The sequence below is a fragment of the Micromonospora sp. HK10 genome (genome assembly GCF_000982955.1).
In the GTDB taxonomy this organism is placed as follows: Bacteria; Actinomycetota; Actinomycetes; order Mycobacteriales; family Micromonosporaceae; genus Micromonospora.
Genome location: NZ_KQ058837.1, coordinates 1 through 57671, shown reverse-complemented (window position 1 = coordinate 57671; position 57671 = coordinate 1). Strand labels below are relative to the sequence as shown.

Genomic DNA, 57671 nt, shown 5'->3' with positions numbered 1-57671 from the left:
AGACCGCGGAGCGGCTGCGGCAGCGGCACGAGCAGAAGCCGGCCTTCGGCAAGCTGATGATCGAACTCGCCCCGTACGTCGAGCCGTACCGCCCGGAGAGCTGGCACGGCCCGCAGGACTCGGTCGCCGCGCCGTTCTACCGCTGGCGCGCCGAGGACTGACCCGCTCCCGGCCCCGCCGGGTCCCGGGTCGGCCACGGCCACGGCAGCTGCTCAGCAGGGACTGGTCGATGCGTCGCGGGCGGTCGGGTTCGGCCGCCGGATCGTCGAGCAGGGTGCGCACCCGACGGCGCAGGGTGGACGCGGACGGGGCCGACGTGCCGTCGGCACCGGAAAGCCGCCCGTCGGCGGCGCGCGGCCCTACTCGTCGCCGACGGTCTCGCTCTCGCCGTCGTGTTCGAAGCGGACCGGCAGGTGCTCGTCGGGCTGCGGCGCCTCGGCCATCGTGTGGTGGGGGTCGCCGTCGGGGGAGTACAGCACGTCGTCGGTCTTCCGGGTCTTCTCCTGGTCCTCTTCGGGCTCCGTCACGTCCCCTCCTCGTCGGGCCGTCGGCGACCGCCCCGTGATCCGGGGCCGCTTCCTGTCCCGGTGCCCAGCCTAGGCGGGGCGTACCCGGGTCGCAGGCGGTTGCCGGTGCGGGCCGGGCCGGGGTCGGGCGAAACCGCCCGGACGCGCCGGGGATGCGCCATGGTGGTGCTGTGGCCGGCCCAGGTGCGGAGGCTATCCGCGGCCGGGCGGTCGACGGCCGGTGGTGCGGGGGTGCGGGGTGCCGACGAGGGAGATCATCGAGAAGGTCGGCGCGCTGCTCGACCTGGCCGGGGTGTTGGTCATCGCGGCCGGCGTCACCCTCGCCACGGTGGTGTTCCTGGCCCGCTCGTGGCGCGACCGGCGGCTGGCCGACAGCTACCGTCCCTACCGGGAGGACGTCGGCAAGGCCATCCTGCTGGGGCTGGAGTTCCTGGTCGGCGGCGACATCATCCGTACCGTGGCGGTCTCGCCCACCTTCACCAGCGTCGGCGTGCTGGGCCTGATCGTGCTGGTCCGGACCTTCCTGAGCTTCTCCCTGGAGGTGGAGCTCGACGGCCGCTGGCCGTGGCAGGCCCGGCAGCCGGTGGCGGGCCGGAGCGTCGGCGCCGCACCCCGCTGAGGGGTCAGATGTTGGCCGAGTCGGCGGGCACGTCGCGGGGCAGCGCGGCCGCGCCCGCCGGCTGCTCCCCGGCGGCGCAGCGCAACCCCAGGGTGTACGCGGTCATCGACAGCGAACCGTAGGCGTACCCGTCGACCAGCACCTCGGGGCGGCTCCCGTCCGCACCGGCCAGGCCGGCCAGGTAGAGCAGCGGGATGAAGTGGTCGGGGGTCGGCACGGCCAACTGGTAGTCGCGGTGGGCGTCGAGCCGGGCCGCCTCGGTCGGCGCGTCCCGGACGATCTCCCGGGCCGCGTCGTCGAACCGGCGGGCCCAGTCGAAGCCCTCGTCGGCCAGGCGCCGGTCCACGCCGCCGAGGTTGTGCACCACGTTGCCGCTGGCCACCACGAGCACACCGCGCTCGCGCAGCGGTGCGAGCCGGGCGCCGAGGTCCAGGTGGTAGTCCAGCGGCTTGAACGCGTTGATGCTCAACTGCACCACCGGAATGTCGGCGGCGGGGAACGCGTGGGTGAGCACCGACCAGGTGCCGTGGTCGATGCCCCACGAGTCCAGGTCGGCACCGACCCAGGTGGGGTGCACCACGTCGCTGATCTCCTCGGCCAGCTCGGGCAGCCCGGGCGCGGGATAGCTGACGTCGAACAACTGCTGCGGGAAGCCGTAGAAGTCGTGGATGGTGCGGGGCCGGGGCATCGCGGTGACCGCGGTGGCGCCGATGTACCAGTGCGCGGAGACCACCAGGATCGCCCGGGGCCGGGGCACCGCTCGGCCGAACTCCCGCCACGCGGCGGTGTACCGGTTGACCTCCAGGGCGTTCATCGGGTTGCCGTGGCCGAAGAACGCCGCCGGCATCGTCATCTGCGTCCTCTGCTCGCTCATCCCGCTCCCGCCGCCGGCCGTGTCCCGAGGCTAGCCCCTCCGGCCGCCGGTGTCCGGTCGACGGTCGGCGGCGTTCGGCGTTCGGCGGGTGGTGCCGGAGACCGGTCAGCACCGACCCTGCGGTCCCGTCCCGGCGGTTGCCCCGGTTTGTACCGCTCGGACGCGAAAGGATGACCTCGGGTGGGGCGAGCGTCACCGTGACGAATACCCCCACCGGGTATATGGTCGCGGCGGAGGTGGAGTTCGATGGAACCCGAACACCGGCACCACGACGCGCACGCCGACCACGGCGGGCACGACAAGCACGCCGGGCACGACAAGCACGCCGGGCACGACCCGGAACAGTTCCGCCGGAAGTTCTGGCTGAGCCTGGCCCTGACCGTGCCGATCGTGCTCACCAGCCACATGGTGATGGACTGGTTCGGCTACCGGCTCGACCTTCCCGGCGTCCGCTGGGTCGGCCCGGTGCTCGGCTCGGTCGTCTTCTGGTACGGCGGCTGGCCGTTCCTGGTCGGCGGCGTCCGCGAGCTGCGGGACCGGGCACCCGGGATGATGCTGCTGATCTCGATGGCGATCACCGTGGCGTACGCCGCCTCGGCCGCGACCAGCCTGGGCTGGTTCGACCTGGACTTCTGGTGGGAGCTGGCGGCGCTGGTCACCATCATGCTGCTCGGCCACTGGCAGGAGATGAAGGCGATCGGGCAGGCCCAGGGGGCGCTCGCCGCGCTGGCCGCGCTGCTGCCCGACGACGCCGAACGCCTCGACGAGGCCGGGCGGCCGCACCCGGTCTCCGTCGCCGACCTGCGCGTCGGCGACCTGGTGCTGGTCCGCAGCGGCGGCCGGGTCCCCGCCGACGGGCGGATCGAGGAGGGCGCCGCCGAACTCGACGAGTCCATGATCACGGGGGAGTCCCGGCCGGTGCCGCGCGCCGTTGGGGACCGGGTGGTCGCCGGCACCGTGGCCACCGACTCCGCCCTGCGGATCCGGGTCGACGCCGTCGGGGAGGACACCGCGCTGGCCGGCATCGGCCGGCTCGTCGCCCAGGCACAGGCCTCCGGCGGGCGCGCCCAGGTGCTCGCCGACCGGTTCGCCGCGCTGCTGTTCTACGTCGCCGCGCTCGCCGGGCTGGCCACCTTCGTGGCCTGGCGCGTGCTGGGCGACACCGACCAGGCCGTGGTCCGCACCGTGACCGTCCTGGTGATCGCCTGCCCGCACGCCCTCGGGCTGGCCATCCCGCTGGTCGTGGCGCTCTCCACCGCGCTCTCCGCCCGCGCCGGCATCCTGGTCAAGGACCGGCTGGCGCTGGAGCGGATGCGTACCGTCGACGCGGTCCTGTTCGACAAGACCGGCACCCTCACCCGGGGCCGGCACACCCTGACCGGGGTGGCCGCCGCCGGCGGCCTCACCGAGGACGACGCGCTCCGGATCGCCGCCGCGGTCGAGGCCGACAGCGAACACCCGCTCGCCCGCGCCCTGGTCGCCGCCGCGCGGGACCGCGGCCTGCGGGCCGCGGCGCGCGACTTCCGGTCGCTGCCCGGCCGCGGCGTCCGCGCGGTCGTCGACGGTACGCAGTGGGCGGTCGGCGGCCCGGCCCTGCTGCGGGAACTCGGCGTCGACGTGCCGCCGGAGCTGACCCGCAGCGCGGCGGGCTGGTCGCGGCGGGGCGCGGGGGTGCTGCACCTGGTCCGCGCGCCGGAACCGGGCGCCGCGCGGGTGCTCGGGGCGTTCGCCCTCGAGGACGAGGTGCGCCCGGAGGCCCGCGCGGCGATCGCCGAGTTGCGCGCCCAGGGCATCCGGAAGATCGTGATGATCACCGGTGACGCCCGGCCGGTCGCCGAGGCGGTCGCCGCCGACCTGGGCTTCCGCCCCGGGGTGGACGAGGTCTTCGCCGAGGTGCTGCCCGCCGACAAGGACGCGGCGGTCCGCGAACTCCAGTCCCGGGGACTCACCGTGGCGATGGTCGGCGACGGGGTCAACGACGCCCCGGCCCTGGCCCGCGCCGACGTGGGGCTGGCCATCGGCGCCGGCACCGACGTGGCGATCGAGTCGGCCGGGGTGGTGCTGGCCAGCGACGACCCGCGCGGCGTGACCGGTGTGATCCGGCTGTCCCGGGCGTCGTATCGGAAAATGCGGCAGAACCTGGCCTGGGCCGCCGGCTACAACGTGCTGGCCATCCCGCTCGCCGCGGGGGTGCTGGCCTGGGCGGGCGTCGCGCTCAGCCCGGCGGTCGGCGCGGTGCTGATGTCGGCCTCCACCATCGTGGTGGCGCTCAACGCGCAACTGCTCCGCCGGGTCCGCCTCACCCCGGAGGACTGACCGCGATTGCGGCGAGCATCTGCGTGACGCTAGGGTGGCCGGGTGACGGTGTTCCGGATCGGCGAGGCCGCCGAACTGCTCGGCGTCAGCGCGGACACGGTCCGCCGCTGGATCGACGCCGGCCGGCTGACCGCCGGCCGCGACGAGCACGGCCACCGGGTGGTCGACGGCGTCGACCTGGCCGCCTTCGTCCGCGCCCCCGGGCACCCGGAGCTGTCCTCGGCCCGCAACCGGATGCGCGGCATCGTCACCGCCGTCGTCAAGGACACCGTGATGGCCCAGGTCGACATCCAAGCCGGGCCGTTCCGGATCGTCTCGCTGATGAGCCGCGAGGCGGTCGACGACCTCGACCTCGAGGTCGGGTCGGTCGCCGTCGCCGTGATCAAGTCGACCACCGTCGTGGTGGAGCGCGCCGCCCCGGCGAAGGGAAGGACCAACCCGTGACCGTACGGTGGACCCGGGCCGCCCGCGCCGCGACGGCCGCGCTCACCCTGGCCCTGGCCGGCTGCGGCGGCGCCGACGAGCCGGCCGCCGGAGACGCGGGCGGCCGGGTGACCGTGTTCGCCGCGGCCTCGCTCACCGAGTCCTTCACGAGGCTGGGCCGGGACTTCGAGGCCGCGCACCCCGGCACCACGGTGACCGTCAACTTCGCCGGCAGCTCCGCGCTGGCCACCCAGATCACCCAGGGCGCACCGGCCGACGTCTTCGTCGCCGCCTCCCCGGCCACCATGAAGACCGTCACCGACGCGGGCGACGCCGCCGGCGAGCCGACCATCCTGGTCCGCAACCAGCTGGTCATCGCCGTGCCCGCGGGCAACCCCGGCCGGGTGACCGGCCTCGCCGACCTGGCCCGCCCGGGCGTCAAGGTGGCGCTCTGCGCCGAGCAGGTCCCCTGCGGGGCGGCGGCGAAGACCGCGCTCGGCGCGGCCGGCGTCCGGCTCACCCCGGCCACCCTCGAACAGGACGTCAAGGGTGCGCTCGCCAAGGTCAAGCTCGGCGAGGTCGACGCCGCCCTGGTCTACCGCACCGACGCCCGCGCCACGGCCGGTGCGCTCGACGCCGTCGAGTTCCCGGAGTCCGCGCGGGCGGTCAACGACTACCCGATCGTGGTGCTCAAGCACGCCGCCAACCCGGGCGGCGCCCGGGCGTTCGTCGATCACGTCCGCTCCGCCGCCGGTCTGGCCGTGCTCACCGCCGCCGGGTTCCAGGCGCCGCAGAGCCGGTGAGCCGCCGTCCCGGGCAGCGGGTGCCGCTCGCCCTGCTGCTCCCCGCCGGCCTCGGACTGCTCTTCCTCGTCCTGCCGCTGGTCGGGCTGCTGGCCCGCGCCCCCTGGACCAGCCTGCCCCGGCGGCTCGCCGAGCCGGGCGTACGCACCGCGCTGCGGCTGTCGCTGGAGACCGCGACCGCCGCCACGGTGCTCTGCGTGCTGCTCGGCGTACCCCTGGCCTGGCTGCTGGCCCGGGTCGAGTTCCCCGGCCGGCGGCTGGTCCGCGCCCTGGTCACCGTGCCGCTGGTGCTGCCACCGGTGGTCGGCGGGGTGGCGCTGCTGCTGGTCTTCGGCCGGCGCGGGCTGCTCGGCTCCTGGCTGGACGCCACCTTCGGGATCACCCTGCCGTTCACCACCGCCGGGGTGGTGCTCGCCGAGGCGTTCGTCGCCATGCCCTTCCTGGTCATCGCCGTCGAGGGCGCGCTGCGCGGCGCCGACCGCCGGTACGAGGAGGCGGCGGCGACCCTCGGCGCCGGCCGCTGGACCACCTTCACCCGGGTCACGCTGCCGCTGGTCGCCCCCGGCGTGGCGGCCGGCGCGGTGCTCTGCTGGGCGCGGGCGCTCGGCGAGTTCGGCGCGACCATCACCTTTGCCGGCAACTATCCGGGCCGGACCCAGACCATGCCGCTCGCCGTCTACCTGGCCCTGGAGACCGACCTCCAGGCAGCCATCGTGCTCAGCCTGATCCTGCTCACCGTCTCCGTGGCCATCCTCGCCGGGCTGCGCGACCGCTGGCTCGGCACCACGTGACCGCCCCGCCGCCCCTGCTCGACGCGCACCTGGTCGCCGACCGGGGCACCTTCCACCTCGACATCCGGCTGCGGATCGCCGCCGGCGAGGTGGTCGCCCTGCTCGGGCCGAACGGCGCCGGCAAGACCACCGCGCTGCGCGCCCTGGCCGGGCTGCACCCGCTCAGCGCCGGCCACCTCACCCTCGGCGGCACCGACCTGGACCGCCCCGAGCGGCGGCGCTGGGTCCCGCCCGAGCGGCGGCCGGTCGGCGTGGTCTTCCAGGACTACCTGCTCTTCCCGCACCTCAGCGCGCTGGACAACGTGGCCTTCGGGCCCCGCCGACGGGGCGCCGACCGGCGGGCCGCCCGGGCCCGGGCCCAGGCCTGGCTGGACCGGGTGGGGCTGGGCGGGCGGGCCGGGGACCGGCCGCGCCAGCTCTCCGGCGGGCAGGCCCAGCGGGTCGCCCTGGCCCGCGCCCTCGCCGTGGAGCCCACCCTGCTGCTGCTCGACGAGCCGCTGGCCGCGCTCGACGCCCGCACCCGGCTGGACACCCGCGCCGAACTCCAGCGCCACCTCGGCGCGCACGCCGGGGCCGCGCTGCTGGTCACCCACGATCCGCTCGACGCCCTGGTGCTCGCCGACCGGCTGGTCATCGTCGAACAGGGACGGGTGGTGCAGGAGGGCGACGCGGCGACCGTCACCGCCCGGCCGCGCACCGACTACGTGGCCCGGCTGGTGGGGCTGAACCTGCACCGGGGCCGCGCCGAAGGGCGCTCGGTCACCGTCGGCGGACTCACCCTCACCGCGGCGGACAGCGTGCACGGGGACGCCTTCGTGGCCTTCCCGCCGGCCGCCGTGGCGCTGCACCCCGGCCGCCCCGACGGCAGCCCGCGCAACGTCTGGCCGGCCACCGTGACCGGCGTGCAGCGGCACGGCGACAACCTCCGCGTCCAACTCGCCGGACCGGTCGCGGTGGCCGCCGACGTCACCCCCGCCTCGGCCGCCCAGCTGCGGCTGCGCCCCGGCCAGCGGGTCTGGGCGGCGGTGAAGGCGGCCGAGACCCGGGCCTACCCGGCGTGACGCAGGTCGCTGGACGCTCGTTGGTAGGTGAGGAAGGTTTGACTCTGCCCCACCTGGTCAGTGAACAGGGGAGCGACGAGGAGAGGGGAACGGGGTGCCCGACACGACACAGGTCCGGTCCAGCCAGGAGGCGGTGCTCCCGGACGACGTGACCGACCCGTTGCTCTGGCGGACGGCGTACGACGTGGCCGCCGCCCACCAGCCGGACGAGACAGGCCGCTGTCCCAGCCTGCTCTGCGGCGGCCAGGCCGCGCCCTGCGACACCCTGACCGACGCCCGGCGCGCGATGGACCTGGCCCGCTCCGGCGAAGCCCCGGCGGAGGAGTCCGTCCCCGCCGCGGCCCCGCGCCCCCGCTCCCGCCGCCGCCGCAAGGCCGCCTGAGCACCCGCCACCGGGTCAGTGGCCCGGGGTGGGGCCGAACGCGGTGAGGAAACGGTCCCGGAAGGTGTCCATCCGCCACGCCGGGGTCTGCGGGCCGGGCCGCAGCCCGTCCTGCCAGCCCCAGCCGGCGATCCGGTCCAGCACCTTCGGATCCCTGGCCACCACGGTGATCGGTACGTCCCGGCTGGCCCCCTCGCCGGTGACCGTCGTGGTGGGCTGGTGGTCGCCGAGGAAGACCAGCACGAGATCGTCCCCGCCGTAGGTCAGCAGGTACGAGACCAGGGTGCCGACCGAGTACTCGATCGCGTGCGCGTAGTCGGCGCGGATCTGGTCGTTGCCGCGCTGGACCACGTCCCGGCCGCCCCCGGTGCGGGTCGCCGCCTCGTGGAAGATCGACCCGTCGCCGACCGCGTCCCACGGCACCGGCTTCGGGATCGCCGACCAGGGGGAGTGGCTGGACACCAGCGGGATCTCCGCCATCAGCGGCGCGTGCGGCCGGGACCGTTCGAGGCGCTGGAAGGTCGCCAGCGTGAACTGGTCGGGCATCGGCGCGTAGCTGAACGTCGGCCCACGGTAGGCCAGCCGCGCGGCGTCGTAGTAGCGGTCGTAGCCGAAGAATTTGCCCTCCGGCCAGGGCTGGGTGGCCGCGGGCAGCACGCCGACGGTCTGCCAGCCGGCCCGGTGGAACGCACCGTTGAGGGTGAGCCGGTTGCCGGCCAGCAGGTCGCGGTGGCGCTGGTCGTTGTCGATCCACAGGCCGGAGAGCAGGGTGGCGTGGGCCAGCCAGCTTCCGCCGCCGAAGGTGGGCGAGGTGAGGTAGCCGGTGCGCGCGCCGAACCCGGCCGCGCGCAGTTGCCGGTAGCCGTCGTCGAGCACCGCCGTGACGCCCGGGGCGAGCGCCGGGTCCGTGACGGCGTCCCGGCCGTAGCTCTCCACGAACGCGACCAGCACGTCCTTGCCGCGCAACCCGGTCAGCAACTGGTCGCCCGGCACGTTGCGGTACGCGTCGGTGGCCGCCTGCCCGGCGAACACCACCCGGTCCCGCAGCCCGGCGCGGACCTGGCCGACGTGCCCCGCGACCAGGGCGCTCGCCTCCCGGTCGGCGACCGGCAGGTCGGGCCCGACCCGTACCCCGAGGGCCGCGCAGCCGAGCCAGAGCACCGCGAGGGCGGCCACCACCCGCGCCGATGCCCGCCGGCGCCGGGCCAGCAGCCGGGTCAGCCGCAGCGCCGCCAGGGTGATCAGGACGAGCAGGCCGGCGGTGAGCAGCACCGCACCGGTCGCGGCGGCGACCGCGGCGGCCCGGCCGGAGGAGTCGGTGAGGTAGCCGAAGGCGTCGTCGAAGAGCGCCCAGTCGAGCAGCACGTCGAACGGCCGGTCCCGGGCCACGAAGAAGCCCATGTCCAGCAGCCGCAGCACGGTGAGCAGACCGAGCAGCAGGCCGGCCAGCGCGGCGACCGGGCGGCGGGCGCGGCCCGGCAGGACGAGCAGCACCGCCACCGCCACCAGCGCCTCCACCGGGATGCGCAGCACCGCTGCCGGACCGACCCGGCTCAGCTGGTCGGGCAGCGCCAGCGCCGTCACCACCAGCAGCGCGGCGAGCCCGGTGCACACCGCCGCGGCGACCCGGCGGGCCCGCGACGGCGTGTCCGCCGGCGCTGCGTCCGCGGCCGGCTCCGGCGTGGTGGCCTGTGCTGCGTCCGCGGCCGGCTCCGGCGTGGTGGCCTGTGCTGCGTCCTCAGCCGGCTCCGGCGTGGTGGCCTGCTTCGGCGTGGTGGCCTGTGCCGGGGTCGCGGCCGGCTCCTGTGCTGCACCCTCCGCCGGTGGTGCTGCCGGCTCCGGGTCCGGTGCGGCGAGGTCCCGGGCCGCTGGGTCCGGCCCGGCGTCCGGGACCGCGCCACCCTCGGTCGGCCGCGCGGCGGCGGCGTCCGAGGCGTCGGCCGGCGGGCTCTCGGCGGGGACGTCGGAGGCAGGGTGGGGCGGAGCATCGGCCGGCGGGGTCGCGGCGGGACGGTGGTGGTGGGCGGGACGTGACACGGCGGGGTCCTTCGGCGGGGGTGGGGAGGGCACGGGTGGTGCGGGCTAGACGGGCTGGTGGGCGCGCGCCCGGACCGGCAGCGGCCGGGCCACCGGACCGGTCGGCCGGGCCGGCCGACCGGTGGGTTCGAGCACGATCCGGGCGGGGGCACCCCGGCCCGGGCGAGCACCGGGGCTGCCGGCCGGGCTGGTCACCGGGCTGCCGGCCGGGACGGTGACCGGGGTGACCGGGGTGCCGGCCGGGACGGTGACCGGGATGGTGACCGGGGTGCCGGCCGGGACGGTGACCGCGATGGCGACCGGGACACCGGCGGTGACCGGCCGGTGCCGCCACAGCCAGGTCACGTCGCGTCCGAACGACTCGACCAGCAGCGCCAGCGCGCCGGCGACCAGGACGACGGTGGCCACCGGGGGCAGCAAGCCGCTCGCGGCCACCACGAGCGCCACGCCCTGCGCCGCCGCCGCCACCTTGCGCCAGAACCGGGGCGGCAGCGGGCGCCGCAGCCAGGGCAGCAGCCAGCCGGCCGCGACGAAGGCGTACCGCATTCCGCCGACGGCCAGCACCCAACCGCCGACGGCCGGCACCAGGTGCGCGCTGAGCAGCAGGAGCAGGAACGCGTCGACCTCCATGTCGAAGCGGGCGCCCAGCGGGCTGGCCGTGCCGGTGCGGCGGGCCACCAGGCCGTCGACGGCGTCCAGGGCCAGCGCCACCGCGGTGAGCGGGACCAGCACCACCGCCGGCGTCGGGCCGGGGGTCAGCACCAGCGCCAACACCCCGCCGATCAGCAGGGCGCGGCCCAGCGTCACCCGGTCGGCCGGGCCGAGCCGGTCCACGCCGGCGGCCCGCAGGCCGCGCCGCAGCAGCGCGCCGAGCACCCCGGCGTACGCGAGGCCGGCGAGCCAGCCCGCCACGCCGAGCCCCACCGTGCCGGCGAGGCCGGCCAGCAGGACAGACTGGAGGATCAGCCCGAGCAACGGGCCCGTTCGAACGGTGGACACCCTGCCTCCGTGTCTATGATCGACAACCCTGTGATCTCACTACGGGGAAACTGCCCGTCCGGTTCGGTCTGATGCGGAAAAGAGGAGAAAATCGTGACCGGCGTCGCCCGCGCCTTCTGGCTCCGTGCCCCCGGCGAGGGCGAACTGCGTCCCGTCGAGCTGCCCGCGCCCGGCCCCGACGAGGTGCTGGTCCGCACCCGCTACTCGGGGGTCAGCCGGGGCACCGAGACGCTGGTCTTCACCGGCCGGGTCCCCGCCGACCAGTACGCCACGATGCGCGCCCCGTTCCAGTCCGGCGACTTCCCGGCCCCGGTGAAGTACGGCTACCTCAGCGTCGGCACCGTCGAGCGGGGACCGGAGACGCTGCGCGGGCGTACCGTCTTCTGCCTGCACCCGCACCAGACCGCGTACGTGGTGCCGGCCGCCGCCGTGGTGGTCGTACCCGAGCAGGTGCCGGCGGCCCGCGCGGTGCTGGCCGGCACCGTGGAGACCGCGGTGAACGCGCTCTGGGACGCCGCGCCCCTGGTCGGCGACCGGGTCACCGTGATCGGCGGCGGCATGGTCGGCTGCTCGGTGGCCGCCCTGCTGGCCCGGTTCCCGGGGGTGCGGGTCCAGCTCGTCGACGCCGACCCGGACCGGGCCCGGGTGGCCGCGGCGCTCGGCGTCGACTTCGCGCTGCCCGCCGACGCGGCCGGCGACCGGGATCTGGTGGTGCACGCGAGCGCCACCGCCGACGGGCTGCAACGCGGGCTGGACCTGCTCCGCCCGGAGGGGACGGTGCTGGAGCTGAGCTGGTACGGCGACCGCCCGGTCACGCTGACCCTCGGCGGGGCCTTCCACGCCCGCCGGCTCGGCATCCGCAGCAGCCAGGTCGGCACCGTGTCGCCGCGGCGCGCCGACCGCAGCTACGCCGACCGGCTGGCGCTGGCCCTGGACCTGCTCGCCGACCCGGCGTTCGACGCGCTGCTCACCGGCCGGTCCCGCTTCGCCGACCTGCCCGACGTGCTGGACCGGCTCGCCTCGGGCCGGCTCCCCGCGCTCTGCCACCTCATCACCTACGACGAGGAGTGATCATGTTCAGCGTCACTGTCCGGGACCACATGATGGTCGCCCACAGTTTCCGCGGCGAGGTGTTCGGCCCCGCCCAGCGGCTGCACGGCGCCACCTTCGTCGTCGACGCCACCTTCCGCCGGCCGGACCTCGACGCCGACGGTGTCGTGGTCGACATCGGCCTGGCCACCGAGCAGCTCAAGGCCGTCCTCGGCGAGCTGACCTACCGCAACCTGGACGACGAGCCGGCCTTCGCCGGGGTGAACACCACCACCGAGGTGCTGGCCCGCACGGTGGCCGACCGGCTCGCCGAGGCGGTGCACGCCGGTCGGCTCGGCGCGGGTGCCCGCGGCCTCGCCGGGATCACCGTGACGCTGCACGAGTCGCACGTGGCCTGGGCCAGCTACGAGCGGACCCTGTAGCCGTCGATGACCGTCGTCCACGTGGTGCTGCCGGGCGACATCGACGACCCGGCCACCCCCAGCGGCGGCAACAGCTACGACCGGCGGGCCTGCCGCGGCCTGGCCGCGCTGGGCTGGACCGTGCGGGAACACCCGGTGCCGGGCGGCTGGCCGTACCCGGAGGCCGGGGAGCGGGCCGCGCTCGCCGGCCTGCTCGCCGCGCTGCCGGCGGGGGCCCTGGTCCTGCTCGACGGGCTGGTCGCGTCCACCGTGCCGGAGGTGCTGGCCCCGCACGCGCACCGGCTGCGCCTGGTGATCCTGGTGCACCTGCCCCGGGACGACGACGTGGAGGCACGCGCCCTGGCCGCCGCGACGGCCGTGGTGGCCACCAGCGAATGGACCCGCCGCCGGCTGCTGGACCGCTACCGGCTGGCCGCCGCCCGGGTGGCGGTCGCCGCCCCCGGCGTGGACCCGGCGCCACTCGCGCCCGGTTCGCCGGCCGGCGGTCGGCTGCTCTGCGTCGCCGCGGTCACCCCGGTCAAGGGCCACGACGTGCTCGCCGACGCCCTCGCCGAGGTCGCCGACCTGCCGTGGCGCTGCGACTGGGTGGGCTCGCTCACCCGCGAGCCGGCCTTCGTGGCGCGGCTGTCCGGGCGGCTCGCCGGCACCGGCCTGGCCGACCGGGTCCGGCGGCCCGGCCCGCTCACCGGTGCGGCGCTGGACGCCGCGTACGCCGCTGCGGACCTGCTGATTCTGCCGTCCCGGCAGGAGACGTACGGGATGGTGGTGACGGAGGCCCTGGCCCGGGGCGTGCCGGTGCTGGGCAGCGACACCGGCGGCCTGCCCGACACGCTCGGGCGGGCCCCGGACGGCACCCGCCCGGGCCTGCTCGTGCCGTCCGGAAACCCGGCGGCGCTGGCCGCCGCGCTGCGCGCCTGGCTCACCGGCCCGGTCCTGCGGGCCCGGCTGCGGCGCGCGGCCCGGCAGCGGCGGGACACCCTCACCGGCTGGACGGTCACCGCGCAACGGCTGGCGGCGGCCCTGAAGGAGGCGACAGCGGCATGACCACCCAGCTACCCCCGGACTTCGCCGACTGGCTGCGGCTGCGCGAGCCGGCCGACGCGGCCGCCCGGTCGGCCGACCTGGTGGACGCGGTCCGGCGCCGGCTGCCCGCCGGCCGGCCCGTCGTGGTGCACGACCTGGGCAGCGGCACCGGGTCGATGGCCCGCTGGCTGGCGCCCCGGCTGCCCGGCCCGCAGCGGTGGGTGCTGCACGAGCGCGACCCCGACCTGCTGGCGCTGGCCGCCGCCGAGCCGGTGCTCGCCGCCGACGGCAGCCCGGTCACCGTGCAGACCCGGGACTCCGACATCACCCGGCTGGCCGGCGCCGACCTGGCCGACGCCCACCTGGTCACCGCCTCCGCCCTGCTGGACATGCTCACCGCCGGGGAGGTCGAACGGGTGGTAGCGGCCTGCGCCGGGCACCCCACCCTCTTCGCGCTCTCGGTGGTCGGCCGGGTGGAGTTCACCCCGGCCGATCCGCTCGACGCCGGGTTCACCGCCGCGTTCAACGCGCACCAGCGCCGTACCGTGGCCGGCCGCACCCTGCTCGGCCCGGACGCGGCGCGGGTCGCGGCGGCGGCCTTCCGCCGGCGGGGCATCGAGGTGGCCGTCCGGTCCAGCCCGTGGCGGCTCGGCCCGGAGCAGGCGGCGCTGACCGCGGAATGGCTGGCCGGCTGGCTCGACGCGGCCGTCGAGGAGCGGCCGGACCTGGCCCCGGCGGCCGAGGCGTACCGGCGGCGGCGGTTGGCGGAGGCGGCGGCCGGCGGGCTGCGGGTGGTGCTGCACCACGACGACCTGCTGGCGGGGTGAACCGCGCGGCGGTCTGGCACGTGACATCAGGTGGACCCCGGGAGGACCACTTGTCACACGCCACCGTCGCCGCCCCCATCGGCGCCGTCCCCGCCGTCCCCGCCGTCCCCGCCGTCCCCGCCGTGGCCGCCGTGGCCGGCCGGACGCGGCCGGTGGGCGGGCGCGCCCCGGCCCGGTCGGCCTGGCCGTGGGTACGGCTGCTCGGCGGGCTCGCCGTCCTCGCCGCCCTGGTCTGGTCGGTGGGCGCCGGGCCGTTCCTGGCCGGGCTGCGGCTGATCGACCCGCCCGCGCTCGTCGCGGCGCTCGGCATCGGCGCGCTCACCACGGTCTGCTGCGCCTGGCGCTGGTCCCTGGTCGCCGGCGGGCTGGGCGTACGCCTGCCGCTGGCCACCGCGGTGGCGCACTGCTACCGGGCGGTCTTCCTCAACTCGACCCTGCCCGGCGGGGTGCTCGGCGACGTGCACCGGGCGGTGCGGCACGGCCGGGACGCCGGTGATGTCGCCCGGGGGGTGCGGGCCGTGGTCTGGGAACGGACCGCCGGGCAGGTGGTCCAGCTCGGCATCGCCCTCGCGGTGCTGGCCGTGCTGCCCTCCCCGGTCCGGCCGTACCTGCCGGCGCTGGCCGCCGCGCTGGCCGCGGCGGCGCTCGGGCTGGCGCTGCTGGTCCGGGTGGCTCCCCGCTCGGGGGCGTCCCGGTGGGCGCGGGCGGTGCGGACCGCCGGGTCCGACATCCGGGCCGGGCTGCTGGCCCGCCGCGCCTGGCTGGGCGTGCTGGTGGCCTCGGCGGTGGTGGTCGCCGGTCACCTGGCCACCTTCCTGGTGGCGGCGCGCACGGCGGGCGCGGACGCGCCGCTGTCCCGGCTGCTGCCGCTGACCCTGCTGGCGTTGCTCGCCATGGGGCTGCCGGCGAACGTCGCCGGGTTCGGGCCGCGGGAAGGGGTCGCGGCCTGGGCGTTCGCCGCCGCCGGGCTCACCGCCGGGCAGGGCGTCGCCGCCGGCACCGTGTACGGGGCGCTGGTCCTGGTCGCCAGCCTGCCCGGCGCGGCGATGCTGCTGGCGGGGCGGTCACCTGCGGCGCGGCCCGGCGAGTGTCGGTGATCCGGCCTACGGTGATGGGGCGAGGTGTGCGTTGCCGGCCCGCCCGGCAGCCCCGGACGGAGGAGAACGGATGGACGAAACACTGCCCACGGCGACGATCCGGACCCAGGTGACGGTTCCGCTGCGTTTCCCCGACGGATACCTGACCAGCGCCCGGGTCTACACCTTCCATGGGCTGGTGGACGGCCGCGAGCACCTCGCGTTCGGGTTGGGCGACCGGGCGGCCGCCGGGGACCGGCCGGCGGCGGACCTGCCGCCGCCGCTGGTCCGCCCGCACAGCGAGTGCCTGACCGGGGACGTCTTCGGCAGTCAGCGCTGCGACTGCGGCCCGCAGTTGCGGGAGGCGGTGGAGCGGATCGCCGAGGCCGGGGGTTACCTGCTCTACCTGCGCCAGGAGGGCCGGGGCATCGGCCTGTACGCCAAGCTCGACGCGTACGCGCTGCAGGACGGCGGGCTGGACACCTACGAGGCGAACGAGGCGCTGGGCCGGGGCGCCGACGAGCGCGACTACACGGTGGCCGCGCAGATGCTGGTGGCGCTGGGCGTGACCCGGGTGGCGCTGCTCAGCAACAACCCGGACAAGGCGGCGCAGCTGGACCGGCTGGGCGTGACGGTGGACGACCGGGTGTCGACCGGGGTGCACCTGTCCCCGGCGAATGCGCACTACCTCGCGGCCAAGGTGACCCGCGCCGACCACGCCCTCGACCTGCCCTTCGTGCCGTGAACGCGCGACCGTACGTGCTGCTCAGCTGCGCGATGTCGATCGACGGCTACATCGACGACGCGTCGACCGAGCGGCTGCTGCTCTCCAACGAGGCGGACCTGGACCGGGTCGACGACGTCCGCGCCGCCTGCGACGCGATCCTGGTCGGCGCCGCCACGGTCCGCCGGGACGATCCCCGGCTGCTGATCCGCGCCGAGCGGCGGCGGGCCGAGCGGGTGGCCCGCGGCCTGCCCCCGTCGCCGGCCAAGGTCACCGTCACCGGCAGCGGCGACCTCGACCCGACCGCCCGGTTCTTCACCTTCGGCGACGGGCCGAAGCTGGTCTACTGCCTCAGCGGGGCGGTGGAGAAGACCCACGAGCGGGTGGGTGACGTGGCCACCGTGGTCGACGCCGGTGATCCGGTCACCCCGGAGGCGGTCCTGGCCGATCTGGCCGCGCGGGGCGTCCGGCGGTTGATGGTGGAGGGGGGCGGCAGCCTGCACTGCCAGTTCCTGACCGCCGGCCTCGCCGACGAGCTGCACCTGGTGGTGGCGCCGTTCTTCGTCGGTGACCGGCGGGCGCCGCGCTTCGTCGGCGAGGGCAGCTACCCCTGGCACGCGGGCCGGCGCGCCCGGGTGCTCGAGGTGCGCCAGATCGACGACGTGGTGCTCACCCGTTACGCCCTCTCCGACCGCTGCGACGCCCGGCATTGACTTCGAGCACGCTCTGACGGCTAGCGTGCGCCGCATGACGACCACCCTGATCACCGGCGCGAACAAGGGACTGGGGCTGGAGACCGCCCGGCAGTTGACGGCCGCCGGCCACACCGTCTACCTCGGCAGCCGGGACCTCGAGCGGGGGCGGCTGGCGGCCGCGGCGGTCGGCGCCCGGGTCGTGCGGCTGGATGTCACCGACGAGGTGTCGGTCGCCGCCGCGGCGCGTTCCATCGCGGCCGACGGAGGGTTGGACGTGTTGGTCAACAACGCCGGAATCGCGCCGGAGTGGGGCGCGGACGGCACCGTCACGGATGCGTCGGGTGTGACGGCGGAGCTGATGGAGCAGACCTTCGCGACGAACGTCGTCGGCGTGGTGCGGATGCTGCACGCCTTCCTCCCGCTCCTCACCCGGTCCGCGGCTCCGGTGGTGGTGAACGTGAGCAGCGGCCTCGCGTCGCTGTACCGCGCGACAACCCCGGGCGAGCCCGGCTACGCCTACCCGGGCGTGGCCTACCCGGCCGCCAAGACCGCGCTGAACATGGTCACCGTCCAGTTCGCGAAGGCGTACCCGGCGATCAGGATCAACGCGGTCGAACCTGGCTTCACCGCCACGGACCTCAACGGCTCGGCCGGACACCAGACGGTGGAGCAGGGTGCCCGGATCATCGTCCGGATGGCGCAGATCGGTCCCACCGGCCCGACCGGGGGCTTCTTCAGTGCCGCTGGTCGCCTGCCCTGGTGAGCGGCCACCCGGCGGCTGCCCCGCGCCCCTCCACCGTCGGGCGGGCCGGCGCCACCCGTTCGTGTCGGCGCTCCTCCGTCCGCCCCGGTCGGTCGTCGTCCGTCCGGTCGGCCGGTGCCGGCGGCCGGGTGTTCGTGGTCGTCCGTACGGTGCCATTCCGCAATTGACATCTTGACCGGAATGGATGTCGCAGATATTGGGAGCACGTCATTTCCGGGGGCCGGCAGGGGGCGTCGCGCTATTTGCCCTGTCCGCGTGCGGGCGCTGCCGAAGGGCACAATTCCGGGTGCGACCGGTCGGGGCGCGCGACGCCGCGTCCGGGCGGTAAGCGCCGCTCGTGGAGGCCTTTTGTGGGTAGATGGGCGGATCGGTGCATCTGTTCGGTGACCGGTTCGTTTCTGTGGGTTGTGGCGCGATGCCGGAATGGATTTGCTTCTCCGCGCCCCTTGACCAGCTAATCAGTCTTTCGCCGCATCGATTCTTCGCCTTTCCTCGCCATCCCGGTATAGTGCCTGCAATCCCCATTGGAGTGTGCCGGAAAGCGTCTTGATCTGCGTGATGACATCTGGGCTGGACAATGCGCCGGCGGGCCCGTGCTTCGTCGGGCGGCGACCACAGTTGGCGCGTGTCGCGAGCGCCCACGCGGCGGTGCTGGCGGGCGGCCGGCAGCTGGCCTGTGAGGTGGTGGGGGAGCCCGGCATCGGCAAGACCCGGTTCGTCCACGAGGCTCTGCGGCGGTGCGTACCGGCCGTCCCCCGGGTCGTCGGCAGCTGCGCTCCGGACGAGCGCGGGGTGCCGTTCCACGTGTTCCGGCACGCCCTCTCGGCGGGGCGTCCCGCGCGAACCGGGCCGGGCGCCGGACGGCTGGCCCGGGAGGTCTGGGCCGAGCCGGACGCCCCGGTGCCGCCGGCGCCGACGCGACCCTCGGATGCCCGTCGGTTCGGGATCTACCAGTCGGCGCGCCGGCTGATCGGCCGGGCCGCCCGCGACGGCCTCGTGCTGATCCTCGACGACCTGCAGTGGGCCGACGCCTCCTCCACCGGCCTGATCGCCCACCTGCTCCGCTATCCGGTGCCGGCCCCGCTGCTGCTGGTGCTGGTCTACCGGCCCCGCCAGATGGCCACCCCGATGCCGTTCGGGCCTCCCGACGACCGCGCCGGACCCGACCCGCGGGTGCACGACCGGATCGAGCTCGGGCCGCTCAGCCTCGCCGAGACGGCCCGCCTGTGCCCGACCCGCGATCCGGCGGAGCTGGCGGCGCGGTACGACCTGACCGGCGGGAATCCCGGCTACCTGGGGGCGTTGCCGGGTGACGAGCCCGGCACCTCCCCGGACCGCGGCGACCCGATCCACGGCGGCCAGCTCGCCGCCCCGGCGATCGCGGCCCTACGCCGGGAATGGGTGGACCTGCCGACGGTCGACCTGGCCTGCCTGCGCGCCGCGGCGGTCTTCGACGTCCCGTTCGACGCGGACCTGCTCGCCCCGGTCGCGCAGGTGCCGGCCGCGCTGGCCGCCGAATCCGGCTGGCGGCTGGCCCGGCGCGACCTGATCCGCCGGGTGCCGGGCGGCGGACGGTTCGCGTTCCGGCACCCCGTGCTGCGGCTGGCGGTCGCCCAGGACACCGACCCGGCGTGGCGGGTGGCGGCCTACGGGCGGGCACTCACCGCGCTGGACGAGCGGGGAGCACCACCGGCGGACCGGGCCCGCTACGCGGAGCGGCTGCTGGACCTGCCGCACGGCGGCTGGGCCGAATGCTGCGTCGACGTGCTCTGCCGGGCCGCCCAGGAGATCTGCCGGGAGGCACCCGACCTGGCCATCCGCTGGCTGCGGGTGGCCCTGCGGGCGTTGCGTCCCACCGCCGCCCCGAACCGGCGCCGGCAGGACGTCTCGCTGGCCCTGGCCCGGATCACCGGCGAGGCGGGCAACCTCGCCGAGAGCCGCGCGCTGCTCCAGGAGATCGTGCCGCTCTTCCCCGCCGACGGGGAGGGCCGACGGGCCCGGGCGGTCGCCCTCTGGGCCCGGGTGGAACGCCTGCTCGGCAACTACGCGGAGGCACAGGCGATCAGCCGGCGCGAGTTGGCCGCGCTACCGCCCGGCACGGGGATCGCCGGCGGCTACCGGCTCGCCACCGAACTCGGGGCCGCCGGCATCCTGGCGGGCAACCCCGTGCCGCCGCCGGCCGGCGGCCTCATCGAGGACGCCGACGGGCCACCCCCCGACGCGCTCACCGGTGACCCGGACGGGTCCGGCGTGGACCGCGCCGGCCTGCTGGCCGTCCGGAGCCTGGCCGCCACGCACGACGGCGCACTCGGCCTCGCCCGGGACCTGGTCGACGCCGGCAGCCGGATCGTCGACGCGCTGCCGGACCGGGACGTACGGGACCACCCGGACTGTCTGGCCGCGCTCGGCCTGACCGAACTGCACCTCGAACGGCAGGCCGACGCCGTGCGGCACCTCGACCGGGGGCTGGCCCTCGTCCGCGCGGCCCACCGGGACGACGGCCTGTGCCAGCTGCTGCTCGGCCGGAGCCGGGTGGCGTACCACAGCGGCCAGCTCGCCAGCGCCATCGAGCTGGCCACCGAGGCGGGCATCGTCGCCCGGCGGATCGGCAGCCGCGACCTGCTGAGCGTCGCGCTGGCCAGCGAGGCGGAGGCGACCGCGTGGCGCGGCGGCCTGCGCGACGACGAACGGGCGGTCGCGCTGGCCCGCAGCGCCGTCGAGCTCGCCAGCGACCGCGCCAGCTGGTCCGGTCGTACCGCCGCCACCGCGCTGGCGACCGCGGCGTTGCTGGCCGGGGACCCGGCGACCTGTGTGGAGCTGCTGCGCGGGGCGGGCGGCGACGCCCGGCTGACCCGCCTGCAGGCCACCCTCCGGCCACTCTGGTACGAGCTGCTCTGCGCGGCCGCCCTCGCCGCCGGGGAGCCGGCCGATGCCGAGCGGCAGGCGCGACGGGCGATGGCCGAGGCGGAGCGGCTCGGCCTGCCCGGACAGCGCGGCTTCGCCGAGTCGGCGTACGGGGAGGTGCTGCTCGCCCGCGGCGAGGTGGTGGCGGCGCTGCCCCACCTGGAGGCGGCCGTCGACCTCTTCCGCGCCGGCGGGCTGGTGCTGCGGCGCAGCCTGGCACTGGCCTCCCTGACCCGCGCCGCCGAAGCCGCCGACCGGGCCGGGCCGGCCGCCCGCGCCCGTCGGCAGGCGCTGGAACTGGCCGTCCGGTGCGGGACCGAGCGGGTCGGCCTGCGCCTGGCCCGTCCGATCGGCCCGCGCGCGGTCGCCGCCCTGACCGACCGGGAGTGGCACATCGCGCGGCTGACCGCGACCGGGGCGACCAGCCGGCTGATCGGCCGGCAGCTGAACATCAGCCCCCGGACGGTGGAGGCCCACCTGACCCGGATCTACCGCAAGGCGGGGGTGGCCTCCCGGTCGGGTCTGGTCGCCTGGGTGGCCCGGCTCGATGACACGGATCGGTGACGCCGAACCGGGCCGGATGACGTCGTCACGTGCAACGCCGACGGGCCGGACAGCACGAGGCCGCACCGCCACCGGCGGGAGCCGACGGCGGCTCACATACTCGACGGCATCGGGCGCGAAACCCGCTACCGGCGATGGACGGAGGACGAGATGGTGGGCAGCAGAATCCCGCGAGATCTCGTGCCGGCCCGGCTCGCCGCGGCCACCGCGGCGGTGCTGCTCGCGCTGGCCGGCTGCGGCGGCCAGCCGGTCGACGCGGCCGCCCCGGCGCCCGGCGCCACGGCCGCCTTCGGTCCGGACCGGGCCGCCCTGGTGCTCACCGCCTTCGACCAGGCCGACTCCGCCGCCTCCGTCTCCGGGGACGTCGAGGCGCTGCGTACCCAGGAGGTGCCGCCCTCCCTGCAGCTGAGCATCGCCGCGGCCCGTCGGGCCGCCCACAACCAGCGCCCGCAGCCGGCGTTCCAGCATGTCAACCCGGTCTTCGCGCTGCCTCCGGGCGAACCGGGCTGCTTCCTCGCCACCGCCACGCTCCGGATCGCCGGTTCGGAGCTGGCGCCCACCGACGTGAGCCAGTTCGTGCTCGGGCCCGACGGGCAGTGGAAGCTCAGCCACAACGTCCAGGTCGCCCAGCCCGCCCTGGTGACCGCCCGGAGCATTGCCGGCCGGCCGGCGACGTCCGGCGGCGCGGCACTGGACGAGACCAGCCGCCGGGCCCTCGCCGCCGAGGTGTTCGCCCGCAGCATCGGGTCGACGACGGGCAACCGCTCGCTGGTCGCGTCGAGCCCGCTGCTCGACAACCAGTTCGCCGGTGGCTGGGAGGTCTACGGGCAGCAGTTGGCCGGTGTCGGTGCGACGGTGAAGCGGACCATGGACCGGGCGGAGTGGTCCGACTGCGCCGTCACCGTGCCGGCCGGCACGCTGGCCTTCCTGACCATCCACGCCACCGACACGCTGAGTCCCGCGCCCGGCGGCCCGGCCACCGTGCAGCTGGTGCCGCAGAGCCCGGACCTGGTCGCCGCCGGGCAGCGCACGGCGTTGCGCGGGAGGACGATCCGGGTCACCCGGGTGGAGACCTTCCTGCTGCTCGTACCGGCGCAGACCACGGGCGCCGCGGTGCTGGGGCTCAACGACACCGCGCTGACCGCCGTCGCCGACTGACCGTGCCGTCCGCCGTCCGCCCCGGGCGCCGACGGCAGAAACCGGTGGCATCACGCGGGATCCCGGCGGCGGAACGCGACGATGGGGAGCAGCCAGGATCAGGGCCGCCGCCGCGGCCCGGCCCGCCCGGCCCGGGAGGAAGACATGTGGCGTCCGCGATTCCGCTCGGACTACCTGCCGGTCCGGTTGCCCGACGGTCCGCTCGTCGTGCTCGGCGAGACCCGCAGCCTGCTGGTCGACGATCCGGTCGCCGCCGACCTGGCCGGCCTGCTCGACGGCGCCGCCCCGCTGGCCGACGTGCTGGCCCGGCTGGCCGGCCGGCACCCGGTCGCCGCGGTCGCCGCGGCGCTGGCCCGGCTGCGTGACCACGGACTGCTGGCGTCGGGCCCGGCACACACCGCACCGGCCGAGGCCGCCGGCTGGGACGCCCGGGGCGTGCCGCCCGAGCGCGGCAGCCGGTGGATGGCCGAGGGCGCGGTCACCGTGGTGGACCTCGACGCCCCCCGGCTCGCCGAGACCGCCGACGCGTTGCGGGCCCTGGGGCTCACCGTGACGGTGGTCGGGCCGGACGCGCCGGAGCCGGGCCCGGGCAGCCCCGTGCTGGTGCTGGCGTCGTCGATGCTGGACCCCCGGCTGGCGAGACTCAACGACCGGCAACTGGCCGCCGGACGCGACTGGACGCTGGCCCGGCCGCACGGCAACGTCCTCCTCGTCGGCCCCCACCTGGTGCCGGGCCGCACCGGATGCTGGGCCTGCCTGCGGCAACGCTGGCAGGAGAACGAGCAGGTGACCGCCTTCCTCGGCGGGCAGGACCTGACCGGTCCGGTGCCCGAACCCGGGCGGGCGGTGCTGCCGGGACTGGCCACCGTGGTCGCCGGGCTGCTCGCCGCCGAACTCGCCGTGCTCGCCCTCCGGGGCTCGTCGCCGCGGCTCACCGGCCGGATGGTCGCCCTGGACACCCGCGACCTGAGCATGGAGAGCCACCACCTGGTACGCCAGCCGCAGTGCCCCGCCTGCGGCGACCCGGACCTGGTCGGCAAGGCCGAGCCGCGGATCGACCTGCCGCCGAGCGGCACCCAGCCCAGCCGGGCCGGCGACTCCCGCACCCGGGAACCCGCCGAGGCGTACGCGGCGCTCGCCCACCACGTGAGCCGCTATCTGGGCGTGGTGAGCCGACTGACCCCGCTGGAGGCGACCGACAACGGCGTCACCCACACCTACTCGGCCGGGCACAACTTCGCCCAGCCGCGGCAACTCACCGGCCTGCGCCGGAACCTGCGCGGGCAGAGCGGCGGCAAGGGCCGGACCGACCTGCAGGCCCGGATGAGCGCGATCGGAGAGGCGGTGGAGCGCTACTGCGGGGTGTGGCGCGGCGACCGGCCGGTGCACCGGGCCAGCTACCGGCAGCTCGGTGCGGATCGGGCGGTGCACCTGGGCGAGCTGCTGCTCTTCTCCGAGCGGCAGTACGCCGACCGGGACCGGCTCAACGACGACCTCGGTCACCTGCACCGGATTCCCCGCCCGCTGCCCGACGACGTGGAGCTGGACTGGACGACCGGCTGGTCGCTGACCCGGGAGACGACCCGCGAGCTGCCGGCGGCCTACTGCTGGTACGGGCATCCGGAGCTGACCGGGCTGGGGGTGTGCTCGGCGGACTCGAACGGCTGCGCGGCCGGCGGCACCGTGCCCGAGGCGATCCTGCAGGGTTTCTGCGAACTCGTGGAGCGCGACAGCGTGGCGCTCTGGTGGTATCACCGCTCCCGGCTGCCCGGGGTGGACCTGGCCTCGTTCGCCGATCCCTGGCTGGCCGCCTGCGTCGAGCATCACGCCGGCGCGCTCGGCCGCGAGCTGTGGGCCCTGGACCTCACCGCCGACCTCGACATCCCGGCGTTCGCCGCGGTGTCCCGGCGGACCGCCGGCCCGGCCGAGGACGTGCTGGTGGGCTTCGGCGCGCACCTGGACGCCCGGGTCGCGCTGAGCCGGGCGTTCACCGAGGTGAACCAGTTCCTGCCCGCCGTGCCCGGCCCCACCTCCGGACGCAACCGGTACGGCCTCGACGACCCGGACAGCGCCCGGTGGTTCGGCGCCGTGCGGGTGGCCGACCAGCCCTGGTTGACCCCGGATCCCGCCCGGCGGCCGCGCACCCTCGCCGATCACCCGCCGCTGACCACCGGCGACGTCGGGGACGACGTGCGCGGGTGCGTACGCCGGGCGGAGCGGGCCGGCCTGGAGGTGATCGTGGTCAACCAGTCGCGACCGGACCTCGACCTGGCGGTGGTCAAGGTCGTGGTGCCCGGCCTGCGGCACTTCTGGCGTCGGCTGGGCCCGGGCCGGTTGTGGGAGGTGCCGGCCCGGCTCGGCCGCGGACCACTGGCCGCCGACGAGGCGTCCGCGAATCCGTTGAACGTGTTCTTCTAGCCACCCGTCCCGGCACCGCCGGGACCGGGGGAGGGATGTGGCGATGTCCACAGTGGCAGACCCGGTCGGTCGGGGGTCACCGTGACCGGCACCGTCGGCGGTCCGCCGATCCAGGAGCTGTACCGGCTGCGCCGCGACGCGGAGCTGCACCTGGGTGAGGACGGCTCGCTGAGCCTGCGGCAGACCCGTTTCCAGCTCGCGCTGGAACAGCCGGGCATGGGCCGCCGGGCGCTGCTGCTGCGGCTGGCCGCCGACTGGGTCAGCGACGTCGAGGTCGGCCGCCTGGTGATCGGCCTCGAGGGGGAGAGCCGGGTGCTGCCGGCCCAGTTGCTGCTGCGGCGGCTGGTGGCCCACTGCTGGCTGGACCGCCGCGTCCAGGTCGCCGACCGGCCCCTGTTCGACCTGCTGCCCACCGGTCTCGGCCGGGGCAGCCTGCCGGAGACCCGCCCGCACCTGCCGGGGACGCACTACCGGCTGTCCCGCTTCGCCACCCTCGCGCCCGACCAGGACCGGCTCGTCGCCGCCTCGTCGCTGAGCACGCTCACCGTCGGCTGCGCCGACGCCGCCCTCGGCGCCGTGTTGGCCGCCGCCGCGCGGGGGATCGGCCCCGAGACGGTGGCGCGCACGCTCGGCGTCCCGCCGGAGGTCGCCGCGCGGGTGCTCGACGAGCTGGTCACCGCCCGGATCCTGGTCACCGCCGCCGAGTTCGCCGCGGAACACGACGACCCGCCGCTGGCGTACTGGTCGCCCGAGGAGTTGCGGCTGCACCAGCGTTCCCGGGTGGGGCGGCACGTCCTGCCGGTGGGCGGCACCTACCGGCTGCGGGACCGCTTCGCGCCGCAGCCGCTGCGTCGCCACCACGACGGGGGCCCGGCGGTCGAGCTGCCGATGCCGGACCCGGCGACGATCCTCAAGGCCGATCCGCCGTTCAGCCAGGTCGTCGCGGACCGGCGCAGCGTGCGTCAGCACGACGAGGCGGACCCGCTCACCGTGGACCGGCTGGCGGAGTTCCTGTACCGGTCCCAGCACACCACCGCCATCGGGCAGGCCGGCGGGCAGGAGGTCGGCCACCGGCCCTACCCCGGCGGCGGCGGGGTGTACGAGCTGGAGATCTACCCACTGGTCGCCCGCTGCGCCGGGCTCGACCCGGGGCTCTACCACTACGACCCGGTCGGACACCGGCTGGAGCCGGTCGCCGGTTGGGGGCCGGCCGCCGACCGGCTGCTGGCGTACGCCCGGGGGGCCGGCGCCATGTCGCGGCCGCCGCAGACGGTCCTGGTGGTCACCGCCCGCGTACAGCGGCTGATGTGGAAGTACGAAGGGATGAGCTACGCGATGATTCTCAAGGACGCCGGGGTGTTGACCCATCAGATGTATCTCGTCGCCACCGCCATGGGGCTCGCCCCGTGCGCGCTCGGTGCCGGAGACTCCCACGCCTTCGCCGAGCTGTCCGGGCTCGATCCGCTGGTCGAGCCGAGTGTGGCCGATTTCCTGCTCGGTGCGGGGCGGGCCGCCGGCACGGCCGGGCAGGTGGGACCGTCGTGAAGTTCCGGCGGGCGGCACTGCGCCAGCTCGAGGCGCCCGAACAGCTGGACCGCGCGGTCCGGCTCACCACCGTGCCCAGCTGGCTGGCCACCACCGCGCTGATCATCGTGGTGCTGGCCGCGGGTGGGTGGTCGGTGCGTACCGTGGTGCCGCGGACCGTCGAGGCGGCCGGGGTGCTGATCCACTCCAACGGGATCTCCGCCCTCGACGCGCTGGACAGCGGCCAGGTCACCAAGGTGTGGGCGTCGCCGCACCAGCGGGTGGCCAAGGGCACCCCCCTCTACAGCCTGCGCACCCAGGACGGCAAGGTCCGGGTGGAGACCGCGCCGGGGGACGCGTACGTCGTCACCTGGCTGGTCTCGGAGGGGGAGATCGTCACGCCGGGCAGTCACCTGGCCGACCTGGAACGGCTGGACACCGCCGGCGACGCGTTGCAGGCCGTCGTCTACGCCCCCGCCGTCGCCGCGCCGATGGTGCAGCCCGGGGTGCCCGTCGAGGTGGCCGCCGCGGCGGCGCCCCGCAACGTGTTCGGCACCCTCGCCGGTCAGGTGACCGAGGTGGGCGCCTTTCCGGAGACCGAGGCGTCGCTGCGGGCCTTTCTCGGCGCGGGCCAGGACGTCCGGCGGCTGCTCGCGCACGGCAGCGTGGTCCGGGTGACGGTGGCGCTGGTGCCCGACCCGGCCGCGCCCGGCGGGCTGCGCTGGAGCAAGTCCCCACCGCCGTTCCAGCTCAACTCGGCCAGTGAGGTGACCGCCTGGTTCACCGTGGACCGGGAGCACCCGATCGACTGGCTGCTGCGGCGATGAGCGCGCCCACGGTCGCCCCGGCGGCGCAGACCCCCAGGATCCGGCGGCGCCGGGTCCGCACCCCCACGCTGATCCAGATGGAGGCGGTGGAGTGCGGCGCGGCCGCGCTCGGCATCGTGCTCGGTCACCACGGCCGGCACGTGCCGCTGGAGGAGTTGCGCCGGGTGTGCGGCGTCAGCCGGGACGGCTCGACCGCGGCCACCGTGCTCAAGGGCGCCCGCCGGTACGGGATGGAGGCCAAGGGCTTCCAGATGGACCTGGCCGGCCTGGCCGGCGTGCCGCTGCCGGCGGTGCTGTTCTGGCGCTTCGAGCACTTCGTGGTGCTGGAGGGGCTGGGGCGGAAGGTCTTCATCAACGATCCGGCCACCGGCCCGCGGGCGGTCAGCTGGGAGGAGTTCGACGGCGCCTTCACCGGCATCGTGCTCACCATGCGGCCCGGCCCGCAGTTCCGTCCCGGCGGCGCCCGCTACCGGCTGGTCCGGGCCCTGGCCGAGCGGTGGCGCGGCCCCGGCTCGGCGATCGCGCAGGTGTTGCTGCTGGGCCTGTTGATCGCCGTGGTCGGTCTGACCATTCCGGTGCTGGCCCGGGTCTTCGTCGACCGGGTGCTGTTGCAGGAGGACCGGGCCGCGTTCGCCGGCCTGGTCGCGGCGGTGGCGGTGGCCACCGTGCTGACCTTCCTGGCCAGCCTGCTCCAGCAGCGGCTGACCGTACGGGCGGAGACGACCCTCGCGCTGGCCAGCGCCGCCCGCTTCTTCCGACATCTGCTGCGGCTGCCGCCGGCCTTCTTCGACCAGCGCCAGGCCGCCGACCTCGGCCAGCGGGTCCGCAGCAACGACCTGGTCGCCGAGGTGCTCACCCGCCGGGCGGCCACCACCGTGGTGGACACCGCGCTGGTGCTGGCGTACGGCGCGCTGCTGTGCCAGTACGACCTGCTGCTGGGGTTGTGCGCGGTGGTTCTGGCCGGGCTGAACGTCAGCGTGCTGCGCTACGTGGCGTCGACCCGGTCGACGGCCGTCGCCGGCCTCCAGGCGGATCGCAGCAAGCTGGTGACCACCGTTTACACCACCGTCCAGATGATCGAGACGGTGAAGGCGGGCGGGGAGGAGGAACGCGCCGTTGCCCGGTTCGCGGCGCGCAACGCCACCGTCGCGACCCGCCAGCAGCGGCTGGGCGTGCCGACCGCGGTGCTGTCCGTGCTGCCCGCGTTCCTCGCCGCCGGCACCACCGCGGTCCTGCTCGGCCTGGGCAGCCAGCGGGTGATCGCGGAGGCGATGAGCGTCGGCGTGCTGGTCGGCATGCAGGGCCTGGCCGCCGCGATGAACCGGCCGCTGGGCAACCTGACCGCGCTGGGCTCGCGGTTGCAGGACATGAGCGCCGACCTCAACCGGCTCCGGGACGTGGAGCGGTACCCGCTGCCGGCCGGTGCCGGATCGCCCGCCCCGCCGCCCGCGCCCCTGGAGGGCCACCTACGCATCGAGGAGGTCACCTTCGGCTACCACCCGCTGGGCCGGCCGTTGCTGGAGAACTTCAGCCTCGACCTGCCGCCCGGTGCCCGGGTCGCCCTGGTCGGTCGCTCGGGCAGCGGCAAGTCGACGGTGGGCCGGCTCGTCGCCGGGCTGTACCGCCCGTGGACCGGCCGGATCACCGTCGACGGCGTGACCCGCGCGGAGACCGACGACGGTCTCTGGGCGGCCACCGTGGCCATGGTCGACCAGGACCAACGGCTGTTCGAGGGGACGGTCCGGGACAACGTCACCATGTGGGACCTCACGGTCCCCGACGACGACGTGGTGTCCGCGCTGACCGACGCCTGCCTGCACGCCGAGGTGACAGCCCGCCCGGGCGGCCTGGCCAGCGCGGTACGGGAGAACGGCCGCAACTTCTCCGGCGGGCAGCGGCAGCGGCTGGAGATCGCCCGGGCGCTGGTGCGCAACCCGCGGGTGCTGGTGCTGGACGAGGCGACCAGCGCCCTGGACGCCGAGACCGAACGGCAGATCGACCTGCACCTGCGGCGGCGGGGGGCGACCTGCCTGATCGTGGCGCACCGCCTGTCCACGGTCCGCGACTGCGACCTGATCGTCGTGCTCGACGGCGGTCGTGAGGTGGAGCGCGGCACCCATGAGCAGCTGGTCGCCCGGGACGGCGCGTACGCGCGGCTGGTCCGGGACCACTGACCCGACCCGAGGAGAGGCTATGCGTGACCCGGTGGAGGACACTCCGCCCGGCGGCCTGACCGGCTTCTGTGGCGATCCCGTACGCCAGGCCTGTCGCCTGGACGGTCCGGTGGCCGGCTGGCTGGTCACCGGCGGTGCGGCCGACCTGTTCGCGGTGCGCCGGGCCGGCATGCGCCCGTCGCGCCGGCATCACGTGGCCCGACTCCCGGCCGGGGGTCTGGTGCCGACGTCCACCGCGCTCGGCGCCTGGCAGCTGATCCTCGTGCCGCTGCCCGGCACGGAGCTGCGCGGGCTCGCCCGCGATCAGCTGGCCCTGCTGGAGCGGCACGTCCGCCTCGGCCGGGAGCCCGGGGCGTCGGGGCGGGCCGGGGCCGCGGCGCGGGAACTGGTCGTGGCCGTGGACGCGGTGCTGGTCGGCGTGGCCGACGCGCTGCGGCGCGGGCAGGCGCCCCGGGGCGCGTCCACCCTGCGCGGGCGGGAGATCGTCTCGCTGGCCGAGGGGAGCGCGCTGACCGCCACCGGCGGCGCCTGGTGGTTGCGCAGCGCGGGCGGCCAGCTGCGCCGCAACGACGGCGGCCCGGCGGAGATGTCGGGTGAGCGGGAGTTGCTGCTCGTGGTGGGCCGGGACTGGGTGGTGGCCGAGTCGGCCTGCGTGGTGGAGAGCCACAGCAGCGGGGACCTGCTGGCCACCGGTCAGCTCCGGTCGGCGGTCGATCAGCACGTGGCCCGGCTGCTGCGGATGGTGGAGACCCGGATCGAGGAGGCGGACGGGGCGTTGCTGGACGCCGTGCGCCGGCGTCGGCAGCTCGACGCGGCGATGCTCGCCGCGGCGGCCCGCCGGTCGATCGGCGTGCTCGGCGTGGGCGAGACCGTCCCGCTCCCGGCGCCTGAGCCCGGCTTCGACCGGTACGGGCGCGCGGCCGCGGTGGTCCGGGTGGTCACCGAGGGCACCGGGAGCCCGGTCAACGAGCCCCCGGACCGCGCCCGCACGCCGCTGGACGACCGGGCCGCCGTGCACGCGGTGGCCCGGTCGTCCAGTCTGTACCTGCGGGAGGTCACCCTGCCGGAGCGGTGGTGGCGCCGGGACCTGGGGCCGCTGGTGGGGTGGCGGACGGGCGCGGACCCGGCACCGGCCGTCGCGGTGCCGCTGCTGTTCCGCCGGGGCCGCTACCACCACGTGGATCCGGACACCCGGGCGCTCGGCGCGGTGGACGCGGCATCGGCCGCGACGTACGCCGCCGAGGCGACCCAGGTGCAGGCGCCGCTGCCGCCGGCCGCCCGGATGCGTCACCTGCTGCGGGCCGGACTGGTCGGCGCGGCCCGGGACGTACGGGGCCTGGTCCTCGCCGGCGCCTGCGTGGCGCTGCTGGGTCTCGGCGTACCCCTGGCCACCGGTGCCGTGCTCGGCCGACTGGCCCGGCAGGGCGAGGTCGACGGGCTGTTCGGCTTCCTGGCGCTGATGCTCGCCGCCGCGGTGGTGGCCGGGCTGGTCGGGGTGGTGCAGAACCTGCGGCTGCTGCGGCTGGACGGCCGGTTGCAGTCCGGCGCCCAGCTGGCGGTCTGGGACCGGCTGATGCGCCTGCCGGCCCGCTTCTTCACCGGCCGCAGCAGCGGGGAGATCGCCAACTCGATGCTGGGCATCTCGTTCGTCGGGGAGGCGTTGAGCGCGCTGCTGCCGCAGCTCGTCTCGGCGGGGGCGACGGTCGTGGTGACGCTCGGGATGCTGCTCGTGGTAGAGCCGGTGCTCGGCTGGTGGGCTGCCGGGATCGTCGCCGCCACCGCGCTCGGGTTCGCCGGTTTCGCCGTGCTGATCGCCGGTCAGCAGCGGGTCGCCCTGCGCGCCGAGCACCGGGCCGCGGCGATGACCAACCAACTGCTCGGCGGCATCGTCAAGATCAAGCTGGCGGCCGCCGAGGCGCGGGCGCACGCCCGCTGGTCCGAGGTGGCCGCCGTCGCCCGGGCGGCGCTGCAACGGGTCCGGCAGAGCCAGGCGGGCCTGGTCGCCTTCGCCACCGTGCTGCCGGTCGCCGGCCAGCTGGTCCTGTTCGCCGTGTTGATGGGGCCGCTGGCCGGGCAGGTCGCGCCGGCCGATTTCTTCGTCCTCAACGTCGGCTTCGCGATGCTGCTCGGCGCGCTGCTGGTGCTGGTGTCGGCGGGCGTCGAGGTGATCGCGGCGGTGCCGCGGCTGGGCAGCCTGCGGGAGATCCTGCACGCCGATCCGGAGGCCCGCCCGGATCGGATCGACCCCGGCGAGCTGAGCGGCGAGATCGCGCTGCACCGGCTCACCTTCGCCTACCAGCCCGACGAGCCGCCGGTGCTCGTCGACATCGACCTGCGGGTACGCCCCGGCGAGTTCGTCGCGATCGTGGGTCCGAGCGGCTGCGGCAAGTCGACCCTGCTCCGGTTGCTGCTCGGCTTCGAACGCCAGCAGCAGGGCGCGGTGCTCTACGACGGTCAGGACCTCTCCGAGCTGGACGTGCACGCCGTGCGTCGGCAGTGCGGCGTGGTGCTGCAGGACGGCCAACTGTTCGCCGGGTCCGTGCGGGACAACATCTGCGGTGCCGGCAGCTTCCCGCTGGACCAGGTCTGGGAGGCGGCGCGGATGGCCGGTCTCGCCGACGACCTGGAGGCGTTGCCGATGGGGATGAGCACGATGGTGCCGTTCGGCGGGGGCACGCTCTCCGTCGGCCAGCGCCAGCGGGTGCTGATCGCCCGGGCGCTGGCGCCCCGGCCCCGGATCCTCTTCTTCGACGAGGCGACGAGCGCCCTGGACAACCGGACCCAGGAGGTGGTCACCCGGAGCACCGCCGCGCTCGCCGCCACCCGCGTGATCATCGCGCACCGGCTGTCGACGGTCCGGGCGGCGGACACCATCGTGGTCCTCGACGACGGGCACATCGTCCAGCGGGGGAGCTACGACGAGCTGATGGCGCAGCCCGACGGGCTGTTCCACCGGCTGGCGCGGCGGCAGCTGCTGGCGGACCCGGAGCGGCCCGACACCGAGCGGCAGCCGGACGGCCAGCCGGCGACGGGCTGAGGCGCCGGTCAGCCGTTGTCGATGACCGTGCTGTCCTCCAGGCACACGCCCGCGTCGAGGTGGTTCTCCAGCAGCTCGGCGACGTGCGCCTCGGCCTGGTTCTCCACCGCGAGCCGGAACGCCTCGGTGAGGATGCCCACCACGCCCTGGGTCAGCAGCAGCGTCTCCCGGTCCAGGTCGGACCAGGACGCCCGGGATCCGCCGCGCACCGGCTCCGGCGACAGGGCCAGCATCCGCGCGGTCACGGCGGCGACCAGCTCGTCGGCGATCGGCCGGAGGCTGTCCAGCACCTCGCTGAGGGTCTGCAACGCCGGCACCGTGCCCATCCGCAGCCGGTGCAGCTCCAACGCGGCGCGCAGCGGCCGGGGCCGGACGGTGCGGACGGTGCCGTCGGCGGCCCGTCCGATCACGCCGTGCCGGGTCAGCGCATGGGCCAGCGCCGGCCGGTCGGCGGCCAGCCGTTGCAGCATCGCGGTCAACCCGTCGGGCGCGTCATCACCGGCCCGGACCCCGAGCATCGCCTCGATGGAGACCAGGTTGAAGCCCTGCCGTTGCAGGGCCAGGATCGCGTCCAACCGGCGGACGTGGGAGTCGTCGTAGCGCGCGACCCGGCCGCGCCGCACCGGCGGGGCGAGCAGCCGCCGGGCCTGGTGGGCCCGGATGTTGCGCGGCGACATGCCCACCTTGCGGGCGAGTTCCTCCACGGTGTAGCCGGCGGGACCGCCGGCCGGCGCCGCCGCGGTCGTCATCTGGTCGATGGTCACGGTGGCCTCCGGGAGCGCTCGGCGACGAACACGGCATCCCGTCCACCGCTTCCGGGTGGACGCCCCGTTGATCGCAGCGTATTGGCGGGCACTGGGCGGGTGACAGGCGGGGAATTACTACTTGTCCACCGCGACGTACCTCATTAGAATCCGCGATCCGTCGAAGCCGCTGATTGCCAATTACCCCGCTTTCCCCGTGGCCCGACCGTTTCCCGGCCACATTCGATGAAATTCCCGTTCGCCGGCCGGGCCGGGTCCCCGGGTGGCCGACGATGAACCGGAGCCGGGCGGCCGGAACCGACCGTGCCGCCGGCCGACGTCATCGCCCGATCGCGGGCGGTCGCATTCGGAAGGGAGCAGGGGTGATGACACCTGTCGATCGAGCGGTCTTCGTGGCCGCGTACAGCCGGCTGGTCGCCGACGTCTGGGCCGACCCGGCCAGGGAGCAGGCGCTCGACCGGGACCCGCGCGGTTTCCTCGCCGGCTACGGGCTCGCGCTGCCCGAGGAGGTGCAGGTCCGGGTGGTTCGGGATGCCGCGGACGTGGACCCTGACCTGGAGGTGCAGGTCGAGTCGTGGCAGTCGGCGACGACCACCGGGACCTTCCTGCTGTACGTGCCGTCGCTGCAGCCGGTGGCCGAGGCGGAGCTGGCCGAGGACGAGCTGGACAGCGTGGTCGCCGGCCTGGACTCCAGCTGTGCCTGCTGCTGCCCGTGCTGCTGCACCTGACATCGATGTCTGCCGCCGGCCGGCCCGCGCGGCACATTCTGATGGCAGCCGGCAGAAATCCTTGATTGTCGAATCCCGAGCTTTCTAGCGTTCTCGCCACAGCAATTCACCCCGCCAGTTCCGCGGCGATCCCCGAGGGAAGGACCACACGATGAGCAATGACGAGCAGGAATACGGCGCGAGGTTCGTGACCAAGTACTCGGAACTGGTCACCGCGGTGTGGCGCAGCGACGAGGAGTTGGGGCGGCTGCTCGCCGACCCGACCGGCTACGCGACGGCGGCCGGCCTGCCGGTGGCGCCCGGCGCGGTGGTCGAGGTCGACCGGGCCCAGCCGGCCACCCTCTACACCAAGGAGCAGATCGTCGCCGACTGGTCCGGCACGCCCGGCCGGCACGTGCTGCACGTGCCCGAGGTGCCGCTGGTCGACCTCAACGAGCTCACCGAGGCGGAGCTGGAGAGCGTCGCCGGCGGGGTGGCGGCGGTGGCGGACAACAACGTCAACGTCATCGCCGTCCTCATCGTCTGAGTTCCCCCCACCCCCGCCGGGAGCCTCGATGACTGACCCGACCGAGACCATCGCGTTCCGCTCCGGTACCTACCGGACGGCCACCGTGGAGCAGACCTGGGAACGGGTCGGTGGCCTGCTCGACCGGTTCCGGATCACCCGGGTCGCCGACATCACCCGGCTCGACGAGATCGGCCTGCCGGTGCACGTCGCCTACCGGCCCGTCGGGGCCACCATGGCGGTGAGCGTCGGCACCGGCGTCACGGCGACGCAGTCCCGGGTCAGCGCGGTCATGGAGAGCATCGAGTCCTGGCACGCCGAGAACCTCCGGCCGGGGACCGTTCTCCGGTCCCCGGCCGAGGCGCTCGACCTGCCGTACGACGTGCGGTGGCTGCACCTGGCGGAACGGTCACCGTTGACCCCCGCCGTCCAGCTCGACTGGGTGACCGGCCGGGGGCTGGTGACCGGCGCCGAGTGCCTGGTGCCGCGCGCCACCATCGAGCTCGACTTCACCGTCCGGCGGGGCTGGGACCGTGCCCTGTTCACGCCGAGCAGCAACGGGCTGGCCACCGGGAACACCTTCGCCGAGGCCAGCCTGCACGCCCTGCTGGAGGTCGTCGAGCGGGACTGCATCGCCCCGTACTGCACGTCGGCGCTGGCCGAGCGCAGCTACACCGATCCGGGCACCGCCACCAACGCGATGACCCGCACCGTGCACGCGGCGCTGGTCCGCGCCGGCTGCTGGGTGGAGGTCTGCGACATCACCAACGCCGTCGGCGTGCCCTGCTACGCCGCCTCGATCTGGTCACCGGACCTGCCGGTCACCTTCGGCGGCTTCGGTTGCCACGTGGACCCGGAGATCGCCGTCGGCCGGGCCATGTCGGAGGCCGCCCAGTCGCGGCTGGTGATGGTCTCCGGCGCCCGCGACGACATCGACGCGACCGCGTACCACGACGTCGGCGCGCCGCCGGTGCCGCCGCCCACCGTCGACCGGCCCCTGGCGCCGGTCCGCCGGGACGCCCCACCCGAAGGGGACGTGGCCCAGGTGCTGCGCGAGCTGGCGGCGCGGGTGCAGCGGATCACCGGCGTCGAACCGTTCAGCGTCGACCTGACCCACGACGACATCGGGATCGCGGTGAGCAAGGTGTTCGCCCCCGGCCTGCGGATGTTCGACGAGCGGGCCCTGAGTACCCGACCGGGAGTGCCCCGTGACTGACGTCGTCTTCATCGGCCCGAGCCTGCCGGCCGGCGAGGTCGTCCGGCTGCTGCCCGACGCGGTGGTGCTGCCGCCCGTCGCGCACGGCGACCTGCTCCGCCTCGACGTCGGCCCCGGCGACCGGGTCCTCATCATCGACGGGTTCTTCCTGCAACACCCGCCGGTCCGCCACCGGGAGATCCTCGACCTGCTTGACCGCGGCGTGACCGTGGCCGGCGCCGCCAGCATGGGCGCGCTGCGCGCCGCCGAGCTGTGGCCGTTCGGGATGCGCGGGGTGGGCGAGGTGTTCCAGCTCTACCGCGACGGCGTCGTCACCGGCGACGACGAGGTGGCGGTGGTGCACGGGCCCGCCGAGGAGGGCCACCGCACGTTGAGCGAGCCGCTGGTGAACGTCCGGGTCGCGCTGCGCCGCGCCGTCGCCGCCGGCGTGCTCGACGACGCCGAGGCCACGCTGCTGCTGGAGCTGGGCCGGGACCTGCCGTTCCGGCAACGGTCGTACCGCGCCCTGGAGCGGACCGCGCCACCCGCCGCGGCGGACACGGTGGACCGGTTCCTCGCCTGGCACCGCCGCGACCCGTGGGACGCGAAGAGCGCCGACGCCCGACTGCTGCTGACCATGGCGGCGGCCGGCGCGCCCGAGCTGCGCCCGCGGCACGCCGACGACCAGCCGATCGACAACCTGCACACCCGCTTCCTCGACAGCTGGCGGGCCCGGTTCGCCGGCTCGCCGGCCGGCGGGCACTGGGTCACCGAACGGGACCTGGCCGCGGTGTTGCTGCTGCTGCACCCGGAGGCGCCGGCCTGGCACCGGCGCGGGGTCCTGGCCGGCCTGGCCGAGGTCGACATCACCGACCCGACGGTCGAGGAGCGTGCCCTCGAGGCCGCCCACCGGCGGGGACTGACCGGCCCGCCGCCGGACGGGTGGGACTGGCTGACCGCGGGGGAGCGCGGACTCGACGACCGGGAGGCGGTCCTGCGGGTGCTGGTGCGGGCCTTCGGGACCACGCCGTACCGCAGCCTGGCGCTGTGGATGGTCGCGGCGCCGCTGCGTACCCCCAGGCTGCGCGACGCGGCCCGGCAGGTCGCGGCGACCGCGGCGGCGCTGAACGAGACCCTCGTCCCGCGTACGACGGGGCACCGCCGTCCGGGTGGCCGGCTGCACTTCCGCACCGAGGTCGTCGACGCCTGCTTCGCGCGGCTGTGGGGCTGTGCCGCCGACGGGCTGGAAGCGGCGGCCTGGGACCGGGGCTTCGTCGACCTGGCGGCGTTCCGGTACGCGGCGGAACCCCTGGTGGCGTACGTCAGGGCGGTCGGGGATCCGCGGTTGCCGGCGGTGGCCGGGGACCGGACGCGCGAGAACACCCGGGCCGGTGCACCGGCCCGGGTCGGCTGAGGAGGGGTCGATGAGCGGCACGGTGAAGGCGGCACTGATCTACCCCCCGTTGACCGATCCCACCTCCGGCTACCACTCCCTGAACTACCTCGACTCGTACGCCCGGGCCCAGGGGCACCGGCCGGCGGAGATCATCGACGCCAACATCGAGGCGTTCCACCACTCCCACACCCCGGCCGCGTACGAGTGGCTGCGGCGGGAGCTGTCCCGGGTCTCGACCGACGACCTGCGCGGCCCGGACGCGCTGATGGCCCGGGCGAACCGGCTCGGCCTGCCCGACCCCGACCCGGAGCGGCTGCGCCGGTCGATCGGGGTGCTGCGGGATCCGGCCCTCTTCTACGACTACCGGCACTACCAGGACGCCGTCGAGGGCGTCATCTCCTGGATGGACGCGCTCGGCGCGGTGGGCTTCCCGGGGCAGTTCCGGGCCGGTTTCCGGCTGCACCCACCGCCGATGGTCTCGATCGGCTCGGTGGCCGCGTTGACCGACGAAGCGGTGCTCGGCCGGCTCAACCGGCCCTTCCAGCCGTACTACGAGGACGTGCTGATCCCGCGGCTGGCCGCCGGCGGGCACCAGGTCATCGGGATCAGCGCGACCTACCAGTGGCAGTTGCCGTTCGCGCTCTGGATCGCCCGGCTCGTCCGGCGGGCCTGCCCGGACGTCTTCCTCGTCGCCGGCGGCACGGAGATCTCCGACGTCTGGAAGTGCGCCAGCAGACCCGAGTACGTCTTCCAGGTGTTGGCCGACTTCGACGCGATCGTGGTCGGCGAGGGGGAGAGCGCGTACACGGAGATCCTGGACGCGGTGGCGGCCGGCGCCCTGCCGGCCGGGCATCCCAACGTCCGCCTGCATCCCCGGTACGGCCGCCAGCGGCAGTTGCCGCTGCGTTACGAACGGCTGGGGCAGCTGCCCGTGCCGGACTTCTCCGGCCTGCCCTGGGACCTGTATCTGAGCCCGGAGCGGTTCGTCTACTACTCGCCGACCCGGGGCTGCTACTGGAACAAGTGCACGTTCTGCGACTACGGCCTGAACACCGACGGTCCCACCAGCCCGTGGCGGCAGGACACGGTGGACCGGATGGTCGCGGATGTCACCGAGCTGTCGCGGTTCGCCAAGTTCATCTACTTCTCGGTGGACGTGCTCGCGCCCGCGACCATCCTGCGCTTCGCCGAGCAGGTCGTCGACCGGGGGCTGGACTTCCGGTGGGGCGCGGAGATCCGGCTGGAGAAGTACTGGTCGGACGAGCGGTGCGAGCTGTTGCGGCGCAGCGGCTGCGTCGCCGTCTCGGTCGGCTTCGAGTCCGGCAACCAGCGCATCCTCGACCTGATCGACAAGGGCACCAGGCCGGAGCAGGTGCGCCGCACCATGACCGCGATGACCAAGGCCAACATCGGGGTGCAGATGATGGGGTTCACCGGCTTCCCCACCGAGACCCGGGAGGAGGCGCTGGACAGCATCACCTTCCTGCGCGACAACCCCGACCTGTGGACGCTCGGCGGGCTCGGCGATTTCATGCTCACCCCGGGTGCCATCGTCGCCAAGGACCCGCAGCGCTTCGGGATCACCAACGTGCGGCCGGTGGAGGGCTCGGACATCGTCCGGATGCTGCGCTACGACGAGCCGGTGACCGAGGCGGCGCGGGACGAGGTCGCCCGGGCCAAGGCCGACCTGAACCCGGGGCACTTCCACCGTCCGTGGCTGGGCAGCACCGACACCCCGCACACGTTCTTCTACCACGACCGCTACGGCACGGCGGTGCGCGGCGTGCTCGCCGCCGACCGGGTCCGGCTCGACTCCGACGACCGGACCGAGTTCCTCGCCAACGGCAGCTTCGTGGACGACGGCGACGCGCAGCTGCGGGAGGCGTACCGGCGGATCCGGTCGGACGACCCGGACGGCGCCGGCGAGTTGCCGGCCGGCCGGCACCTGTTCCGGCGGGCCGACGGTCAGGTGTTCGCGCTCAACCGCAGCAGCCGGTTGTTCCTGGACCTGTTCGCCGAGCCGCTCACCCTCGCCGACGCGCAGCGCCGCGTCTGGGTCGTCGAGCCGGCGGTGGCCGAGCGGGTGTGGCGTACCTTCATCGGGCAACGGCTGATCCGCCGGCACCGGGCCCCGGACCAGCCCGCGCCGGCGAGCTGAGCCGCCGCGCCGGACGGGGTCGCCCTCGGGCCACGCCCTGCCCGGCCGCCGAGCCGGGTGACCGGGACCGCCCGTTGATCGCCGCCGCTACCGTCGGCCCATGGTGTGGCCATCGAACCTCCGTCGGCCCTACCCGGGAATGCCGCTCGCTCTCCTGCTGCCGTGCGCGCTCCTGGTGGTCCTCGGGATCTGGTCCGACCCGCGGCCGCCACGGCCACCGGCCGGTGTGCTCGTGCCGGCGCAGGTGCTCGACGGACCGGACCCCACCGGCGCGGTGCTGCTGCGGGTGGATCAGCTCGCGGACCTTCCGGTCCTGTGCGGGATCGAGCGGAGCGCCTTTCCCGGCGGGCGCGTGCCGGCCGCGGGTTCCCGGATCACGGTCGATTACGCACCCACCGGCTGCGCGCTGCCGCCGGTGACCGAGGGTGCGGCCCCCGGTTGGGGGGTGAGCGTGGCCGGGCTGGTCGGGACGGCCCTGATGATCTTCTGGCTCTGGGCGGGCTCGCCGCGCGCCGCCCGGCGCCGGCGCCTGCGCAGGCAGGCGCGGGCCCGAGCGGCGGCGCGGCTCAGCGCACCTGGGACAGGAAGCGGCGCAGCCGCGGATGGTTAGGTGCCTCGAACACGGCGGCCGGTGCGCCCGCCTCCAGCACCACGCCGTGGTCCATGAACGCCACCGTGTCGGCGACCTCGCGGGCGAACCCCATCTCGTGGGTGACCACCACCATGGTCATCCCGGCGGCGGAGAGGTCGGCCATCACCGCGAGCACGCCCTTGACCAGCTCCGGGTCGAGCGCGGAGGTCGCCTCGTCGAAGAGCATCACCTGCGGGCGCAGGGCCAGCGCCCGGGCGATCGCGACCCGCTGCTGCTGCCCGCCGGAGAGCTGCGCCGGCCGGGCGTCGGCCTTGTGCGCGAGCCCGACCAGGTCCAGCTGGGCCCGGGCGAGCCGCACCGCCTCCTCCTCGGGCAGCTTCTTCAGCTTGCGCAGTGCCAGGGTGATGTTGCGCAGCACGCTCAGGTGCGGGAAGAGGTTGAACTGCTGGAAGACCATGCCGACGCGCTGGCGCAGCGCGTCCGGGTCGTCGTGCAACACGCTGCGCCCGTCCAGCAGCACGTCGCCGCGGTCCGGCTCGATGAGCCGGTTGATGGTGCGCAGCAGGGTCGACTTGCCGGAGCCGGACGGCCCGATCACACAGGCGGTGCTGCCCCGGGCGACGTCCAGGTCGGCGCCGCGCAGCACCGGGTGCGACCCGAAGGCCAGGTGCACGTCCCGGACGGCCAGGCTGACGGAGCCGTCGATGCTGGTGGTGGTGGTGCTCATCGCGGGTCCTTTCCGCTCGGCGTCGCGAGGCCGGTCGGTTCGAGGTCGACATCGGGCGCGGCCACCGGCCGGCCCTGCCGCAGCCGCCGGTCGATCGCGTTGACGGCGTGCGTGAGCGGCACGGTCAGCGCCAGGTAGAACAGGCCGGCCAGCAGCAGCGCCGACTCGTTGCCGGTGGTGGCGGCGTAGTCCTGACCGATCCGGAACAGTTCCCGCTGGCTGGCCACCAGGCCGAGGAAGTAGACCAGGCTGGAGTCCTTGATCAGCGCGATGAGCTGGTTCACCCAGGCCGGCAGGACCCGGCGTACGCCCTGCGGGATGATCACCAGCCGCATCGCCTCGCCCCAGGAGAAACCGAGCGCCCGGGCCCCTTCGAGCTGGGCGGCCTCGACGCTCTGGATGCCGGAGCGGAAGATCTCCCCGAGATAGGCGGCGGCGATCAGCGACAGCGCCAGCACGCCGAGCGGATAGGGGTTGGGACCCCACACCTGCATGCCCAGCGGCGCCAGGCCGACGCCGATGAGCAGGATGGTCGCCGCCGCGGGCAGGCCGCGGAACACGTCGGTGTAGACCCGGGCCGGCCACCGCAACCATCGGGTACGCGAGATCCCGGCGACCGCCAGCAGCATGCCCAGCACCGAGCCGAGCAGGGCGGCGGAGACCGCCAGGAGCAGCGTGTTGGGCAGCCCGACGGTGACCATCTCGGGCAGCGCCTCGCGCATCGAGGCCCAGTCGAAGAAGGTCTCCCAGAGGGTGCTCAGTGGATCCATGTCTGCCTCCGCCCCGCTCGTGCCACGTCGGTCCGGTCAGGAGGCCGCCGACGGCGACGGCACCGCGACCGTGCCGCTGCCCGGCGTGAAGTCGGCCGGGATGGGCCGGCCCGGGTAGTACTGCGCCTGGAGCCGGCTCCAGGTGCCGTCGGCGATCACCTCGTCGAGGCCCTTGTTCAGCGCCTCGCGCAGCTTGTCGTTGCCCTTGGCGACGGCGTACGCGGTCGGCGCGGGGCTGAGCTGCTTGGCGGCCACCTTGATCTTGCCGTTGCTGTCCGCGGCGGACGTGTCGCCGATCTCGGCCGGGGCGATCCAGGCGTCGGCGGTGCCGGCCTTGAGCTGGTTGACCGCGCCGTTGTAGTCGGGCACCCGCACCGGGTTCAGGTTCTGCCCGGTGGCGTAGTCGTCCTGCACGGTGCCCTGCACGACCACCACCCGCTTGCCGGCGAGCTGGTCGAAGCCGGTGATCGTCGAGCCGGCCGGCACGTCCAGCCCGAAGTAGCCGAAGTCGTAGCCGTTGCCGAAGTCGACGGTCTTCTTCCGTGCCTCGGTGATCGTGATGGACGAGCTGCCCACGTCGAACTTGTGGTTGTTGACCTGTGCCAGCAGCGCGGAGAAGTCGGTGCCGACGAACTCCACCTTCAGCCCCGCCTTTGCGGCGACGGCGGTGAGCAGGTCGTTGTCGAAGCCGGTGAACTTCCCGTCCTTCAGGTACACGTTCGGCGGGGCGTCGGTGAGCGTGCCGGCCCGCAGGACGCCGGGCTGGAGCAGCCCGTACGGGTTGGCGGCCTCGCTGGTGGAGCCGTCGTCGCCGCAGGCGGTCAGTGCGGTGGTGGCGAGCACGGCGGCGGCGCCGAGCACGGCGACGCGGGTCAGGGCGGTACGGATACGCACGGTTCATCTCCAATGTGGACGGCGACGCGAGGCGCGCGCCGCCGACGGCGCCGCCGGGGCAGGACGGGGCCGCGAGGTGGATCGAGGAAAGGGGGGAGTGGCGCTCAGCGGGCGCCGGGGCCGCGACAGGCGTCGCTGCACACCCGCATCAGGTCGACGTGCCGGCGCTTTACCAGCGCGAAACCGGCCGGGTAGGCGACGCCGTCGGCGGGTGGGGTGTGGGGTCGAGCAGACATGGGTCTCCCTGGTCGTTGCTGACCTGGGTGCCAGGCCACGCTTGCACCGGCGGCTGCCGGTGCCTGGTCCTCACCCGGGGCACCCCACCGCGGAGGAGGGTTGCCGGCCAGCGAGCCGGGGCTTGGCGCTGGCACTCATGACCTGCACAGAAGGCTAGCAGCAGCCCCGCCGGGCTCGTCCAGCGGTTATGACCACCCTCACGCGCCGCGCCTTACCGGCGGGCCGGCATGATCGGCGCGTCCCGGCCGGTGCCGTGCCGCGACGGCGCCTTCTGCTCGTGGTAGTCCTGCTCGACGTTGACCGTCCAGACGTCGTGCCCGGCGCCGTGGGCGATGTTCTCCGCGGTCAGCATGGCGGTGAGCATCGAGTGGTCGGCGTTGTTGTAGCGGTGCATGCCGTTGCGCCCGACCGGGTGCACGTTGGTGACCTCCCGGGCCAGCCAGTCCCGGATCACGTCGACGTTGTGCTGGTAGTGCTCGTCGTAGACCGGGTAGGCCTTCGGCATGCGGACCACGTAGCCGGTCTCCACGCAGCCGGGGCGGACCAGGCCGAGCCGCTCCAGCTCGGCGGTGGCGAGGGCGATCAGGTCGGCATCCGGGGTCCGCCACATCTCGTCGTCCTCGAAGACGAAGTACTCCAGCCCCAGGCAGGTCCGCCCGTCCTTGACCAGGTACGGCGACCAGGAGCCGAAGTTCTGGATCCGCCCCACCTTCGCGGCCGGGTCGTGCACGTAGATCCAGTTGTCCGGGAAGGAGAACTCCGCGGGCACCACCAGCGCGACGGTGAGGAAGTCCCGGTAGCGCAGGTCGTCCGCGGCGGCGCGGACCTCGGGCGGCGCCGCCGGGCGCATGGCGTGCACCAGCGCCGAGATCGGCATCGAGGAGATCACGTGGTCGGCGGGCTCGGTCCGCTCGCCGTCGGCGTCGAGCACCGTCACGGCGGTGGCCCGGCGCATCGCCGGGTCCCGGTGTACGGCGGCCACCCAGGTGTTCAGCCGTACCGTGCCGCCCCGCTTCTCCACCTCCTCGGTGCAGCGCTCCCACATCATGCCGGGGCCGTGCTTCGGGTACTGGAACTCCTCGATCAGGCTGGTCACGTCCTTGCGGTTGCGTCGGGGCAGCAGCGCGTTGAGCACCGCCGTGGACAGCGACAGGTTCTTGATCCGCTGGGCCGCCCAGTCCGCCTGCAACTGGTCGGCGGGCATCCCCCAGACCTTCTCGGTGTACGTCTTGAAGAAGATCGAGTAGAGCCGCCAGCCGAACCGGGCGGAGACCCAGCCCTCGAAGTGCGACTGGTCCCGCGGCGGGCGCAGCCGGGCCCGCCCGTACGAGCCGACGCAGCGCAGCGCCTCCCGCAGGCCCAGGTTGCGCAGGGCGTTGGTGGCGTTGAGCGGGTAGTCGTAGAGGGCGCCCCGGTAGTAGATCCGGCTCATCCGGGGCCGGAGCAGGAAATCCTCGTCGGGCAGGATCTCGTGCCAGAAGTCCTCGACCCGGGAGACCTTGGTGAAGAACCGGTGCCCGCCGATGTCGAACCGCCAGCCGTCGCGTACCACCGTGCGGCTGATCCCGCCGACCACCTCGTCCGCCTCGTAGACCCGTACCGCCTCGCCGTGGCGCAGCAGCTCGTAGGCGGCGGTCAGCCCCGCCGGCCCCGCTCCGATGACCACGGTTCCGTTGCCGTCACCCATACCGTCCGCGCCCCCCGTGAGCGTGCCGATGCGGCCCCGCCCTTACCCGTCCTGGCCGGGAACTCACCTCCGGCGCGGCCCGGGTTCGGCGGTGCTGTCCGGACGGTCGGGGGCCGAAGGTGTCAACCGGGCCGGAACGGGGATGCCGGGGACGGTTCGCGGTCCGAGGGTCGGTCGCGGGGCGATCGGTGGGAGCGCGATGGCGGAGGAGGGGCGGTCCGGCCCGGCCGACGGGCCGGCGGCGGCGGGGCGGTCGGCCGGGCGGCCCGGCGGACCGGCGGCGGGGCGGTCGGCCGGGCGGTCGGGCGGGCCGGCGGCGGTGGGGCGGTCGGGCGGGCCGGCGGCGGCCGGGCGGTCGAGCGGACCGGGCCGGAGCGCCGGCGTGCGGGCACGGCTGGCCGGCGCCGGCCGGCGGGTGTCCGGCCTGGCCGGGCGGATTCCCGCGCCGTGGGGCTTCGTGGTCGCCGTCTTCGTCGGGTCGAAGGTCGTGCTCAGCCTGGTCGGCACGCTGGTGCTGACCGCCTGGGACCTGGCGCCCGGGTCACTGCCCGCGGACGAGGCGACGATGCGGGCCCAGCAGGACGCAATCTCCGGGCAGCGCTGGTTCTCGCTCTGGTTCGCCTGGGACTCGTTCCTCTACGACCACCTGGCCCGGTTGCCGCTGGACCGGCCCTGGACCGACTTCGGCTTCCCGCTGCTCTACCCGTTTCTGGCCCGGCCGCTCGCGCCGCTGCTGGGCGGCCACACCGCCTGGGCGCTGCTGCTGGTCGCCAACGCGGCACTGCTGTTCCAGCTCTACTACGCGTACCGGCTCGGTGGCCGCCTGCTCGGCGCGGCGGACGGGGACGCCGCCGGCGCGGACGGCCGACGGTCGGTGCGGTACCTGCTGCTCCTGCCGACCGCGTTCCTGTTCCAGGCGGCGCTGACCGAGTCGCTCTTCGTCTGCCTGGCCCTGGCCACCTTCTGGTACGCCGAGCAGCGCCGCTGGCTGGTGGCCGGGATCGTCGGTTACTTCCTCGCGATGAGCCGCTCGGTCGGTTTCCTGGTGGTGCTGCCGCTGGCCCTGGTGCTGCTGAACCAGCACGGCTGGCGGTTCGACCCGCGGACCCTCCGGCGCTACCTGCGGCGGGGCTGGCCGCTGGTGCTGGTCCCGGCCGGCTGGCTGACCTTCATGGCGTTCTGCCGGTGGCAGGGCGGCGACTGGTTCGCCTACCAGCACGCCCAGGAGAAGGGCTGGGGCATCAAGGTGCAGAACCCGCTGCCGGTGGCCTGGTCGGCGCTGACCGGCGACAACTCGGCGGACGCGCTGCGGGTGTGGATCGCGGTCGCCATGGTGGCGGTGGCCGTCGCCGGGCTGCGCCGGCGGGCCGAGTGGCCGTACCTGGTCTACACCCTCGTCGTGGTGCTCGTGCCGCTGTCGATGGGGCCGCCGGTGTACAAGAGCCTGCTGCGCTACCTGCTCGCCGCGTTCCCGGTGGCGCTGGTGCTGGCCCGCTGGGCCCGCCGGCCCGGCCTGGATCCCTGGCTCACCGCGGGACTGGCGCTGTTCCAGGGCGTGCTCTTCGCCGTCTGGCTCACCTACTGGACCCACTTCATCATCTGATCCGGCAGTCCGCCACGCCTGCTTGGGCCTCGATCGGCTTCGATGCGGACCCTAGCCGGGCGCCAATCGGGGTAGGGCACTCCTGTCCGCACGCCGCTGTTTCTGGACGTTCCACGGCCTATGACCGAAGTTCGTCAGCTGGTAGTGGGTGGCGACTTCGGACGTCAGATCCGTGACGATCAGCACGATCAAGTGGTTTGCGTCGACGTCGACGGTCAGCTCGATCGCCGATCCGGCCGCTCGCACCTGCGCGACGCCGAAGGACTCTCCGCTGTCCGCAGGAAGCTCGATCACCTCCAGCAGGTGGACGGTCCCCGGCGACCCATCGAGGTTGAGGACCTCTGATCGTCTGGTGGGCATGGTGGTCGCCGGGTCGATTATCGTCAGCACATCGGTGTTCCGGGCCCGATCGGCCGAGACCGTGGCCACCGGCCTCATCAAGCTACGCCGCTCGCCGGCGTGGGACGGCTCCGGGTAACAGGTCCGGACCCGTACGCCGATCCCGAAGCCGAGCGCGTCGAGCAGCAGCACGCCGTCGACGGACTTGGAGAGCACACCGGAGTAGAAGCCGAGACCGTGCGCGACCGCGGTCTCCTGGAACTCGGCGACCACCGGGGCGCCGGGGAACAGGTCAGTCAGCTGCTCGCGGACGGTGAAGATCTTGGTGCCCTGGCCAGCGAGCAAGACCTTGGCGCCCCACGTCAGCCACGTGCCGATCGGTACCCCGTAGAGCTGGTTGGAAAAGGGCTTGGTCAACGTGTCGCGAACGACGTGGGTGAGGTCGGTGGTGATTCTGCGGAAAAGGTCCCGATCCAGGTCGATGCTGACGTCCTGCAGGCCGCGGTCGGCGTAGTCGAGGTCCTGCAGCAACAGGGTGGTGGAGCCTCGTCGGCCCAGGTCGCGCTTTGCCCGCTCGGCCTCGCGCCGCAGGGTCGCCCGGACGTTGTCGGTCAGCTCGCCACCCCACCGATGCCTGTTCCGCAACTGCTCCTCGGCGTAGGACACCACCGCGAGGTCGAAATCCAGGCCGCCGACGGTGTTGCTACCGGCCGAGGCCTTGATCTCGGCTATACCGTGCCCGGACTCCACCAGTGCCACGTCGAATGTTCCGCCGCCCAGATCGACCACCAGGCTGTGCTCCTCGTCGCCGGAGCCGATGCTGGTGGCGGCTGTCAGGACCGACGCGATGTTGGGCTCGCCGACCACGCGCATCAGTTCCAGGTCGGCCAGCTCGAAGGCTCGCTCCAACGCCGCGGTCTGCCGGCGGGAGAAGTTTGCCGGTCGCGCAGCGATGCACCGGCGCACCGGCGTGCCCAGCGACTCCTCCGCGTTGCGGCGCAGCGAGCGGATGATCAGGCTGGCGGCGAGTTCCGGAGTGATGCTACGGCCGTCGATGTTGTAGGTGATGTCCTGGCCAAGCGCGCGTTTGACGTGCCGGATTGTCGCCGCTGGCCGGAAGTGGTCCGCCTCGATGGCCGCGGTACCTACCAGATAGTCCAGCCCGGGCAGGAAGTGCACCACCGACGGCACCATCGGACGACCGTCCGGGCCCGGAATCAACTCGACGACTCCGCCGGGCCGGCAGTGGGACGCGATGGAGTAGCTGGTCCCGAAGTCGATGGCGATCAGTGGGTCCGGTCTGACCGGCTGCAGGGCGGCCGCCCGATGGCTGCGCCGCTCGCCACCGATCGGCGTGGCGGCCCGCCACTGGTTGCGTTTGCGCTCCGAGACGAGCTCGAGTTGCTGCACACCCAATGGCTCCACCCGCGAATGCGGTGTCTGCTGTGGCTTGCGTTCGGCGAGCGCGATCTCGGGCACTCGGGTGCCAAGAAAGGTGTCCAGCTCGTAGACGGTGCGGCAGCGGTTGGCGTCGCTGAATGCCTCACAAAGCGCCTCGGTGAAGACGCCCGACCGGATGGTGTCGCTCTCGTAGGACACGGCGCCGGGCTGACACGAGCAGAGCGTCACCACGCCGGGAGGACACAGCGCGGTCACGTCCACATTGGTGATCCACTGATCGCCTGCCGACTTGCCGCCCTGCACCACGTTGCGACAGGCATCGAGCAGCAACACGACGTGCGGCGCGGTCGCTGCGCCGAGATGCTGCACGACCAGGTCGAAGCGCAGCGCGGTCTCCTCGATGGCGTCCCGGACGCAGTCGATCGGCAGCAGGTAGTGGGTGTTGTCGGCGGCCTGGAACCCGTGGCCGCTGAAGTAGAAGAACAGGATGCCGTCGTCGGCGGCGCCCGCCAGGCGCACCAAGTGTCGCAGCAGGTTGGATCGGGTCGGGCGCATCCGCGGATCGGTGAGCCCATCGTGCAGCAGCACCAGGTCGTCGGCGGCTACGCCGCAGGTGCTGGTCAGGACCTCGGCAACCCGCGCGGCGTCGCGATGGGCGTACCGCAGCGGGGCGATGTCCGGATCCTCGTAGGCCGCGCATCCCACTACGAGCGCGCGGTTCACCGCGCTAGCCTTCGGCTCGGCGGAAGAGGAGCTTGACGCCGCCCCGGATCTCGCTGCCGGCCGAGCCGATCAGCCGGACCTCGCCCTTGGCCGTCAGCTCCAGCGTGACCTCGAACTCGTCCAGTTCGAACGGGCCGGGTTGGTCACGCATGGCGTGGAAGATCTCGCTCAGCTGGCCGGAAACCGCCCGCAGGTTGGCCGACAGCTGCGCCACGTCCACCGCGCCCACCCGGAGGGCGGCCGCTCTGGCGGCGCTGAACAGACCCTTCTCCCCGTCAACGGAGTGCTCGGCATACAGCACGGAGAGGTGGGCGCCATCGGCGGAGGGTTCAGGCACGGTCACCAAGTTACAAGGCACCATCAACCGGCGCAGTCAGCTATTTGGGCGAGCGGCTGGGACCCGCTGGCAGGACCGCCGACACGTGTTCCCTCGGGATCGCCCAGCCGCCCCGTCACCGGCGCCGCCGCAGCACGGCGCGGCTCCACGCACGACAACTGCCGTACTAGGTTGCGGGGATGTTCTCTCTCGCGCTGACCGACGACGCCGAGCTGCGGCCGCTCCAGCCGTGGCACTCCGACCAGTTCCTCGCCAACCTGGACCGGTGCCGCGAGCACATCGCCCCCTGGGTGGGCGCCTCCTTCGTCGCCACCGACCCCGAGTCGGCCCGCCGGGTGCTGCAGAACTACGCCGACCGGTGGGCCCGCGACGACGGCGGGATCTGGGGCATCTGGCGGGGCGGCACCCTGGTCGGCGGGGTGATGTTCGTGTCGCTGAGCACCGCCACCGGCGTCGCGGAGGCCGGCTGCTGGCTGGAGCCGGGCGCCGAAGGGCAGGGCCTGGTCACCCGCGCCGCCCGGGTGATCATCGACTGGGCGATCCGAGAGCGCGGCATCCACCGGGTGGAGTGGGTCACCAAGGCCGCCAACGCACGCAGCATCGCCGTCGCCCGGCGGCTGGGGATGAGCCGCGACGGGGTGCTCCGGGAGGCCGCAGCCGGCGCGGACGGCCGGGCCGACCTGGAAGTCTGGTCGGTGCTGGCCCCGGAATGGAAGCCGGAGGGATAGCCGGGCGGTCCGGGGCCCCGGGCCACGGTGGACACGCGGCGCAGTTTTGTCGTACCCGGACGTGAACATGTGTCCATGGCTGCCCCCGCTCTGGCCGACCGGTCCCCCCAGCCGCGCGCCCTGCCGCTGCGTGAGGTCCGCACCCGGCTCACCCAGCTCGTCGCCCTGGCCGAGCTGACCGACACCGTCACCGTGGTCACCCGCGACGGCGACCCCCGACCCGTCGCCGCGATCGTGCCCGCGGCGGCGGCCCGCACGGCGGCCCAGACCCGGGCCGACGCCGAGCGGACCGCCGCGATCAGCGCCGGCTGGGCCCGGCGGCTGGAGGAGCAACGCCGGCAGAGCAGCCGGCGGCACGCCGCCGAGCGGCAGGCCCTCGTCGAGGCCCTCGCCGAGACCTGGGCCGAGCTGGACCGGCGCGCCCCGGCCGGCGACCCGGCGTTGGCCCGGCTCCGCGCGGCCCACGCCGACCTGCTGCGCGACTGACCGCGCCATCCACGCCGACCTGCTGCGCGACTGACCCGCGCCGTCCACGCCGATCTGCTGCGCGACTGACCCGCGGCGCCGGCCGGCGACGCCCGGCGCGGGCGCCGCCGGTCGCGTACCCTCAGTCGCGGCCGCGCTGGGCGCGGTAGCGGCGGATCAACGCGGCGGTGGAGGAGTCCACGTCGGCCAGGTCCGGGCCGGCACCGGTGAGCTTCGGCGCGAGCTGGTTGGCCATCACCTTGCCCAGCTCCACCCCCCACTGGTCGAACGCGTTGATGTCCCAGACGGCGGCCTCGGTGAAGACGATGTGCTCGTACAGGGCGATCAGCTGGCCCAGCGTCGACGGGGTGAGCTTCGGCGCGATGATCGAGGTGGTCGGGTGGTTGCCCGGCATCACCCGGTGCGGCACCACCGCGGCGGCCGTGCCCTCCGCCTCGACCTGCTCCTTCGTCCGGCCGAAGGCCAGCGCGGCGGTCTGCGCGAAGAAGTTGGACATGAACAGGTCGTGCATGTCGCCCAGATCGTGGTTGGGCTGGCTGAACGCGATGAAGTCGGCCGGGATCAGCCGGGTTCCCTGGTGGATGAGCTGGTAAAAGGCGTGCTGGCCGTTGGTGCCGGGCTCGCCCCAGAAGACCTCCCCGGTCGGGTACGTCACCGGTCGGCCGTCCACCGTCACCGACTTGCCGTTGCTCTCCATGGTGAGCTGCTGCAGGTACGCGGGGAACCGGTGCAGGTACTGCGAGTACGGCAGCACCGCGTGCGTCTGCGCGTCGAGGAAATCGGTGTACCAGACGTTGAGCAGGCCGAGCAGCGCCGGCACGTTGCGCTCCACCGGCGTGCTGCGGAAGTGCTCGTCGACGGCGTGGTAGCCGGCCAGCAGCTCCCGGAACCGGTCCGGACCGACGGCCAGCATCACCGACAGCCCGACCGCCGAGGGCAGCGAGTACCGGCCGCCCACCCAGTCCCAGAAGCCGAACATGTTCGCCGGGTCGATGCCGAAGTCGCGCACCCGCTGCTCGTTGGTGCTGACCGCGACGAAGTGCCGGGCGATCGCCGAGTCGTCGGCGTCCAGCCCGGCCAGCAGCCAGCGCCGGGCCTGGTCGGCGTTGGCCAGGGTCTCCTGGGTGGAGAAGGTCTTCGAGACCACCACGAACAGGGTGCTCGCCGGGTCCAGGTCGGCGGTCTTGTCGTGGATGTCGGTCGGGTCGATGTTGGACACGAACCGGCAGGAGATCCCCGCGTCCCGGTACGCCTTGAGCGCCTCGTACGCCATCACCGGCCCGAGGTCGGAGCCACCGATGCCGATGTTGACCACGGTGCTGATCCGCTCGCCGGTGTGGCCGCGCCAGGCGCCGGAGCGCACCCGGTCGGCGAAGGCCGACATCCGGTCCAGCACGGCGTGCACGTCGGCCACCACGTCCTGGCCGTCCACCACCAGCGTGGCGTCCCGCGGCAGGCGCAGCGCGGTGTGCAGCACGGCCCGGTCCTCGGTGGCGTTGATGTGCTGCCCGGTGAACATGGCGGCGATCCGGTCAGCCAGCCGGATCCGCTCGGCGAGGGCGGTGAGCAGCGCGACGGTCTCGTCGGTGACCAGGTTCTTGCTGTAGTCCACGTGCAGGTCGGCGACCTCGCCGGTGAGCCGCTCGCCCCGCCGCCCGTCGGCGGCGAACAACTCCCGCAGGTGCGTGCCGCGCATCGCCTCGGCGTGCTTGCGCAGCGCCTGCCATTCGTCGGTGGTGGTGACGTCCACAGCCATCGGGTCGATCTTCTCCTTCACGACGGGTCTGCCAGCGGGCCGTCGTCGCCCCGCTGCCGGCGACCCCACCAGCCTGCCACCCGGGCCGGGTCCGCGCGACGCGACCCGGCATCGCCCACCCCTCGGGCACGGCCGGCGCGCCACCCGTGCACCGATGCGACCCGGCGCCCGCCCGGGTCCGGCGGAGGCCGGCGCGCCACCCGCGCACTGATGCGACCCGGCGCCCGCCCGGGTCCGGCGGAGGCCGGCGCGTCCGCCCTGGACGCCATCGCCGAGACTGCGGCAGGATGCCCGGAATGGCCACCCCGCCCGCCCGCCGCGCCACCGTCGCCGCCGCGCTCGCGCTCCTCGCCGCCGGCTGCTCGGGGCCGGCCCCTTCCACCGCCGCGCCCGCGCCGGCTGCCGCCACAGCCACCACCACACCCGCCGCCACCGCGCCGGTCGGCAGCGCCGCCCCGGCCCCGCCGGCATCCGCCGCACCGGCGACCCGCAGCGGCCTCGGCACCCGGCCCAGCCCGGCCGTCCGGGCCTGCACCGTCTTCCCGGCGGACAACGTCTGGCACGCCGACGTGTCCCGGCTGCCGGTGCACCCGCGCTCCGCGGCCATGATCAGCGCGATCGGATCCGGGGCGGCGGTGCACGCCGACTTCGGCTCCGGCACCTGGCAGGGCGCGCCGATCGGCATCCCGGTCACCGTGGTGCCCGCCGGGCAGCGGCGGGTCCCGGTCTCCTTCACCTACGCCGACGAGAGCGACCCGGGCCCGTACCCGGTGCCGGCGGACGCGGCGGTCGAGGGCGGACCGGCCGCGACCGGCGACCGGCACGTGATCGTCTGGGACCGGGCGGCCTGCCGGGCGTACGAGTTGTTCGACGCCCATCCGGCCGGTAGCGGCTGGCGGGCCGGCTCGGGTGCGGTCTTCGACCTCCGGTCGAACCGGTTGCGGCCGGCCGGGTGGACCTCGGCGGACGCCTCCGGGCTCGCCATCCTGGCCGGCCTGGTCCGCTACGACGAGGTGGCCGCGGGCCGGATCGACCACGCCATCCGGGTAACCGTGCCGCGTACCCGCACGGGCTGGACCTGGCCGGCCACCCACTCCGCCTCCTCGGCGACCGACCCGAACCTGCCCCAGCTCGGCCAGCGGCTGCGGCTCAAGCCCTCGGTGGACCTGTCCCGGCTGCCCCGGCAGGCGCGCATCGTCGCCGAGGCGATACGCCGGTACGGGCTGATCGTCGCCGACCACGGCTCGGCCTGGTACCTCTCCGGCGCACCGGACCGGCGCTGGGACAACGACGCGCTGCACGCCCTCGGCGGCCTGCGCGGCAGCGACTTCGAGGTGGTGGACGCGTCCGGGCTGCCGGTCGGCCGGGGCTCCGGCGCCGTCCGCTGAACCGGGTCGACCGCGCGCCGGCCGTCCGCCACACTGACCGTGTGGATCATCATGACCTGGTCCGGGTGAGCAAGCGGATCTCCCTGGCCCTGCGGCACCGGCCGGACCGGTTCGGGCTGGTGCTCGACCGGGCCGGCTGGGTACCGGTCACCGATCTCCTCGCCGCGCTGGGGATCGGCCGGGCCGAGCTGGACGCGGTGGTCGCCGGCAACGACAAGCAGCGCTTCGTGGTGGTCCGTGGCGCGGACGACGTCGACCGGATCCGGGCCAGCCAGGGCCACTCCGTCCCGGTCGAGCTGGGGCTGGCCCCGGCCGTGCCGCCCGACCGGCTCTATCACGGCACCAGCGAGCGCGTGCTGCCCGCGATCCGCGCCGACGGACTGCACCGGGGACGCCGCCACCACGTACACCTCTCGCCGGACGTGGCGACGGCGCGCCGCGTCGGCGCCCGCCGGGGCGGCGCGGTGGTGGTGCTCACCGTCGACGCCGCCGCGATGGCCGGTGCCGGGCATCTCTTCTTCCGCAGCGACAACGGCGTCTGGCTCACCGACACCGTCCCGCCGCGCTACCTCACCGCCTGACCGGCCCCGCCGGCCACCCGCTCAGCGCCGGCGGACGCCGGGTCAGCCGGCGGTGACCGGGTGGCGCACCACCCCGTCGAAGAGGTAGCCGAGGTCGTTGGGGGCGGCGCGGTCGGGCTGGACGGCGCCGGTCACGTCGGTGGCGCGGGCGCGCAGGACCCACCGGCCGGGCGCCGGCGGGCGCCACCGGACGGTCCACCGCTGCCAGGGCCCGCCCCGGTCGGCGGCGACCAGGTCGGCCGGGCGCCAGCCGTCCCCGGTGTCCACCTCCACCCGGTCGATCGGCCCGGCCCCGGACCAGGAGCGGCCGCGCAGCAGCACCTCCTCCCCGACGGTGACCCGGGCGTCCCAGGCCAGTTCGAAGGCGCTCTTGATCGACTGGACGGCCAGCGTCCCGCCGCCGGCCGGCTGCCCGGGCCCGAACATCCGGTAGAACTGGGTGTTCCACGGGGAGAAGAGCGGGGTGGCGGAGACCTCCATCGGACCCACCCACTTGATCGAGGAGATGCCGATCCAGCCGGGCACCACCACGCGTACCGGGAAGCCGTGGTCGGCGGGGAGCGGCTCGCCGTTCATCTCGTACGCCAGCAGCACGTCGTCGAGGGCCTTGGCGATCGGCAGCGGACGGCGTACCCGGCCGAGGTTGCGCCCACCGGTGACGTAGTCCGGGTCCAGCCCTTCCGGCATCACGTCGACCGCGTCCCCGGTCAGCCCGGCCAGCCGGAGCACCGTGCCCAGCCGGACGCCCCGCCAGCGGGCCACCCCGACGCCGCCCAGGTCCCAGGCCACGCCCGGCGCCGGCTCGTCCTGCTGGTCGGTGTAGAAGCGCCGGCCGTTGCCGGCGCACTCCAGCAGCGCGGTGCTCTCCTCGGCGGGCAGCCGGCGCAGGTCGTCGAGGCCGAACTCGACGGGGGTGTCGCGGGCGGGCGCGCCGCGCAGCCCGGTGCCGAACAGGCGCAGCCGCCAGGCGTCCGGGTCCAGGCGGGGCGTCACCGTGTGGTTGCGCACGAAGAAGCGGTCGTTGGGCACCACGTACCCCTGTCCGGCCAGCGCCGTCCAGCGCATCTCCGCGTTGGTGTCCAGCGGGCGCAGCAGGTCGGGCCGGAGCGGCTTGCGGATCGGCGTACCGGGGTCGACGCCCACCGGCGCGGCGGCCACCGCGACCGGTTCGCGTTCCGCCGCGGCGGCGGTGAGGGCGGCCATCGCGGCGCCCAGCTCCAGCAGCCCGTCGCGGTCCACACCGGCGCCGTGCGCCTCGCCGGCCAGCCACTGCCGGCTGCGGCGGGCGTCGTGCCCGGCTTCCTGGGGCGGCGGGGTACGGGACACGGCTGACCTCCGGCTCGGCGACGTTGCCGACCCATTCAACCCCGGTGGTACCGGTCGATCCGTCCCAGGTCAGGACCCGTACCGGCCCGCCCGGCCGGGCACCGCGCGGACCGGATCAGAGCGGGCGCTGGCCGGCGAGGAAGTCGGCCAGCACCCGGGTGTGCGTGGAGAAGGCCAGCTCGACCGGCTCGGTGAGGACCAACCACTCGGTGGCCTCCTCGGTCGGCGCGGACGGCGGCAGGTCGCCGACCGGCCGTTCGGGCAGCACCCCGAAGATCATCATGGTGTTGCCGGCCGGCGCCCCGTGCACCGCGAACAGCCGGGCCTCCTCGGCCTCGGCCAGCAGCCCGGTCTCCTCGCGCAGTTCCCGGACCAGCGCCGCAGACCACTCCTCGCCGTACTCGATGAAGCCGCCGGGAAGGGCGAGTTGGCCGCGGGCCGGCTCGATGTCGCGGCGGACCACCACCACGCCGAGGCCCGCCGGCGTGCGGACCGGCAGCACCGCCACCGCGACGGGCAGCGGATTGCGCCAGACCGTCTCGCCGCAGACCGCGCAGAGCCGCGGCCAGCCGGCGTCGACCGGGTAGGCCGAGCCGCAGTACGAGCAGTGCGAGAAGGGTGCAGCGGTCACGCCGCAGCACGTTACCCGCCCGGTGGCCGTCCGGCAGGCGTCGCGCCGGGCCGCCGGCGGCCGGTCCGGCCCGCGCCGGGTCGCCGGGCGCCGCCCGGGCCCCGCGCCGGGCCGTCGATCAGGCGCGGACGCCCGGTCGGTGGTCAGCTGTCGCATCCGGTGGGGCGGCCCGGAGGGTGGCGCGCGCCGCCATCAGCGCGAAACCGAGCAGGTTGTCGCCCCGCCAGCTCGCCGGATCGGCGGTACGGGGATCGTCGGCGGTCAGCCCGATGCCCCAGATCCGGTCCAGCGGGCTGGCCTCCACCAGCACCCGGTCACCGGTGCCGAGCAGGTAACGGCGCAACTCCTCGTGCTGGCCGAACTTCGCCACGCTGCCGGCCAGCACGATGTCGTAGCGGCGGGCCGCCCAGGTGGCCTCGTCGAAGCCGCGCACCTGCCGGCCCAGCGCCTTGGCCCGCCCCGGATGGTCGGCCGCGAGCACCCGCCCCGCGATGGCGTCGTCGCCGAACAGCGTCGCCTTGTGCCACATCATCCAGTGTTCGGCGGTGGCGTAGGTCCGGCCGTGCACGGTGAACGGCGCCGGCCACCACTGGCTCAGGCAGCCGGCGCCGACGCCACCGTCGCGCCGCGGGCGGTGCCCCCAGAAATACAGGTAACGCGGCTGCTGGCCGGACTCGACGGCGGCGAGCAGTTCGGCGACGGATCGGATCGGCACGATCGACAGTGTGCCGGACGGCACCGACACCCCGCCGCCGTGTTTCGCCCGCCGCCCGCCGGGGTCCCGCCGTAACGCTCGCCGTCCGCCGCCGCCCGCCGGGGTCCCGCCGTAACGCTCGCCGCCCGCCGCCGTCCGCCGCCGCCCGCCGCCGTCCGCCGCCGTCCGTCGTTCGTCGGGGCCGTCGGGACGCCGCGCGCCGGCCGGGTCAGGAGGCCGGGGCGCCGGTGTACGCCGCGGTGGTCCGGTCGGCCGCCGCCCGTGCCTCGTCGGCCGGGGTGCCGGCGGCCACGCTCGCCTCGCACCAGCGCTGGCTGCTCAGGACGATGAACCGGCGCGCGTCGTCGGAGCCCATCCACTCGGCGGCCTGCTCGGGGGTGACTCCGCTGCCGTCGGCGGCGAGGTGGGAGGCGAGGCCGAGCAGTCCCATGTCCCAGCCGACCCCGACCGCACCCGGCCCGAACTCGGCCCAGCGCTGGTCGTCGACGTGCGCCACGTGCTCCAGCTCGAACCGGGTACGCCCGGCGCCGGCCTCGGTGAGCCGCACCTCGATCCCGCTCACCTCGCCGCCGTACTCCCAGGTGGCGGCGAAGCTGTGCGGCGGGTCGCACCGCTCGATCGTGCCGCCGGCGTTCCCTTCCAGCTGGTAGCGTCCGCCGACCTTCAGCTCGCCGGAGACGGGCAGGAACCAGCGGGGGATCCGCTCGGCCGTGGTGCAGGCGTCCCAGACGTCGGCCAGCGGCGCGTCGTAGGTCTGACTGATGGTGAGCACCCGGGCCTGCCCGGCGGGCAGCGTCCGGCTGCCGACGGTGCGCTCGACGGCGCTGATCTGCCCGGTGGTGTCGGTCATGGTGTTGTCCTCTCGTCGGAAGGGTCCTCGCGCAGCCGCCGTTCGCGCCGGCCCCGGGCCAGTTCCGTGGCGAGCGCCGCCAGCGGAGGCGTCCAGAACCGCCGGAAGCCGGCCAGCCACTCGTCCATCTCCCGCAGCGGGCCCGGCTCCACCGCGTAGAGCCGGCGGGTGCCGGCGGCGCGCACGCTGGCGAAGCCGTGCTCCCGCAGCACCTTGAGGTGTTGCGACACGGCCGGCTGGCTGATGCCGAACTCCCGCTGGATGGTGGCCCCGAGCGCGCCGGCCGGCTGCTCGCCGTCGGCGAGCAGCTCCAGGATCCGGCGACGCACCGGGTCGCCCAGGACGTCGAAGGCGTGCACGACCTCTTTCTATCAGATCCGACTTATATAAGCGAGCACTGCATCATGGCGCCGCGGGCGGGTGCGACCGAGGAAGGCGCACCGCATGAGGGCGCACCGCACGTGGGGTGCGGTGCGGGGCGGTGGTGGGTCGCGACGGTCGGGTGGTGGGACGCCCGGCGGGGCCGGGCGTCCCGCGAGGCGCCGGTCAGCCGCCGAGGCGGGCGGCGACGGTGCTGCGCAGTTCCGGCAGCCGGTCGTGCAGCAGCCCCGGGCACTGGGTGTTGTTGAAGTCCTTGTGCCCGTAGATCTCGGTCGGCGGGATGCCGTACTGCTGGCAGGTGAACGCGCAGAACCACACCAGGCTGTTCCAGAGCGCCTGCGGTGGCTGCACGTCCAGGTAGATGCCGTCGTTCTCGATCCCGATGGCCTGGCTGTTCTGGCCCACGCAGTGCGCGCCCTGCACCATGGACTGCCCGTGCAGCAGCCCGTACAGGCTGCCGTGCCGGCCCTCGGTGAGGTAGCCGCCGCGGCTGTTGGTGAAGTGCTGCCCGGTGTCGAGCCAGCCGTTGGTGTCCATGTGCAGGTTCTGGATGTCGCGCGAGTTGCGGTACGCCTGGGCGAGGCTGTAGTCGGTGGTGTTCGGGAACGCCGTGTGATGGATGATGATCTTGTTGGGTCGGCTCTGCACCACGCTCACCGGCGACGACGGCGGGCGGGCGCCCCAGGTCGCGCAGTTGGCGATGGTCGGCTGGTCGATCCGGGTGGCGGCGGCGCGCGCGTCGCGGCCGGTGTCGA

Annotated in this window: 53 protein-coding genes and 1 riboswitch (1 of these 54 running past the window's edge); of the genes, 34 read left to right on the top strand and 19 right to left on the bottom strand. The window is 74.8% G+C overall.

Annotated features, from left to right (window positions below; genetic code table 11):
* Positions 1-161, top strand: partial view of a TcmI family type II polyketide cyclase gene (locus tag LQ51_RS19360; RefSeq protein WP_046567676.1) — the 3' portion only. The gene continues 508 nt to the left of window position 1, outside the view; 161 of the gene's 669 nt are visible here — the last part of the coding sequence; its start codon lies beyond the left edge, outside the window; the stop codon is at positions 159-161.
* A gap of 198 nt (positions 162-359) precedes the next feature.
* Here the strand turns inward: LQ51_RS19360 and LQ51_RS33475 are convergent, their stop codons facing one another.
* Positions 360-527, bottom strand: coding sequence for a hypothetical protein (locus LQ51_RS33475; RefSeq protein WP_197087838.1), 168 nt, complete (start codon positions 525-527; stop codon positions 360-362).
* Between the two features lie 238 nt (positions 528-765).
* Between LQ51_RS33475 and LQ51_RS19355 the strand changes: the two genes are divergently transcribed.
* Positions 766-1146 (top strand): DUF1622 domain-containing protein, encoded by a 381-nt coding sequence (locus LQ51_RS19355; protein WP_046567674.1) that lies wholly within the window; start codon positions 766-768, stop codon positions 1144-1146.
* A gap of 4 nt (positions 1147-1150) precedes the next feature.
* On the opposite strand, the gene ygiD is transcribed toward LQ51_RS19355, so the two are convergent.
* Positions 1151-2020, bottom strand: coding sequence for a 4,5-DOPA-extradiol-dioxygenase (gene ygiD / locus LQ51_RS19350; protein ID WP_231605798.1), 870 nt, complete (start codon positions 2018-2020; stop codon positions 1151-1153).
* 246 nt (positions 2021-2266) lie between these two features.
* Between ygiD and LQ51_RS19345 the strand changes: the two genes are divergently transcribed.
* From LQ51_RS19345 to LQ51_RS19320, 6 genes are all read left to right on the top strand, one after another.
* Positions 2267-4336, top strand: coding sequence for a heavy metal translocating P-type ATPase (locus tag LQ51_RS19345; RefSeq protein WP_046567672.1), 2070 nt, complete (start codon positions 2267-2269; stop codon positions 4334-4336).
* Positions 4337-4378: 42 nt separating this feature from the next.
* Positions 4379-4780 (top strand): TOBE domain-containing protein, encoded by a 402-nt coding sequence (locus tag LQ51_RS19340; protein ID WP_046567671.1) that lies wholly within the window; start codon positions 4379-4381, stop codon positions 4778-4780.
* Entirely contained in the window at positions 4777-5562 is a 786-nt protein-coding gene (gene modA / locus LQ51_RS19335) for a molybdate ABC transporter substrate-binding protein (protein ID WP_046567669.1), read from the top strand. The genes LQ51_RS19340 and modA overlap by 4 nt, the downstream gene beginning before the upstream one ends.
* The gene (locus LQ51_RS19330; protein ID WP_046567668.1) at positions 5559-6353 is read left to right on the top strand and encodes an ABC transporter permease; all 795 of its coding nucleotides are present in this window, start codon (positions 5559-5561) and stop codon (positions 6351-6353) included. The genes modA and LQ51_RS19330 overlap by 4 nt, the downstream gene beginning before the upstream one ends.
* Positions 6335-7414, top strand: coding sequence for an ABC transporter ATP-binding protein (locus LQ51_RS19325; RefSeq protein ID WP_046567713.1), 1080 nt, complete (start codon positions 6335-6337; stop codon positions 7412-7414). Before LQ51_RS19330 ends, LQ51_RS19325 begins: the two co-directional genes overlap by 19 nt.
* Positions 7415-7508: 94 nt before the next feature.
* Positions 7509-7796 (top strand): hypothetical protein, encoded by a 288-nt coding sequence (locus LQ51_RS19320; protein ID WP_046567666.1) that lies wholly within the window; start codon positions 7509-7511, stop codon positions 7794-7796.
* Between the two features lie 15 nt (positions 7797-7811).
* Here the strand turns inward: LQ51_RS19320 and LQ51_RS19315 are convergent, their stop codons facing one another.
* Both LQ51_RS19315 and LQ51_RS19310 read right to left on the bottom strand, forming a co-directional pair.
* A complete protein-coding gene (locus LQ51_RS19315) occupies positions 7812-9833 on the bottom strand; it encodes an alkaline phosphatase family protein (protein WP_197087836.1) in 2022 nt (673 codons plus the stop codon).
* A gap of 45 nt (positions 9834-9878) precedes the next feature.
* Positions 9879-10832, bottom strand: coding sequence for a CDP-alcohol phosphatidyltransferase family protein (locus LQ51_RS19310; RefSeq protein WP_156313158.1), 954 nt, complete (start codon positions 10830-10832; stop codon positions 9879-9881).
* A gap of 93 nt (positions 10833-10925) precedes the next feature.
* On the opposite strand from LQ51_RS19310, the gene LQ51_RS19305 reads away from it, so the two are divergent.
* From LQ51_RS19305 to LQ51_RS33470, 15 genes are all read left to right on the top strand, one after another.
* Positions 10926-11903 (top strand): zinc-dependent alcohol dehydrogenase, encoded by a 978-nt coding sequence (locus LQ51_RS19305; protein WP_046567663.1) that lies wholly within the window; start codon positions 10926-10928, stop codon positions 11901-11903.
* Between the two features lie 2 nt (positions 11904-11905).
* Positions 11906-12304: a 6-pyruvoyl trahydropterin synthase family protein gene (locus tag LQ51_RS19300; RefSeq protein WP_046567661.1), complete on the top strand. Its 399-nt coding sequence runs from the start codon at positions 11906-11908 to the stop codon at positions 12302-12304.
* A gap of 6 nt (positions 12305-12310) precedes the next feature.
* Complete coding sequence (locus LQ51_RS19295) at positions 12311-13348, top strand: glycosyltransferase (protein WP_046567659.1); 1038 nt, start codon at positions 12311-12313, stop codon at positions 13346-13348.
* The gene (locus LQ51_RS19290; RefSeq protein WP_046567657.1) at positions 13345-14154 is read left to right on the top strand and encodes a class I SAM-dependent methyltransferase; all 810 of its coding nucleotides are present in this window, start codon (positions 13345-13347) and stop codon (positions 14152-14154) included. The genes LQ51_RS19295 and LQ51_RS19290 overlap by 4 nt, the downstream gene beginning before the upstream one ends.
* Positions 14155-14285: 131 nt before the next feature.
* Positions 14286-15251: a lysylphosphatidylglycerol synthase transmembrane domain-containing protein gene (locus LQ51_RS19285; protein ID WP_369799874.1), complete on the top strand. Its 966-nt coding sequence runs from the start codon at positions 14286-14288 to the stop codon at positions 15249-15251.
* Between the two features lie 70 nt (positions 15252-15321).
* A complete protein-coding gene (gene ribA / locus LQ51_RS19280) occupies positions 15322-15975 on the top strand; it encodes a GTP cyclohydrolase II (protein ID WP_046567654.1) in 654 nt (217 codons plus the stop codon).
* On the top strand, positions 15972-16667 hold the full coding sequence (locus tag LQ51_RS19275; RefSeq protein WP_082159529.1) for a RibD family protein: 696 nt from the start codon (positions 15972-15974) through the stop codon (positions 16665-16667). Before ribA ends, LQ51_RS19275 begins: the two co-directional genes overlap by 4 nt.
* Positions 16668-16701: 34 nt before the next feature.
* Positions 16702-17412, top strand: coding sequence for an SDR family NAD(P)-dependent oxidoreductase (locus tag LQ51_RS19270; RefSeq protein WP_046567652.1), 711 nt, complete (start codon positions 16702-16704; stop codon positions 17410-17412).
* A 558-nt stretch (positions 17413-17970) separates the two neighbouring features.
* Entirely contained in the window at positions 17971-20880 is a 2910-nt protein-coding gene (locus LQ51_RS19265) for a helix-turn-helix transcriptional regulator (protein ID WP_082159528.1), read from the top strand.
* 150 nt (positions 20881-21030) lie between these two features.
* Positions 21031-22038, top strand: a complete 1008-nt coding sequence (locus tag LQ51_RS19260) for a hypothetical protein (protein WP_156313157.1) — start codon at positions 21031-21033, stop codon at positions 22036-22038.
* Positions 22039-22182: 144 nt separating this feature from the next.
* On the top strand, positions 22183-24456 hold the full coding sequence (locus tag LQ51_RS19255; RefSeq protein ID WP_052744973.1) for a TOMM precursor leader peptide-binding protein: 2274 nt from the start codon (positions 22183-22185) through the stop codon (positions 24454-24456).
* An 81-nt stretch (positions 24457-24537) separates the two neighbouring features.
* Positions 24538-26001 (top strand): SagB family peptide dehydrogenase, encoded by a 1464-nt coding sequence (locus tag LQ51_RS31385; RefSeq protein WP_052744972.1) that lies wholly within the window; start codon positions 24538-24540, stop codon positions 25999-26001.
* Positions 25998-26807 (top strand): hypothetical protein, encoded by an 810-nt coding sequence (locus tag LQ51_RS19245; protein ID WP_046567648.1) that lies wholly within the window; start codon positions 25998-26000, stop codon positions 26805-26807. Before LQ51_RS31385 ends, LQ51_RS19245 begins: the two co-directional genes overlap by 4 nt.
* Entirely contained in the window at positions 26804-28981 is a 2178-nt protein-coding gene (locus tag LQ51_RS19240; protein WP_046567647.1) for an NHLP family bacteriocin export ABC transporter peptidase/permease/ATPase subunit, read from the top strand. The genes LQ51_RS19245 and LQ51_RS19240 overlap by 4 nt, the downstream gene beginning before the upstream one ends.
* Positions 28982-29000: 19 nt before the next feature.
* Positions 29001-32018, top strand: coding sequence for an ATP-binding cassette domain-containing protein (locus tag LQ51_RS33470; RefSeq protein ID WP_197087835.1), 3018 nt, complete (start codon positions 29001-29003; stop codon positions 32016-32018).
* An 8-nt stretch (positions 32019-32026) separates the two neighbouring features.
* Here LQ51_RS33470 and LQ51_RS19230 read toward each other — a convergent pair whose 3' ends face one another.
* Positions 32027-32782 (bottom strand): MerR family transcriptional regulator, encoded by a 756-nt coding sequence (locus LQ51_RS19230; protein WP_052744971.1) that lies wholly within the window; start codon positions 32780-32782, stop codon positions 32027-32029.
* A gap of 365 nt (positions 32783-33147) precedes the next feature.
* Between LQ51_RS19230 and LQ51_RS32860 the strand changes: the two genes are divergently transcribed.
* The 6 genes from LQ51_RS32860 to LQ51_RS19200 all read left to right on the top strand — a co-directional run bounded on the left by LQ51_RS32860 (position 33148) and on the right by LQ51_RS19200 (position 39374).
* The gene (locus LQ51_RS32860; RefSeq protein ID WP_156313155.1) at positions 33148-33510 is read left to right on the top strand and encodes a hypothetical protein; all 363 of its coding nucleotides are present in this window, start codon (positions 33148-33150) and stop codon (positions 33508-33510) included.
* Between the two features lie 151 nt (positions 33511-33661).
* The gene (locus LQ51_RS19220) at positions 33662-34036 is read left to right on the top strand and encodes a hypothetical protein (protein WP_156313154.1); all 375 of its coding nucleotides are present in this window, start codon (positions 33662-33664) and stop codon (positions 34034-34036) included.
* A 28-nt stretch (positions 34037-34064) separates the two neighbouring features.
* Complete coding sequence (locus LQ51_RS19215; protein ID WP_046567642.1) at positions 34065-35231, top strand: YcaO-like family protein; 1167 nt, start codon at positions 34065-34067, stop codon at positions 35229-35231.
* Positions 35224-36624, top strand: a complete 1401-nt coding sequence (locus LQ51_RS19210) for a TfuA-like protein (RefSeq protein ID WP_052744970.1) — start codon at positions 35224-35226, stop codon at positions 36622-36624. Before LQ51_RS19215 ends, LQ51_RS19210 begins: the two co-directional genes overlap by 8 nt.
* A gap of 10 nt (positions 36625-36634) precedes the next feature.
* Positions 36635-38764, top strand: a complete 2130-nt coding sequence (locus LQ51_RS19205) for a B12-binding domain-containing radical SAM protein (RefSeq protein WP_156313153.1) — start codon at positions 36635-36637, stop codon at positions 38762-38764.
* A 100-nt stretch (positions 38765-38864) separates the two neighbouring features.
* Complete coding sequence (locus tag LQ51_RS19200) at positions 38865-39374, top strand: hypothetical protein (RefSeq protein WP_156313152.1); 510 nt, start codon at positions 38865-38867, stop codon at positions 39372-39374.
* Here LQ51_RS19200 and LQ51_RS19195 read toward each other — a convergent pair.
* The 5 genes from LQ51_RS19195 to LQ51_RS19180 all read right to left on the bottom strand — a co-directional run bounded on the left by LQ51_RS19195 (position 39331) and on the right by LQ51_RS19180 (position 43671).
* Positions 39331-40083, bottom strand: coding sequence for an amino acid ABC transporter ATP-binding protein (locus LQ51_RS19195; RefSeq protein WP_046567639.1), 753 nt, complete (start codon positions 40081-40083; stop codon positions 39331-39333). The two genes, LQ51_RS19200 and LQ51_RS19195, sit on opposite strands and share 44 nt — an antisense overlap.
* Positions 40080-40853: an amino acid ABC transporter permease gene (locus LQ51_RS19190; protein ID WP_046567636.1), complete on the bottom strand. Its 774-nt coding sequence runs from the start codon at positions 40851-40853 to the stop codon at positions 40080-40082. Before LQ51_RS19190 ends, LQ51_RS19195 begins: the two co-directional genes overlap by 4 nt.
* A gap of 36 nt (positions 40854-40889) precedes the next feature.
* Positions 40890-41747: an ABC transporter substrate-binding protein gene (locus tag LQ51_RS19185; RefSeq protein ID WP_046567634.1), complete on the bottom strand. Its 858-nt coding sequence runs from the start codon at positions 41745-41747 to the stop codon at positions 40890-40892.
* Between the two features lie 104 nt (positions 41748-41851).
* Positions 41852-41983 carry a hypothetical protein gene (locus LQ51_RS34285; RefSeq protein WP_255352243.1) on the bottom strand — a complete coding sequence of 44 codons (132 nt, stop codon included), beginning with the start codon at positions 41981-41983 and terminating at the stop codon, positions 41852-41854.
* A gap of 32 nt (positions 41984-42015) precedes the next feature.
* A riboswitch (SAM riboswitch) is annotated at positions 42016-42126 on the bottom strand.
* Between the two features lie 69 nt (positions 42127-42195).
* Positions 42196-43671, bottom strand: coding sequence for an NAD(P)/FAD-dependent oxidoreductase (locus LQ51_RS19180; protein ID WP_046567632.1), 1476 nt, complete (start codon positions 43669-43671; stop codon positions 42196-42198).
* 382 nt (positions 43672-44053) lie between these two features.
* Here LQ51_RS19180 and LQ51_RS19175 point away from each other — a divergent pair, with 382 nt between their 5' ends.
* Positions 44054-45274, top strand: a complete 1221-nt coding sequence (locus tag LQ51_RS19175) for a hypothetical protein (RefSeq protein WP_046567694.1) — start codon at positions 44054-44056, stop codon at positions 45272-45274.
* Positions 45275-45325: 51 nt separating this feature from the next.
* On the opposite strand, the gene LQ51_RS19170 is transcribed toward LQ51_RS19175, so the two are convergent.
* The gene (locus LQ51_RS19170) at positions 45326-47737 is read right to left on the bottom strand and encodes an Hsp70 family protein (protein WP_082159525.1); all 2412 of its coding nucleotides are present in this window, start codon (positions 47735-47737) and stop codon (positions 45326-45328) included.
* 4 nt (positions 47738-47741) lie between these two features.
* Positions 47742-48074: a Pepco domain-containing protein gene (locus LQ51_RS19165; protein WP_197087834.1), complete on the bottom strand. Its 333-nt coding sequence runs from the start codon at positions 48072-48074 to the stop codon at positions 47742-47744.
* 179 nt (positions 48075-48253) lie between these two features.
* Between LQ51_RS19165 and LQ51_RS19160 the strand changes: the two genes are divergently transcribed.
* Both LQ51_RS19160 and LQ51_RS19155 read left to right on the top strand, forming a co-directional pair.
* Positions 48254-48802: a GNAT family N-acetyltransferase gene (locus LQ51_RS19160; RefSeq protein WP_046567629.1), complete on the top strand. Its 549-nt coding sequence runs from the start codon at positions 48254-48256 to the stop codon at positions 48800-48802.
* 75 nt (positions 48803-48877) lie between these two features.
* Positions 48878-49288: a hypothetical protein gene (locus LQ51_RS19155; RefSeq protein ID WP_046567627.1), complete on the top strand. Its 411-nt coding sequence runs from the start codon at positions 48878-48880 to the stop codon at positions 49286-49288.
* A gap of 121 nt (positions 49289-49409) precedes the next feature.
* Here LQ51_RS19155 and pgi read toward each other — a convergent pair whose 3' ends face one another.
* On the bottom strand, positions 49410-51044 hold the full coding sequence (gene pgi, locus LQ51_RS19150) for a glucose-6-phosphate isomerase (RefSeq protein WP_046567690.1): 1635 nt from the start codon (positions 51042-51044) through the stop codon (positions 49410-49412).
* A 296-nt stretch (positions 51045-51340) separates the two neighbouring features.
* Here pgi and LQ51_RS19145 point away from each other — a divergent pair, with 296 nt between their 5' ends.
* Together LQ51_RS19145 and LQ51_RS19140 are read left to right on the top strand one after the other, a co-directional pair.
* Complete coding sequence (locus LQ51_RS19145; RefSeq protein WP_156313150.1) at positions 51341-52432, top strand: hypothetical protein; 1092 nt, start codon at positions 51341-51343, stop codon at positions 52430-52432.
* A 41-nt stretch (positions 52433-52473) separates the two neighbouring features.
* Positions 52474-53013: an RNA 2'-phosphotransferase gene (locus LQ51_RS19140; RefSeq protein ID WP_046567626.1), complete on the top strand. Its 540-nt coding sequence runs from the start codon at positions 52474-52476 to the stop codon at positions 53011-53013.
* 42 nt (positions 53014-53055) lie between these two features.
* Here the strand turns inward: LQ51_RS19140 and LQ51_RS19135 are convergent, their stop codons facing one another.
* From LQ51_RS19135 to LQ51_RS19110, 6 genes are all read right to left on the bottom strand, one after another.
* On the bottom strand, positions 53056-54339 hold the full coding sequence (locus LQ51_RS19135; protein ID WP_046567624.1) for a sulfite oxidase: 1284 nt from the start codon (positions 54337-54339) through the stop codon (positions 53056-53058).
* 115 nt (positions 54340-54454) lie between these two features.
* Positions 54455-54970: an NUDIX domain-containing protein gene (locus LQ51_RS19130; protein ID WP_046567622.1), complete on the bottom strand. Its 516-nt coding sequence runs from the start codon at positions 54968-54970 to the stop codon at positions 54455-54457.
* Positions 54971-55088: 118 nt separating this feature from the next.
* Positions 55089-55685 carry an NADAR family protein gene (locus tag LQ51_RS19125; RefSeq protein WP_369799872.1) on the bottom strand — a complete coding sequence of 199 codons (597 nt, stop codon included), beginning with the start codon at positions 55683-55685 and terminating at the stop codon, positions 55089-55091.
* Between the two features lie 208 nt (positions 55686-55893).
* On the bottom strand, positions 55894-56535 hold the full coding sequence (locus LQ51_RS19120) for an SRPBCC family protein (protein ID WP_046567618.1): 642 nt from the start codon (positions 56533-56535) through the stop codon (positions 55894-55896).
* Complete coding sequence (locus LQ51_RS19115; protein WP_046567617.1) at positions 56532-56894, bottom strand: ArsR/SmtB family transcription factor; 363 nt, start codon at positions 56892-56894, stop codon at positions 56532-56534. Before LQ51_RS19115 ends, LQ51_RS19120 begins: the two co-directional genes overlap by 4 nt.
* A 187-nt stretch (positions 56895-57081) precedes the next feature.
* The coding region (locus LQ51_RS19110) for a peptidoglycan recognition protein family protein (protein WP_046567615.1) at positions 57082-57671 on the bottom strand (590 nt) is incomplete at its 5' end.

Bases quoted from the DNA above. Each gene is read 5' to 3' on its own strand.
- LQ51_RS19240 (WP_046567647.1), top strand. From the start codon at position 26,804: ATGAGCGCGCCCACGGTCGCCCCGGCGGCGCAGACCCCCAGGATCCGG.
- LQ51_RS19260 (WP_156313157.1), top strand. From the start codon at position 21,031: ATGGTGGGCAGCAGAATCCCGCGAGATCTCGTGCCGGCCCGGCTCGCC.
- LQ51_RS19270 (WP_046567652.1), top strand. From the start codon at position 16,702: ATGACGACCACCCTGATCACCGGCGCGAACAAGGGACTGGGGCTGGAG.
- LQ51_RS19145 (WP_156313150.1), top strand. From the start codon at position 51,341: ATGGCCACCCCGCCCGCCCGCCGCGCCACCGTCGCCGCCGCGCTCGCG.
- LQ51_RS19300 (WP_046567661.1), top strand. From the start codon at position 11,906: ATGTTCAGCGTCACTGTCCGGGACCACATGATGGTCGCCCACAGTTTC.
- LQ51_RS19195 (WP_046567639.1), bottom strand. From the start codon at position 40,083: ATGAGCACCACCACCACCAGCATCGACGGCTCCGTCAGCCTGGCCGTC.
- LQ51_RS19215 (WP_046567642.1), top strand. From the start codon at position 34,065: ATGACTGACCCGACCGAGACCATCGCGTTCCGCTCCGGTACCTACCGG.
- LQ51_RS19290 (WP_046567657.1), top strand. From the start codon at position 13,345: ATGACCACCCAGCTACCCCCGGACTTCGCCGACTGGCTGCGGCTGCGC.
- LQ51_RS19220 (WP_156313154.1), top strand. From the start codon at position 33,662: ATGAGCAATGACGAGCAGGAATACGGCGCGAGGTTCGTGACCAAGTAC.
- LQ51_RS19190 (WP_046567636.1), bottom strand. From the start codon at position 40,853: ATGGATCCACTGAGCACCCTCTGGGAGACCTTCTTCGACTGGGCCTCG.
- LQ51_RS19255 (WP_052744973.1), top strand. From the start codon at position 22,183: ATGTGGCGTCCGCGATTCCGCTCGGACTACCTGCCGGTCCGGTTGCCC.
- ribA (WP_046567654.1), top strand. From the start codon at position 15,322: ATGGACGAAACACTGCCCACGGCGACGATCCGGACCCAGGTGACGGTT.
- LQ51_RS33470 (WP_197087835.1), top strand. From the start codon at position 29,001: ATGCGTGACCCGGTGGAGGACACTCCGCCCGGCGGCCTGACCGGCTTC.
- LQ51_RS19155 (WP_046567627.1), top strand. From the start codon at position 48,878: ATGGCTGCCCCCGCTCTGGCCGACCGGTCCCCCCAGCCGCGCGCCCTG.
- LQ51_RS19345 (WP_046567672.1), top strand. From the start codon at position 2,267: ATGGAACCCGAACACCGGCACCACGACGCGCACGCCGACCACGGCGGG.
- LQ51_RS19160 (WP_046567629.1), top strand. From the start codon at position 48,254: ATGTTCTCTCTCGCGCTGACCGACGACGCCGAGCTGCGGCCGCTCCAG.
- pgi (WP_046567690.1), bottom strand. From the start codon at position 51,044: ATGGCTGTGGACGTCACCACCACCGACGAATGGCAGGCGCTGCGCAAG.
- LQ51_RS19180 (WP_046567632.1), bottom strand. From the start codon at position 43,671: ATGGGTGACGGCAACGGAACCGTGGTCATCGGAGCGGGGCCGGCGGGG.
- LQ51_RS19120 (WP_046567618.1), bottom strand. From the start codon at position 56,535: ATGACCGACACCACCGGGCAGATCAGCGCCGTCGAGCGCACCGTCGGC.
- LQ51_RS19265 (WP_082159528.1), top strand. From the start codon at position 17,971: ATGACATCTGGGCTGGACAATGCGCCGGCGGGCCCGTGCTTCGTCGGG.
- LQ51_RS19200 (WP_156313152.1), top strand. From the start codon at position 38,865: ATGGTGTGGCCATCGAACCTCCGTCGGCCCTACCCGGGAATGCCGCTC.
- LQ51_RS34285 (WP_255352243.1), bottom strand. From the start codon at position 41,983: ATGTCTGCTCGACCCCACACCCCACCCGCCGACGGCGTCGCCTACCCG.
- ygiD (WP_231605798.1), bottom strand. From the start codon at position 2,020: ATGAGCGAGCAGAGGACGCAGATGACGATGCCGGCGGCGTTCTTCGGC.
- LQ51_RS19205 (WP_156313153.1), top strand. From the start codon at position 36,635: ATGAGCGGCACGGTGAAGGCGGCACTGATCTACCCCCCGTTGACCGAT.
- LQ51_RS32860 (WP_156313155.1), top strand. From the start codon at position 33,148: ATGACACCTGTCGATCGAGCGGTCTTCGTGGCCGCGTACAGCCGGCTG.
- LQ51_RS19295 (WP_046567659.1), top strand. From the start codon at position 12,311: ATGACCGTCGTCCACGTGGTGCTGCCGGGCGACATCGACGACCCGGCC.